47 protein-coding genes, 4 tRNA genes and 2 pseudogenes are annotated in these 57037 nt (G+C 62.9%); 27 read left to right on the forward strand and 26 right to left on the reverse strand.

Going from position 1 to position 57037, the window contains the following annotated elements; genetic code table 11:
• Nucleotides 1–98: 98 nt before the first annotated feature.
• Nucleotides 99–2573 carry a hypothetical protein gene (locus KBX14_RS08465; protein ID WP_256042313.1) on the reverse strand — a complete coding sequence of 825 codons (2475 nt, stop codon included), beginning with the start codon at nucleotides 2571–2573 and terminating at the stop codon, nucleotides 99–101.
• Between the two features lie 33 nt (nucleotides 2574–2606).
• Complete coding sequence (locus KBX14_RS08470) at nucleotides 2607–3182, reverse strand: TetR/AcrR family transcriptional regulator (RefSeq protein ID WP_256042314.1); 576 nt, start codon at nucleotides 3180–3182, stop codon at nucleotides 2607–2609.
• Nucleotides 3183–3232: 50 nt separating this feature from the next.
• On the opposite strand from KBX14_RS08470, the gene KBX14_RS08475 reads away from it, so the two are divergent.
• Nucleotides 3233–4402, forward strand: a complete 1170-nt coding sequence (locus KBX14_RS08475; protein ID WP_070363322.1) for an alpha-amylase family protein — start codon at nucleotides 3233–3235, stop codon at nucleotides 4400–4402.
• A 13-nt stretch (nucleotides 4403–4415) separates the two neighbouring features.
• Here KBX14_RS08475 and KBX14_RS08480 read toward each other — a convergent pair whose 3' ends face one another.
• Together KBX14_RS08480 and KBX14_RS08485 are read right to left on the reverse strand one after the other, a co-directional pair.
• Entirely contained in the window at nucleotides 4416–4943 is a 528-nt protein-coding gene (locus tag KBX14_RS08480; protein WP_070363321.1) for a hypothetical protein, read from the reverse strand.
• Between the two features lie 41 nt (nucleotides 4944–4984).
• A complete protein-coding gene (locus tag KBX14_RS08485; RefSeq protein WP_256042315.1) occupies nucleotides 4985–6304 on the reverse strand; it encodes a M20/M25/M40 family metallo-hydrolase in 1320 nt (439 codons plus the stop codon).
• A gap of 51 nt (nucleotides 6305–6355) precedes the next feature.
• Between KBX14_RS08485 and KBX14_RS08490 the strand changes: the two genes are divergently transcribed.
• Nucleotides 6356–6943, forward strand: coding sequence for a TetR/AcrR family transcriptional regulator (locus KBX14_RS08490; protein ID WP_070479015.1), 588 nt, complete (start codon nucleotides 6356–6358; stop codon nucleotides 6941–6943).
• Nucleotides 6944–6957: 14 nt separating this feature from the next.
• Complete coding sequence (locus KBX14_RS08495) at nucleotides 6958–7581, forward strand: TetR/AcrR family transcriptional regulator (protein ID WP_256042316.1); 624 nt, start codon at nucleotides 6958–6960, stop codon at nucleotides 7579–7581.
• 5 nt (nucleotides 7582–7586) lie between these two features.
• On the opposite strand, the gene KBX14_RS08500 is transcribed toward KBX14_RS08495, so the two are convergent.
• Nucleotides 7587–8879: a dicarboxylate/amino acid:cation symporter gene (locus tag KBX14_RS08500; RefSeq protein ID WP_256042317.1), complete on the reverse strand. Its 1293-nt coding sequence runs from the start codon at nucleotides 8877–8879 to the stop codon at nucleotides 7587–7589.
• 84 nt (nucleotides 8880–8963) lie between these two features.
• Entirely contained in the window at nucleotides 8964–10034 is a 1071-nt protein-coding gene (locus KBX14_RS08505) for an ROK family transcriptional regulator (RefSeq protein ID WP_256042318.1), read from the reverse strand.
• Between the two features lie 133 nt (nucleotides 10035–10167).
• Between KBX14_RS08505 and KBX14_RS08510 the strand changes: the two genes are divergently transcribed.
• Entirely contained in the window at nucleotides 10168–11859 is a 1692-nt protein-coding gene (locus tag KBX14_RS08510) for a DUF885 domain-containing protein (RefSeq protein ID WP_256042319.1), read from the forward strand.
• A gap of 4 nt (nucleotides 11860–11863) precedes the next feature.
• On the opposite strand, the gene KBX14_RS08515 is transcribed toward KBX14_RS08510, so the two are convergent.
• Complete coding sequence (locus KBX14_RS08515; protein ID WP_070363315.1) at nucleotides 11864–12889, reverse strand: AbrB family transcriptional regulator; 1026 nt, start codon at nucleotides 12887–12889, stop codon at nucleotides 11864–11866.
• Nucleotides 12890–12914: 25 nt separating this feature from the next.
• On the opposite strand from KBX14_RS08515, the gene KBX14_RS08520 reads away from it, so the two are divergent.
• Together KBX14_RS08520 and KBX14_RS08525 are read left to right on the forward strand one after the other, a co-directional pair.
• Entirely contained in the window at nucleotides 12915–13661 is a 747-nt protein-coding gene (locus tag KBX14_RS08520; protein ID WP_256042320.1) for a TSUP family transporter, read from the forward strand.
• Nucleotides 13662–13668: 7 nt separating this feature from the next.
• A complete protein-coding gene (locus tag KBX14_RS08525; protein ID WP_168156206.1) occupies nucleotides 13669–14259 on the forward strand; it encodes a TetR/AcrR family transcriptional regulator in 591 nt (196 codons plus the stop codon).
• 16 nt (nucleotides 14260–14275) lie between these two features.
• Here KBX14_RS08525 and KBX14_RS08530 read toward each other — a convergent pair whose 3' ends face one another.
• On the reverse strand, nucleotides 14276–15739 hold the full coding sequence (locus KBX14_RS08530; RefSeq protein WP_256042321.1) for a basic amino acid/polyamine antiporter: 1464 nt from the start codon (nucleotides 15737–15739) through the stop codon (nucleotides 14276–14278).
• A 53-nt stretch (nucleotides 15740–15792) separates the two neighbouring features.
• Between KBX14_RS08530 and KBX14_RS08535 the strand changes: the two genes are divergently transcribed.
• Nucleotides 15793–16476 (forward strand): Rib/alpha-like domain-containing protein, encoded by a 684-nt coding sequence (locus tag KBX14_RS08535; protein WP_256042322.1) that lies wholly within the window; start codon nucleotides 15793–15795, stop codon nucleotides 16474–16476.
• On the opposite strand, the gene KBX14_RS08540 is transcribed toward KBX14_RS08535, so the two are convergent.
• Complete coding sequence (locus KBX14_RS08540) at nucleotides 16442–18634, reverse strand: ATP-dependent RNA helicase (RefSeq protein ID WP_256042323.1); 2193 nt, start codon at nucleotides 18632–18634, stop codon at nucleotides 16442–16444. The two genes, KBX14_RS08535 and KBX14_RS08540, sit on opposite strands and share 35 nt — an antisense overlap.
• Complete coding sequence (locus KBX14_RS08545; RefSeq protein WP_256042324.1) at nucleotides 18627–19193, reverse strand: sugar O-acetyltransferase; 567 nt, start codon at nucleotides 19191–19193, stop codon at nucleotides 18627–18629. Before KBX14_RS08545 ends, KBX14_RS08540 begins: the two co-directional genes overlap by 8 nt.
• Before the next feature lie 1304 nt (nucleotides 19194–20497).
• Between KBX14_RS08545 and KBX14_RS08550 the strand changes: the two genes are divergently transcribed.
• Nucleotides 20498–21706, forward strand: coding sequence for an IS110 family transposase (locus KBX14_RS08550; protein ID WP_005297392.1), 1209 nt, complete (start codon nucleotides 20498–20500; stop codon nucleotides 21704–21706).
• Between the two features lie 286 nt (nucleotides 21707–21992).
• On the opposite strand, the gene KBX14_RS08555 is transcribed toward KBX14_RS08550, so the two are convergent.
• Nucleotides 21993–22391 (reverse strand): SHOCT domain-containing protein, encoded by a 399-nt coding sequence (locus KBX14_RS08555; RefSeq protein WP_042410142.1) that lies wholly within the window; start codon nucleotides 22389–22391, stop codon nucleotides 21993–21995.
• A 232-nt stretch (nucleotides 22392–22623) separates the two neighbouring features.
• On the opposite strand from KBX14_RS08555, the gene KBX14_RS08560 reads away from it, so the two are divergent.
• The 6 genes and pseudogenes from KBX14_RS08560 (at nucleotide 22624) to KBX14_RS08585 (ending at nucleotide 27088) form a co-directional block, all read left to right on the forward strand.
• Nucleotides 22624–22935 carry a transposase family protein gene (locus KBX14_RS08560; RefSeq protein ID WP_070363309.1) on the forward strand — a complete coding sequence of 104 codons (312 nt, stop codon included), beginning with the start codon at nucleotides 22624–22626 and terminating at the stop codon, nucleotides 22933–22935.
• Between the two features lie 227 nt (nucleotides 22936–23162).
• A pseudogene (locus KBX14_RS08565) lies at nucleotides 23163–24509 on the forward strand (IS256 family transposase).
• A gap of 442 nt (nucleotides 24510–24951) precedes the next feature.
• Complete coding sequence (locus KBX14_RS08570; protein ID WP_256042325.1) at nucleotides 24952–25671, forward strand: SDR family oxidoreductase; 720 nt, start codon at nucleotides 24952–24954, stop codon at nucleotides 25669–25671.
• A 29-nt stretch (nucleotides 25672–25700) separates the two neighbouring features.
• The gene (locus KBX14_RS08575) at nucleotides 25701–26033 is read left to right on the forward strand and encodes a heavy metal-binding domain-containing protein (protein WP_070363307.1); all 333 of its coding nucleotides are present in this window, start codon (nucleotides 25701–25703) and stop codon (nucleotides 26031–26033) included.
• Nucleotides 26034–26035: 2 nt separating this feature from the next.
• The gene (locus KBX14_RS08580) at nucleotides 26036–26323 is read left to right on the forward strand and encodes an RNA-binding S4 domain-containing protein (protein ID WP_070477226.1); all 288 of its coding nucleotides are present in this window, start codon (nucleotides 26036–26038) and stop codon (nucleotides 26321–26323) included.
• Nucleotides 26324–27088 (forward strand): VOC family protein, encoded by a 765-nt coding sequence (locus KBX14_RS08585; RefSeq protein WP_256042326.1) that lies wholly within the window; start codon nucleotides 26324–26326, stop codon nucleotides 27086–27088. It abuts the gene before it with no gap.
• A 717-nt stretch (nucleotides 27089–27805) separates the two neighbouring features.
• On the opposite strand, the gene KBX14_RS08590 is transcribed toward KBX14_RS08585, so the two are convergent.
• The 8 genes from KBX14_RS08590 to KBX14_RS08625 form a co-directional block, all read right to left on the reverse strand.
• A complete protein-coding gene (locus KBX14_RS08590) occupies nucleotides 27806–28600 on the reverse strand; it encodes an alpha/beta hydrolase (RefSeq protein ID WP_256042327.1) in 795 nt (264 codons plus the stop codon).
• Nucleotides 28594–30444 carry a M13 family metallopeptidase gene (locus KBX14_RS08595; protein WP_256042328.1) on the reverse strand — a complete coding sequence of 617 codons (1851 nt, stop codon included), beginning with the start codon at nucleotides 30442–30444 and terminating at the stop codon, nucleotides 28594–28596. The genes KBX14_RS08590 and KBX14_RS08595 overlap by 7 nt, the downstream gene beginning before the upstream one ends.
• A 44-nt stretch (nucleotides 30445–30488) precedes the next feature.
• Nucleotides 30489–31373, reverse strand: a complete 885-nt coding sequence (locus KBX14_RS08600) for a cutinase family protein (protein WP_071573660.1) — start codon at nucleotides 31371–31373, stop codon at nucleotides 30489–30491.
• 18 nt (nucleotides 31374–31391) lie between these two features.
• On the reverse strand, nucleotides 31392–34733 hold the full coding sequence (locus tag KBX14_RS08605) for an arabinosyltransferase domain-containing protein (protein ID WP_256042329.1): 3342 nt from the start codon (nucleotides 34731–34733) through the stop codon (nucleotides 31392–31394).
• A gap of 11 nt (nucleotides 34734–34744) precedes the next feature.
• Nucleotides 34745–36739, reverse strand: coding sequence for a galactan 5-O-arabinofuranosyltransferase (locus KBX14_RS08610; RefSeq protein WP_256042330.1), 1995 nt, complete (start codon nucleotides 36737–36739; stop codon nucleotides 34745–34747).
• 50 nt (nucleotides 36740–36789) lie between these two features.
• A complete protein-coding gene (locus KBX14_RS08615) occupies nucleotides 36790–37554 on the reverse strand; it encodes a decaprenylphospho-beta-D-erythro-pentofuranosid-2-ulose 2-reductase (RefSeq protein WP_256042331.1) in 765 nt (254 codons plus the stop codon).
• A gap of 27 nt (nucleotides 37555–37581) precedes the next feature.
• Nucleotides 37582–38997, reverse strand: coding sequence for an FAD-binding oxidoreductase (locus KBX14_RS08620; protein WP_256042332.1), 1416 nt, complete (start codon nucleotides 38995–38997; stop codon nucleotides 37582–37584).
• Between the two features lie 99 nt (nucleotides 38998–39096).
• On the reverse strand, nucleotides 39097–39315 hold the full coding sequence (locus tag KBX14_RS08625; protein ID WP_256042333.1) for a hypothetical protein: 219 nt from the start codon (nucleotides 39313–39315) through the stop codon (nucleotides 39097–39099).
• Between the two features lie 31 nt (nucleotides 39316–39346).
• Here KBX14_RS08625 and KBX14_RS08630 point away from each other — a divergent pair, with 31 nt between their 5' ends.
• Together KBX14_RS08630 and KBX14_RS08635 are read left to right on the forward strand one after the other, a co-directional pair.
• On the forward strand, nucleotides 39347–39790 hold the full coding sequence (locus tag KBX14_RS08630; RefSeq protein WP_070363624.1) for a hypothetical protein: 444 nt from the start codon (nucleotides 39347–39349) through the stop codon (nucleotides 39788–39790).
• 5 nt (nucleotides 39791–39795) lie between these two features.
• On the forward strand, nucleotides 39796–40188 hold the full coding sequence (locus KBX14_RS08635; RefSeq protein ID WP_070363298.1) for a GtrA family protein: 393 nt from the start codon (nucleotides 39796–39798) through the stop codon (nucleotides 40186–40188).
• On the opposite strand, the gene KBX14_RS08640 is transcribed toward KBX14_RS08635, so the two are convergent.
• Entirely contained in the window at nucleotides 40175–41092 is a 918-nt protein-coding gene (locus tag KBX14_RS08640; RefSeq protein WP_070363297.1) for a glycosyltransferase, read from the reverse strand. The two genes, KBX14_RS08635 and KBX14_RS08640, sit on opposite strands and share 14 nt — an antisense overlap.
• Here KBX14_RS08640 and KBX14_RS08645 point away from each other — a divergent pair.
• Complete coding sequence (locus KBX14_RS08645; protein ID WP_256042334.1) at nucleotides 41091–41375, forward strand: hypothetical protein; 285 nt, start codon at nucleotides 41091–41093, stop codon at nucleotides 41373–41375. The two genes, KBX14_RS08640 and KBX14_RS08645, sit on opposite strands and share 2 nt — an antisense overlap.
• Before the next feature lie 119 nt (nucleotides 41376–41494).
• Here KBX14_RS08645 and KBX14_RS08650 read toward each other — a convergent pair whose 3' ends face one another.
• Both KBX14_RS08650 and KBX14_RS08655 read right to left on the reverse strand, forming a co-directional pair.
• Nucleotides 41495–42283 (reverse strand): ABC transporter ATP-binding protein, encoded by a 789-nt coding sequence (locus KBX14_RS08650; protein WP_070363296.1) that lies wholly within the window; start codon nucleotides 42281–42283, stop codon nucleotides 41495–41497.
• 16 nt (nucleotides 42284–42299) lie between these two features.
• Nucleotides 42300–43190 (reverse strand): ABC transporter permease, encoded by an 891-nt coding sequence (locus KBX14_RS08655; RefSeq protein WP_256042335.1) that lies wholly within the window; start codon nucleotides 43188–43190, stop codon nucleotides 42300–42302.
• 80 nt (nucleotides 43191–43270) lie between these two features.
• Between KBX14_RS08655 and KBX14_RS08660 the strand changes: the two genes are divergently transcribed.
• Nucleotides 43271–44536: an aminotransferase class V-fold PLP-dependent enzyme gene (locus tag KBX14_RS08660; RefSeq protein ID WP_240492758.1), complete on the forward strand. Its 1266-nt coding sequence runs from the start codon at nucleotides 43271–43273 to the stop codon at nucleotides 44534–44536.
• Here the strand turns inward: KBX14_RS08660 and KBX14_RS08665 are convergent.
• A complete protein-coding gene (locus tag KBX14_RS08665; RefSeq protein ID WP_256042336.1) occupies nucleotides 44533–45531 on the reverse strand; it encodes an NAD(P)H-quinone oxidoreductase in 999 nt (332 codons plus the stop codon). The two genes, KBX14_RS08660 and KBX14_RS08665, sit on opposite strands and share 4 nt — an antisense overlap.
• 62 nt (nucleotides 45532–45593) lie before the next feature.
• Here KBX14_RS08665 and KBX14_RS08670 point away from each other — a divergent pair.
• The 3 genes from KBX14_RS08670 (at nucleotide 45594) to KBX14_RS08680 (ending at nucleotide 45928) form a co-directional block, all read left to right on the forward strand.
• Nucleotides 45594–45678, forward strand: a tRNA-Ser gene (locus tag KBX14_RS08670).
• Between the two features lie 81 nt (nucleotides 45679–45759).
• Nucleotides 45760–45851 (forward strand) — tRNA-Ser (locus KBX14_RS08675).
• Between the two features lies 1 nt (nucleotide 45852).
• Nucleotides 45853–45928 (forward strand) — tRNA-Arg (locus KBX14_RS08680).
• A gap of 73 nt (nucleotides 45929–46001) precedes the next feature.
• On the opposite strand, the pseudogene KBX14_RS08685 reads toward KBX14_RS08680, so the two are convergent.
• Nucleotides 46002–47039, reverse strand: a pseudogene (locus KBX14_RS08685) (helicase-associated domain-containing protein); the annotation flags it as partial.
• A 114-nt stretch (nucleotides 47040–47153) separates the two neighbouring features.
• On the opposite strand from KBX14_RS08685, the gene KBX14_RS08690 reads away from it, so the two are divergent.
• The 3 genes from KBX14_RS08690 to pbp2m all read left to right on the forward strand — a co-directional run bounded on the left by KBX14_RS08690 (nucleotide 47154) and on the right by pbp2m (nucleotide 50736).
• Complete coding sequence (locus KBX14_RS08690; RefSeq protein ID WP_012360809.1) at nucleotides 47154–48014, forward strand: LysR family transcriptional regulator; 861 nt, start codon at nucleotides 47154–47156, stop codon at nucleotides 48012–48014.
• Nucleotides 48011–48841: a serine hydrolase gene (locus KBX14_RS08695; RefSeq protein WP_012360808.1), complete on the forward strand. Its 831-nt coding sequence runs from the start codon at nucleotides 48011–48013 to the stop codon at nucleotides 48839–48841. Before KBX14_RS08690 ends, KBX14_RS08695 begins: the two co-directional genes overlap by 4 nt.
• A 113-nt stretch (nucleotides 48842–48954) precedes the next feature.
• Nucleotides 48955–50736, forward strand: a complete 1782-nt coding sequence (pbp2m, locus tag KBX14_RS08700; RefSeq protein WP_071573654.1) for a penicillin-binding protein PBP2M — start codon at nucleotides 48955–48957, stop codon at nucleotides 50734–50736.
• Between the two features lie 16 nt (nucleotides 50737–50752).
• Here pbp2m and KBX14_RS08705 read toward each other — a convergent pair whose 3' ends face one another.
• Nucleotides 50753–51247 carry a hypothetical protein gene (locus KBX14_RS08705; protein WP_239317643.1) on the reverse strand — a complete coding sequence of 165 codons (495 nt, stop codon included), beginning with the start codon at nucleotides 51245–51247 and terminating at the stop codon, nucleotides 50753–50755.
• Between the two features lie 285 nt (nucleotides 51248–51532).
• Between KBX14_RS08705 and KBX14_RS08710 the strand changes: the two genes are divergently transcribed.
• Nucleotides 51533–52357 (forward strand): fumarylacetoacetate hydrolase family protein, encoded by an 825-nt coding sequence (locus KBX14_RS08710; RefSeq protein WP_252931173.1) that lies wholly within the window; start codon nucleotides 51533–51535, stop codon nucleotides 52355–52357.
• Between the two features lie 12 nt (nucleotides 52358–52369).
• Here the strand turns inward: KBX14_RS08710 and KBX14_RS08715 are convergent, their stop codons facing one another.
• Nucleotides 52370–54928 (reverse strand): hypothetical protein, encoded by a 2559-nt coding sequence (locus KBX14_RS08715; RefSeq protein WP_256042337.1) that lies wholly within the window; start codon nucleotides 54926–54928, stop codon nucleotides 52370–52372.
• 254 nt (nucleotides 54929–55182) lie between these two features.
• Between KBX14_RS08715 and mgtE the strand changes: the two genes are divergently transcribed.
• Complete coding sequence (mgtE, locus tag KBX14_RS08720; protein ID WP_256042338.1) at nucleotides 55183–56544, forward strand: magnesium transporter; 1362 nt, start codon at nucleotides 55183–55185, stop codon at nucleotides 56542–56544.
• A gap of 69 nt (nucleotides 56545–56613) precedes the next feature.
• Nucleotides 56614–56689, forward strand: a tRNA-Arg gene (locus KBX14_RS08725).
• Nucleotides 56690–57037 lie beyond the last annotated feature (348 nt).

Raw genomic sequence — 57037 nt, forward strand, 5'->3', positions numbered from 1 at the left:
GGGGAATATCGTGCGGGGACATGGGTGCGGACCTCCTTCGGGTTTTGGCCCACAACCAGCCTGCCACCTAGGGAAAAACAAGGAATCTGGTGCGCGCGCTACATCCTCGGCAGCCGCACGCCCGGAATCAGGTCCGCGTACGCCGCACCGCCGAACCCAAGCGCCAGCAGCAGCGGCAGGATCAGCCACAGCCAACTACTTGCCGACGACCCCTCCGCCCCACTCGCAGCCCCTTCCGTCTGCTGCGTTGGTTTGGCCTGCTGCGTAGTTTCCGGCGCCTGGCTAGTTGTCCGCGGCGCGGAACTTCCCGGCCTCGTCGCAGGTGTTGAGGTTGCCGCGGACACCTCGGTGGTTGGCTTTGCGGCTTCGGTTGTCCGCGGGGCGGAATCCTCAGCGGTCGGTTCTGTCTCCTCGGTTGTCCGCGCGGCGGACACCTCCGAGGTTGGGGTGGACGTTGTCGCTGGTGTTGAGGTTGCCGCGGACACCTCGGTGGTTGGCTTTGCGGCTTCGGTTGTCCGCGCGGCGGACACCTCCGACGAAGTTGTAGGGGCCACGGCTATCGTGGACAGCTTTGCCGAAGTGGTTGTCCGCGCGGCGAAATCCTCGGTAGCCGGTTCTGTCGTTTCGGTTGTCCGCGCGGCGGACACTTCCGAAGTTGGAACAGACGTTGTCGCTGGTGTTGAGGTTGCCGCGGACACTTCGATCGTTGGCTCTGCGGCTTCAGTTGTCCGCGCGGCGGACACCTCGGACGAGGTTGCAGGGGCCACGGCTACCGTGGACAGCTTTGCCGAAGTAGTTGTCCGCGCGGCGGACTGCTCACTCGAAGGAATCTCGGTCGGGGTTGTCCGCGCGGCGGAACTGTCAGCAGTGGGTGCTGTCTCCTCGGTTGTCCGCGCGGCGGAATCCTCAGCGCTCGGTTCAGTCGTTTGCGTTGTTCGCGCGGCGGACACCTCCGAGGTTGGGGCAGCCGTTGTTGCTGGTGCTGTGGTTGCCGCGGACACCTCGGTCACGGTCGTTGGTGAGACCTCAGCCTCGGGTGCTTCAGCCTCGGATGCCTCATCCTGGGGCGACTCGGACGGCTTGGTTGTCTCGGCTTCAGGCTTGTTGATGTACTGCTGCAGCAGCTTCTGCAGATCGAGCATGTCCTGCTCGAGTTTCTTTGCCTCGTCGAGGTTGTGGGTGAGCTCGTCGATATCGATTTGATCTTCGGGTTCGGCGGAAGTGTCTGCAGGTTCAACGCTTTCGGAAGCTTCGGGTGTCCGCGGGGCGGACTCTTCCGGAGCTGAAGTAGACGTTGTCGCTGGTGTTGAGGTTGCCGCGGACTCCTCCGAAGAAGTCTCGGGGGATTCGGGCTCAGCATGAGCTTCGGATTCCGACGGTTCCGGAGCTGCTTCAGATTCCGACGGTTCCGGTGTCCGCGGGGCGGACTCCTCGGTCGGCTCGGCAGCCGCAGAAGGCTCTACCGTTGCAGAAGGCTCGGCAGCCTCGGTCTCAGAAGCCTCTGTCTCCGCGGGCGCGTTCTTCAGTTCCTCCAGCGCGGCGGCTTTGTCGGCGATGCGTTTGGTGGCGTCGGTGATTTCGTTGTCCACGGCGCGGAGGGCGCGTTCGAGGGTCCACTTGTCGGCGTTGTGCCAGAAGCCGGTGAATGGGTTGCGCTCTTGCCATCCGGTGAGTGCGGCGAGGTTGGCTTCGATGTTGGCCTTGCGGTGGGTGGCGGCTTCGAGGGTGCTGTTGGCGAACTCGAGCTGGCGGGAAGCGTCGTCGATGTTGGTGGGTGTGGTGGCGTCGTAGCGGTCGGCGCCGTGGCCTTCATGTGAAGGGGTTTCCGCTTCGACGGCTTCGAAGAGTTCGATGGAGCGGGTGATGTTGTCCAGGCGTGCCTGTTCGAGGTCGAGTTTGGCCTTGCGGGCGTCGCGACGGTTCTTCAGGCCCTCGAGCTCCTTGGTGTTGGAGGGGGCGAGCCAGCTGAACCAGCTGGAATCGACTTCTTTTTTGCGTTTGGTGTAGGCGGAGTCGGCTTCGTCGAAAAGTGCTTGGCGCTTGGCGACGGCCTCCTGCTGCGCGGTGATGCCCTCGAGTGCTTCGCGCAGGTTGGTGGGCAGTGCGACGGGTTTGGTGTCGGCTTCGGGGGCGTCTTCGTAGGCGGAGGGGTCTTTGCCGTTGAAGTCCTCGAGCTGCTTTTTGGTGACGGCGAGTGTTTTGCGCGCGGCGTCGAGGGAGGTTTTGGTGGTGCGTACGAGGAGATCGGCAGAGTCGACGAGTAGTTTCTGCTGGTCGTATTCGGCTTGTTTGGCTTTCTTGTTTTCTTCGCCGATGGCGAGGACGACGCCCCAGCGCTTCATTTCCATGAGCGCCTGCGCGCCTTTGAGTGCCAGCTCGGCTTTCCACAGTTGGGATTCGAGTTCGGCGACTTTGGCTTCGCCCTTTTCGACGAGCCCCTGCAACGCCTGCCCGCCGAGGCCGAGGAGGCCTTGCGCTTCGGCGTAGTGGGCGGTGGGGTTGATGGTGGCGGGGACGGTGACGGCGGTGCCGGTGAGGGCGACGACGAGGGCGCCGGAGGTCAACTTGTGCATGCGCAAAGTTTAGGGGATAGACCTCTCGAACTACTACTTCTGTGTAGCGGCGAGTGCCCCCGTGAGTGCGCCGATGGCGGTGTCGATGATGTCGTCGCGGTCGGTGGTGGGGCAGCCTTCGTCGACCCAGTCGATGCAGACGGCGTCGAGGAAGCCGAGCATTCCGGAGGCGGCGCGTTCGGTGTGCTCGTCGTGGCGTCCTAGCAGGGTGCAGAGCGTTTCGACGGAGGCGTCGCGCATCTCAATGCGCAAGTTGATGGCTTCGGTGGGTTCGGCGCCGCCACGGCGACCGGCGAGCCACACGAACGGGTGCTTGGCGATGTGGTTGAGGTAGCGCTCCAGGGTGCTGCGGAGGGCTTCGGGGGTGTCGGTGTTGGGGTCGAGGTGGTCGTCGAAAAGCGGTTGGGAGTGTGCTTTGAGGAAGGCGGTGTAGAGCCCTGCCTTGGAGTCGAAGTAGTGGAAGAGGAGGCCTTGGGACACACCGCAGGCGTCGGCGATGTCCTGGGTGGAGACTTCCACGTAAGGTGTGGTGGAGAAGATGTCCGTGGCAGCGGCGAGGATCTCTTCCTGGCGTTGCTCGACGCTGAGCCTCCGTCGTGGTTGTGTCATGGACACCACCCTACAGTACTGAGCTTTGCTCAATAGAAAGTGTGAGGAACTTGTCCACGTCAGACATTATCTGGTGGCACGTCTACCCGCTGGGCGCCACGGGCGCACCGATCCGCGAGGAGCACGACGAAGCGCCGCGCCTGCGGCAGCTCGAGCCCTGGTTGGACTACCTGATCGAGCTCGGCTGCAACGGGCTGCTGCTCGGCCCGATCTTCAAATCGGTGTCCCACGGCTATGACACGCTGGACCACTTCCAGATCGACCCGCGCCTGGGCACCAACGAGGACTTCGACCACCTGATGGCCGCCTGCCGTGAGCGCGGCATCCACGTGATGCTCGACGGCGTGTTCAACCACGTCGCGCGCACCCACCCGCTGGTCGCGCAGGGCCTGGCCGGCGACACGGACTGGGAGGGCCATGGTGAGCTGGCCACCCTCCACCACGAGGACCCGCGCGTGGCGGACCTGGTCACCGACGTCATGTGCTACTGGCTCGAGCGCGGTATCACGGGCTGGCGCCTGGACGTGGCGTACTCGGTGCCGCCGGAGTTCTGGCGCACCGTGCTGGCGCGCGTGCGCGAGCGCTTCCCGGACGCGCTCTTCCTTGGCGAGGTCATCCACGGCGACTACGCCGAGATCGCCGCGGCGGGCACCTTGGACACCGTCACTCAGTACGAGCTGTGGAAGGCCCTGTGGTCCTCCATCAAGGACGTGAACTTCTGGGAACTTGACCACGCGCTGGGCCGTCACCGTGACCTGTGCGAGCACATGGTGCCGAACACGTTCGTCGGCAACCACGACGTGGACCGGATCGCTTCGAAAGTGGGGCAGGATGGCGCGCTCGTGGCCACGGCGCTGCTCATGGCGCTGCCCGGCATGCCCAGCATCTACTACGGCGATGAGCAGGGCTTCGAGGGCCTGCGCGGGGAGGGGTTCGCCGCCGACGACCCGGTGCGCCCACCGCTGCCAGCCAGCCCCGCAGAGCTTTCGAGCCTGGGTCAGTGGATCTTCGAGGAGCACAAGAAGCTCATCGCTTTTCGACGCCGCCACCGCTGGCTCGAAACCGCCACCCTTGAGGTAACCGACAAAACAAATGAGGCGATCACCGTGGCGCTCGAATCCGGTTCGGAGCGCGCGACGGTGACCGCCTGGCTCGACCCCGCGCCGGGCGTGCGCATCACGTCCGGGGGCGAGACCTGCTACGAGTGGTCTGCTGTCTAACCGCTAGAACGGCCTAGAACGGCAGGGAGGAACCCGGTGCGTACTTGGCCAGCAGCTCCCGGGCAATGACGGACAGGTCCGGCAGGCGCAGCGTGACCGCGCCCGCGACCGGCATGTCGAAGGTGGGCACGTTGGCGGGTGCCAGCGTGATCACAGGTGTGCCCTGCGGTGCGGGTGCGGGGGCCGGCTGGGCATTCTGCTGGGCAGGCTGCGCTGGCTGCGCGTTCTGCTGGGCAGGCTGCTGCTTATTTGCAGGCGCGCCCGTGGTGCCGCGCAGGCCGCAGCGGTTGGCGGCTTCCTCCACGCGGCCGAGCGCGGCCTGGATCTGCGGGCCGCGGCGGTCGAAGGCTGCGATGGTCTGGGCCTGGCGCTTCTTGGCGTTGAAGTCGGCGTCGTTGGTCCAGTAGCGGGATGCCTGATCGCAGGAGATCTGGCCTGCGGGAAGCTTTGCCAGGGCGTCGTCGATGGCGTCAGCGGAGGCCACGCCGGTAGAAACGGTGGCGGCCATGAGTGCGGTGAGTGCAGCTGTGCGAATTTTCATAGCCGCCAGTATGTCACATCAGCCCCATCTGTCACACCCGGTTAGGCGTCGAGGAAGCGCCGAATCAGGCTGCGGTAGGCGTCCACGGTGAGGTGAACGTCCTCGATATCCACGTATTCGTCGTGGCCATGCAGCAAATCCAGCACCTGACCCAGGTGACGGTCACGGGCGTGCATCGCAAATCCGTAGCCCACCCCGCCCTTGCGGCGCGCGAAGCGCAGGTCCGAGCCGCCGGCGGCGATAGTTGGGACCACCACGGCGTCGGGGAAGAACTCGGCGTAGGTCTCGCAGATCGCCTGATAGAGCGGCGAGTCGGTGGGGGAGATGGTGGCGTCCTCGGTGATGAGGTGCTGGATCTCCACCTCGCTGGCCAGGTCGCCGAGCGCCGTGCGCAGCTGCTCGTCGATGCACTCCTGGCTCTGGCCGGGCAGCGGGCGGATGTCCAGCTCCATGTAGGCCATGGACGGCAGTACGTTGATGGCCTCGCCCGCGCGCAGCACCGTCGGTGCGATGCTCAGGTGGCTCATGGCGTGCGAGTAGCGCGCCAGGTCGCCGAGCGCCTCGTAGCCTTCGCCGCGCAGCAGGGCGGCCTCGGTCTCGGGGTCGAATTTCCAGGCGCGGATGTAGTCCGGCCACGGCTGCTCGGTGGTCACGGAGGGCTGCACCGACGCGATACGGCGAGCAACCTCACCAATCTTGGTGACGGCCATGTCGCGGTTGTGCGGGGCGGAGCCGTGGCCGGCGTCCCCGCGCACCACGAGGCGGCGCTGGGCCGCGCCCTTCTCACCAATCACCACGACGATCGCGTCCGAGCCGTCGCGCACCGGCAGGTGGGAGCCGCCCTCCTCGGAGAGGCAGTTCTTCCAGCTGAACGGCTCCGGGTCGAGCTGCGAGAGGTAGCCGGCGCCGAGCCCGCCGCGCGCCTCCTCGTCCGCCACGCCCACGAAAGTCAGTGTGCCGCGCGGGCGTTTGCCGCTCAGGGCCACGTCGCGGGTGGCGGCGGCCATCGCGGCGGTGATGTACAGCATGTCGGTGGCGCCGCGGCCGTAGAGTCGGCCGTCGATAATTTCGGCGCCGAAGGGGTCGTGCGTCCACTGCTCCTTATCGACGGGCACTACGTCCGTGTGGCCGAGCAGCGTGAGGGGCTCCGCGGAGGGGTCGGTACCCTCGATGGTAAACGCGATAGACACCCTCCCATCTGTGGGTTCATACTTTTGGATGCGCACGGGAGCGCCGTCGAAAAACGATTCGAGCGTGGCCGCGTTGCGGTATTCTCCCCCCGAAGTTGGGGTAAGGTCGTTGACACACGTATTTTGGATAAGGGTTCGTAAGAGATCCACTGTTGCGCTATGTAGGTTCATGTCTGGCATATTAGGTGCTTTTGTGGGCATCCAGAGAGGAGTTGGTGTCGTATGGCTCGAAGAGAACTCAGCCAGGACCCCCGCGCTGTGAAAACGCGGAACGCGATCATCAAGACAACTACCGAGTTGTTGAATGAGCACCGGGTTGAGGACATCACGGTGTCCCAGATTGTGAACGCGGCAGGGATGAGCCGCCAGGTTTTCTACGAGCACTTCAAGGACCGCGACGCCGCCGTCAAGGCAGCAATCCAGCGCGCGCTGGCCCCGGCGGTGAACGATTACATCGAGACGTATAAGAAGACCGGCGAGATGCCTCCTGCGCTGGAGGCGCTGTTCTCGCAGCTCGCCGAGGTTCGTTGCCTCTTGAGCCACGTGATTAACGGCCCGGCCCACGCCACGCTGATGGCTTGCTTTACAACGCCCGAGATGCCAATGCTGCACGACATGGTGACGGCGATGCGCGCCGAGGTCGTCCCGATGACCGACGAGGAAGCTGCCGACGTGGCTTCTTACCTGTGCTCCGGCGCGTTTTCGATCTTTATGAAGTCGGCGACTGAGTCCGAGAATTACGAGGAAGCCGTCAAACGCGCAATGAGCGTGTTCGGAGTGTTCGGTAGGGCAATGAGCTTGCCTCAGTGAGGTATCCTGCATTCATGACACCACGTGAACTTAGTATGGACCCGCGCGCGGTTCGTACGCGCACGGCGTTACTGAACGCAACGAAGGAACTGCTGCTCCATTACCGGGTGGATGAGCTTTCGTTGTCCCAGATTGTGAAGTACGCGCAGGTCAGCCGCCAGGCCTGCTACGAGCACTTTCACGACAAGGACGCGCTCATCCTGGCTGCGGGGTGCGACATTTGCCTCCCTGCCTACGAGTCTTTCGTCAATGACATCGTGATCGACGAAACGTACCCGGACCAGGTGGTGCGGCTGGTGAAGCACCTCGAGCGCTACGACAAGGCGGTCAAGCATCTGATCAACTCCTCGGTGCACGGCCATCTCAACGACAAGATCTGCAACATTCTGGCGGACGCCTACCTGAAGAAGATCTACACCCAGATCGAGTCAGGCGAAGAAATTGCTCTGACGGAGGAAACGCTGCGCGACACGGCCCGCTTCATGGCTGCCGGAACACAGGACATCCTGATCGACGGCATGCTGCGCGACCGCGAGCATGAAGAAACCGCGCAACGCGTAGAAAACGTTCGCGCGGCATTAAATCTCGTGATCGGCGCGCTGCGCGCCACCAGTGGTGGGGCAGCGGACGAGCAGTAGCATCGCTATCCTCGCTGGGGAGCTGGGGCGCCGTCTTCTGCGGCGTCCCAGATTTTTTCGTCCAGGATGCCTTCGCGCTTCGCCACGATGGCGGCGACGACGGCCTGGCCGGTGACGTTGACGGCGGTACGTCCCATGTCGATGATCGGCTCGATGGCCAGCAGCAGGCCCACGCCAGCCAGCGGAAGGCCCAGGGTGGACAGCGTCAGCGTGAGCATGACGGTGGCGCCGGTGGTGCCCGCGGTCGCCGCGGAGCCGAGCACGGCCACGATCACGATGAGCAAGTAGTCCGTCGCGCCCAGGTCGAGGCCGTAGAACTGCGCGACGAACAGGGCCGCGATCGCCGGGTAGATGGAGGCGCAGCCGTCCATCTTCGTGGTCGCGCCGAGCGGCATTGCGAAGGCTGCGTACTCGCGCGGCACGCCCATCGACTCCTCGACGGTGCGCTGGTTCACCGGCATCACGCCCATGGAGGAGCGGGTGACGAAGCCGAGGGTGGTCACCGGCCACACGCGGCGGAAGAAGCCACCGACCGGCACCTTATTGACGGCCAGTACCGCCGGGTACAGCACGAAGATCACGAGCGCGAGGCCCACGTAGATGGCCAGCACGAACTGGCCGAGGTTGCCCAGAGCCTCCCAGCCGTAGGTGGCCACGGCCTTACCGATGAGCGCCGCCGAACCGATTGGGGCAAGGCGGATGATCCACCACAGCACCACCTGGATGACCTCCAGGAAAGAGGCGGAGAACTGCAGGAACGGCTCCGCGGCCTTGCCCGCCTTGATGGCGGCCACGCCGATGAGCAGAGAGATCACCAGGATCTGCAGCACGTTGAAGTTCACCGAGGCGCTCGTCTCCGAGACCTTGACACCAAGCCCGAAGAAGTTCGACGGGATGACGGTGTTCAGGAAGCCGAGCCAGGAGCCGGAGCCGCTTGGTTCGGCGGCGGAGGAGGCGTCGACAGACGAGTTCGCGCCGGGCTGCATGACGGTGCCGACGATGATGCCGATGATCACCGAGAAGAACGCGGTGATGGCGAACCACAGCAGGGTCTGCCAGGCAAGGCGCGCGGCGTTGGTGACCTTGCGCAGGTTCGCGATAGAGGTGACCACCGCGGTGAACACGAGTGGCGGGATGAGTAGCTTCAGCAGCTGCACATAGGCGCTGCCGACCCAGCTGAGCGTCTCGCTGAGCCAGGTGATATCGTTGGCCGCGGCGATGAGCCCGAGGATGAGGCCGATGATCAGGCCGGCGATCACTTGGGCGCCGAACCCGGTCAACCACTTTGGAAGGTGCATGAAGTTCTCCAGGTGTAGATTTATAGACTAATCGGTATTAAACGAAGCTAAATTCTACACCTATCCTCTAGAAACGCGTCAAATCTAAACTAGACAGAGCGGTTCACGTAGCACTTTATCCAGTGCAACCGCGCGCGCGATGTCCCGCACGATCTCGCGGTGCGAAGGGATCATGCGCAGCTTCGGGGCGCGCTCGGCCTCGCTGACCACCGTGCGCGCGAACGTGGCGGGCGCCTGCGGGTCGTCGATGAAGGCGCTGCCGGCGACGACGACGGTGCTGGGGGTGTGGGCGTCGGCAAGCGTGGCCACGAGTGAGCCGAGGCCGCGTGCGCGCTGGTCGAGCGCCTGGCGCGTGGCCGGCTGCTGCTCCGCGAGCGCGACGACCTCCTGCAGTGACTGTACTGCCGACTGTCCGATGGCGTTGAGGAGCCCCTGTGTGGTCAGGTGATCGCTGGCGACGTCGATGGCCATCACGCCGGTCGGGGTGGACATTGCGCAGGCCAGCGAGTCATCGGCGAACAGCGCCATCACCGGCGGGGTGTCGATGTCCAGGCTCGACTGCATCTCCGAGCCGACGATCGCCTGGCTGATGGAGACGACCTCGACGGGCACGCCGAACTGCTCCCGCATCTGCTGGCGGATCGGCACCCCGTGCCAGCCGAGGTTTGCCGCGGTGACCTCGCCGTCCTCGTTGACGGTGCCCGAGGTAGTCACGCCGACGGTTGCGAGCGGGCGGCCCATCCCGGCGCTGAGGCGGTGTAGCCCGGCCATGATGTGCTGCACGAAGTCATCCGGACTCATGTGTGCGACGGGGATGTCCACATCGATGCTGCGCAGGGTGCGCCCCTTGAGGTCGAACAGCGCGATGTAGGTGCTCAAGGTGCCGACGGCCACCCCGGCGTACAGCGAGTTCGGTTCCCCGAGCTCGAGCGGCATGGTGGGCCTGCCCCGGCCGGTGGACTCGGACAGGTCGCCGCGTTCCACGATGTAGCCGGAGTTTGCCAGCGCGGTGACGGCGCGGGTGATGGTGGGCTGCGAGAGGCCGGTGGCTGCGATCAGGTCTCGTCGCACGCACTGTTCCTGCAGGCGAATGAGGTGCAGGCACTTGGCGGCGGGGGTTGTTGGGTGATGGAACGCTGTCCGTGTCGCAGGCATGTGAATATATGTACCGGTAGTAGACCGCTTTGTCCAGTTATCGAGCTAGAGTGGGCCGTCTCGGTAGACAATGCGGTTTGTATGGGGTGTAGAGGTGCACATTCAGCGTGTCCCTCGGTTACACTGCCTACCCATGACCAATCCTTTACTTGAGGAGCACGCATCCCAGTCAGAACGCGAGCCTTCGCTACTCGACGCCACCTGCGAAGACTTTCTCTACGACCTCGCCGAGCTGATCCCTACCCTGGCAACGGAGATCGGCCTCGAAGGCCACGACTGCGACCTGCAGGACTTCAGCCCCGAGTACTACGGCGAAGTCGCCGACCGCATCCGTGACGTCGTCGCCGACGTCGACGCGCTCAACGACTCCACGGACGCCTCCGACGACGAAGACGACTTCGACGACGTCGACAATCTCACCGCTTCGCTGCTGCGCGACCGGATGGCATTCAAGTTGGAGCTGCACCACCAGGGCGAGGACCTGCGCCAGCTCAACAACATCGATTCGCCGGTGCAGACCATCCGCGACTCCTTCGCGCTGATGCCGAAGGTGAGCAAGGAGGACTTCGAACACATTGAGGCGCGCCTGTCCAAGGTGCCGGCGGCGCTCGCGGGCTATCGCGCGTCGCTTTCGGAGGCGGCGTCGGCAGGCAATGTGCCTGCGTACCGCCAGATCGAAGCCGTGATCAAGCAGTGCGGCGACCTCACCGACGACGACAGCGTCTTCGACCAGCTGGGTCTGCCGGAGGACTCGGCCGTCGTCGAAAAGGCGAAGGCTGCATTCGACGAGATGGCCACCTGGCTGTCCACCGAGCTCGCGCCACACGGCCGCCACGACGACGCCGTCGGCCGCGACCGCTACGAACTCTTCTCCGAGTTCTTCTTGGGCCGCGGCATCAACCTCGACGAGGCCTACACCTGGGCCAAGGAGCAGCTGAAGGAAACCGTCGCTGAGCAGCGCGCGCTCGCGCAGAAGCTCTACGGCCCGGACGCCACCATCCTGGGTGCGTACAAGCGTCTCAACGAGGAGGAGCGCTACACCCTGCGCGGCACCGACGCCCTGCTGGAGTGGATGAACTCCGTCAACGAGCAGGTCATGCGGGACCTCGACGGCGTTGACGTCACCATCCCGGAGGGCCTGCACAAGGTAGAGTGCGCGATTGACCACGCCGGTTCCGGCGGCATCTTCTACACCCCGCCGTCCGACGACCTGATCCGCCCCGGCACCATGTGGTGGTCAGTGCCGGAGGGCCAGGAGGTGTTCCACACCTGGCAGGAGCTCACCACCGTCTTCCACGAGGGTATCCCGGGCCACCACCTGCAGATCGGCACCGCGCTCATGCAGCGCAACGACCTCAACCTGTGGCGTCGCACCGCGTGCTGGAACTCCGCACACGGCGAGGGCTGGGCGCTCTACGCCGAGGAGCTCATGGGGGAGCACGGCCACTTCGACGACCCAGGCTTCCGCATGGGGCTTCTCGACGCCCGCCGGCTCCGCCTCGCCCGCGTCATGATCGACATCGGCGTCCACCTCAAGAAGGCCACCCCGGACGGCACCGGCGTGTGGGATGCTGCCTACGCCAAGGCGTTCCTGCGCGACAACTCCGCTATGCCGGAGTCCCACATCGCTTTCGAGCTGGACCGCTACCTGGGCTGGCCGGGCCAGGCGCCGAGCTACGCCATCGGCTACCGCGACTGGTGCTCACTGCGCGACAGCGCCCTGGAGCAGGGCATGACGCTGCGCCAGTTCCACGACAAGGCGCTCCAACTCGGATCAATGCCGATGGACATGCTGGCCCACGAGGTGCTCAACCACCACGATTAGCCTGCTAGCCGTTGCGTTTGCGATTCTGCCAGTTGACCAACTTCGGCAGGTAACCCGCGAACAGCAGGATGCAGATCAGGCGGATCAGCTGGACCGCCACGACCGCCGGGCCCACCCCGCCCTCCGCGGTGAGTGCCAGCACCGTCTCGAGTGCGCCTGGCGTGGTGGCCAGGTAGCCCTCGTAGAAGCTGATGTTCAGCCACAGCGCCAGCAGCCAGCCCAGTCCGGCGCAGGCCGCCATGAGGGCGGCGATGTAGACGATCGTGATCGGCAGCAGGCGGGAGAACTGCTTCAGGGCAGGTACGGATAGGCCGCCGCCGCACGCCCAGCCAATGCACAAGAACGCCGCGATGTTCAGCGGCTCCGGCGGAACGATGACCACGTCCATGAAGGAGCCGACCACCGCGGTGACGATCATCGGGCCGAAAATCGACGGGTTCGGGATGTGCAGCACCTTCGCGATCGGCTGCCCAACCGCCACCAGCGCCGGCACCAGCAACCACATCCACCAGTAGGGCTCCAGATGCTCCGTGGCGGAGGCGTGCTTGGTAGTGAGCAGCCCCGCCACCACCGGCAGCGTCATCGACACGACGAGCAGGCGCAGGTACTGCGTCAGAGCGACGTAGCGGACGTCGGCACCAATCTCCTTCGCGATGACCGGCATGAGCGAAGCACCGCCCGCGAGCAGCGACAACACGCCGGTTTCCTGCGAGATTCCCTTGCGCGCGAGCACCGCGCCGCCCACGTAAGCTAACCCGATCATGCTCGCCGCAGCCAGCAGGCCAGGCAGCAGGAACGGCAACAGCGTCTTCGGGGGGATACCCACCAGCGGCAGTGCCGCCAGTACGCCGATCACGCCGCGGGTGCACGTGAACAGGAGCTCGTTGATGGGAAGGTCGCGCCCGCTGCGCAGCGCCACCGCGCCCGATGCGACGATTGCCCCCAGGATCCACGCGGCCGGAAGGTGCAGCGCGCTGAAGGCCCAACCGAGCGCGATTGACACCGGGACGACCACACACCAACGAAGCATGGCTGTTGATATTACTCTTTAGTGCATGATTGTCGCCCTGCTGATTGCATCACTGACCGCCGGCTGGATTGACGCCGTCATCGGCGGCGGTGGCCTGGTGCTCATCCCTGTGCTGATGTCCACCACCGGCATGCCTGCCGCCGCTGTCCTGGCGACGAATAAGTTCGCGGCGTTCACCGGCACCTCCTCCGCCGCGGTCACCATGGTGCGCAAGGTCGGGGTTCCGCGCTGTACGTGGGGCTTCGCGCTCGCCGCGATGTGCGCCTCCGCGGGCGGTGCGCTGGCCGTCGCGATCGTCAGCGACTCCGTGATACGCCCACTCATCATTGTGTTACTGCTGGCAGTGGGCATCTTCGTCGTGTGCAAGCCCTCGTTTGGGTCGGAGGGCAACCGCATCATCACGCCGCGCCGGGTGGCGCTCGGCGTCGCGGTGGCCCTGCTCGTCGGTGGTTACGACGGCGTCTTCGGCCCCGGCACCGGCATGTTCCTCATCATGGCGTTTACCGCCGTGTTCTCTCAAACCTTCCTCGAGTCCGCGGCGATGGCGAAGGTGGTCAACACCGCGACGAACATCGGCGCGCTCGGAGTGTTCATCGCCGGGGGCTACGTGGACTGGTCGCTGGCAATCGCGCTCGCGATCGCGAACGTCATCGGCGCGCAGCTCGGCGCGCGCACCGTGCTGCAGGGCGGGTCCAAGTTGGTCCGAATCGCCTTATTGACGCTCGTAGTTGTTCTATGCGCGCGGCTTGGGTGGCAAGAATTCGTGCAATAATGGCGGCGTGGAAAAGCAGCAGAAGATTCTTAGGCCGGCCCGTAGGGCAGCAACCGAGCAGAAGATTTTCGCGTCGGTGCTCAGCATCGCCCGCGATCGCGGATTGCACTCTGTAACGATCGACGAGGTTGTGGCGGATTGTGGTGTCGCAAAGACGACGATCTACCGCCGCTACGCTGACCGCCGCGAGATGATCACCGCGGCGCTGGACTCAATCGCGCTCCAGATCCCGATCTACCTCCCCACCACGCGCGCAGAGTTCGTAAAATACATGATTGACCTGCAGCGCTACCTCGACGAGACGCTGGGCGTGAGGCTGATCGGCTCCATCATCGCCAGCGCAGAGCCTTTCGTGTCGCAGTGGCGTCTGCGCCTTGAAACCGAAATCCTCGAACGGATGGTGGAGGGGATCCGCAAGGGGATGGACGAGGGCCTGTATAACCCGAACATCAACCCGTACGCCTTCGTGGGCATGCTGCTCGGCGGCATTGTTATGCGCCAGGCGTTCAGTGAGGCCTCCGCCGAGCGGCACGCCGAAAACACCGCGACGGTCCTGTGGCCACAGCTAGCTGTGGACCCGGACCGCCGAAACGATTAGAGCTGCTGAGAGCTGACTAGAGCTGCAGAGAGCCGTTGGCCAGGCCGACCACGGCTGCGATAGCGCCCGCGATCACGATCGCCACCACAACCCACTCGAAGCTGTTGAAGAGGCGCTCCTTGTTCGCGATGCGCGTCCACACGTACGGGATGATGCCCGGGACCACGGCGAGCGCGCCGAAGAGCACGTAGACCGGGTCGGCGGCGTAGATCAGCCACATTGAGTACACGAAACCGACCGCGCCGACGATGAGGTGGCGCTGGTTGTCGCTGCGGCTGACCTCCGGACCGGAGTCGTCGAAACGCACGCCCGCGTTCGGGTGGTTAAGCCCCTTGCCGCGCACCGCGAGCAGGATGAGGTACAGCGAGGAGAAGATGTACGGCAGCAGGTACATGATGGTCGCCAGCTGCACCATCGCGTTATAGGACGTCTCGTTGGCGAAGAAGATGATCACGAACAGCTGGATCACCACGGTGGAGATCAGCTGCGCGCGGAACGGGGAGCCCGCTTTGTTGGCCACGCCGAGCGACTGCGGCAGCAGGCCGTCGTTCGCCATGAGCACGATCGGCTCGGCACACAGCATCTGCCAGGATACGTACGCGCCCAGCACCGACAGACACAGGCCGATTGAGATGAACACGCCGCCCCACGGGCCGACGACCGCCTCAAGCACGGCACCCATCGAGTTCTCCGGCAGCGCCGCCAGCTCCTCCTGGGTGAGCACGCCGTAGGAGAGCGTGGACACTAAGACCAGCAGCAACAGCACCGACAGGAAGCCGATGATGGTCGCGCGGCCCACGTCCTTGCGAGTTTTCGCCTGCTTGGAGTACACGGAGGCGCCCTCAATGCCGATGAAGACCCACACGGTGTAGAGCATGATGCCCTGCAGCTGCTGCGAGAACGGGATGGCCGAGCCCTCGCCCCAGAAGTCCAAGGTGAACTTGTCCCAGGAGAAGCCGAGGAAGGCGACCAGGACGATGAAGCAGAGGATCGGCACCAGCTTGGCCACCGTGGTGACCACGTTCATCACGGCAGCCTGCTTCACGCCGCGGGTCAGCATGATGAAGATGCCCCACGTCATCACGGATACCGCCACAGCCAGCCCCCACCGATTATTCAGCGGGGCGAAGTAGTAGGCCACCGTGGAGAAGAACAGGGTGGCGTAGCCCACCTGTGCCATCACGGAACCCAACCAGTAGCCCAGTCCAGAGGTGAACCCGATGAAGTCGCCCAGGCCAGCGCGTACATAGGAGTACACGCCCGAGTCCAGGTGCGGTTTGCGCCGCGCCAGGATCTGGAACACGAACGCGATGGAGAGCATGCCCACACCGGCTATGACCCAGCCGATGAGCATTGCGCCGGGGCTCGCCACGGAGCCAATATTTTGCGGCAAGGCGAAGATGCCGGAGCCAATGGTGGAGCCGATAATGAGCGACACCAGCGTCCACATGGTCACCGTGTGTGATTGGGCATTAGTCATGGAGAATAAGTTACCTTATGATGAGAGCCGTGAAGCGTCGAAGGAGGTCGGTCATGCGTGGCCGGATTACAGCTGCTGCGTGTGCAGTCATGCTTGCCTGCACCTCCCCACACGCCGTGGCGGTAGAAACTGCGCACGGACAGGCGATCGTGCAGGGCAATTACCCCGTTACAACCGTAACTATCGGTAGTACGGAAACACTACCCCCACCGCTGCCGAGGGGCCAAGCCTGGTACAGCGGCACGAGTATCCCCAGCTGGGCGCACCTTTCTGAAGCCGATGGCTCCATCGAGCTGACGCCATCTGTCGGCGTCGATCCTGGCGATTACCAGTGGCCAGTCGTTGCCCACTACGGCGACGAATCCACGGAAATCATCCCGGTCCGAGTCACTGTGGCGAACCCGGGAACGGATGAAGGCGTGGCACCGGACTTCCTGAAGCCGCTCGGTTTTGAGCAGATCACGCCGAAGTGTTCCAAGACTTCCTTGGCAGTGGGCATTCCGCTGCTGGCACTGATCCCGCTCGGCTTTGCCACCCAAATGGGGCTACCAATCGTTGCGGTGCAGGACAGCATTAACCTGCAGATTACGAACCTGGCGAAGCCGGTGAACATTCAGCTCAAGCCGCGCCAGTACAACCGCCGCAATGCGGACCTCGGCATCGCGTCGGTGCTGACGGTCGCTGGCCTTGTCGGCGGCGGCATCATTTATTCAGCGTGCGCTTCGTTCGAGCAGTAGGCGTCGCCGTCCACGGGTCCTCCGGCCACGGGTGCTTCGGGTAGCGCCCGCGCATCTCCTTACGCACGTCCTGGTAGGGCCCGTTCCAAAAACTGCGCAGGTCGTCCGTGACCGCCAGCTCGCGCCCCGCGGGGGAGAGCAGGTGGAACAGCACCCGCTGCCCGCCAATCACTGGCGAGTCCGCCAGCCCGAACGCCAGCTGCAGCTTCAGCCGCACGACGGGGCGGCCCGTCGAGTAGTCGAGTTTGCCTTGCGCGATGCGCGTCGGCGCCAGCTCGTCGAGCTTTGATGCCTCCGGCCACGGCAGTTGCCGCATCAGCGCCTGCCGCATGTCCAGCCCTCTTATCGACGCCCCCCTGGCCAACTGCGCCACCTCCAGCGAGTAGTCGCCCTTGGTCACGTCCGGCCACGGCTCGCCGATGGTGGCGTGCAGGAAATCGAGGCGCTGCTTAAGCGCCAGGGCGGCGCTATCAAGCGTGAAATCCTCGAAGCTGATGTCGCGCAGTGCCTCTTCCACCTCGTGGGGTTCGGGGCGGATCGGGGTGGCGCTCAGCTCGATGGCACCGATGGCTTTGACCCTGCGTGCGCGCACTTTCCCGTCCACGAGCGAGGCGCGTACGTGCTCCTCGACGCGCTCCTCCGGCATCGCGAGCGGTTCCGCCGCGCGGATCACCGCACCCCGCGCCGTGCGCTGCACCTCTGCGGCCGCGATCCACTCCGGGGCGCCGATCGGCACGTCCAGCCGCGCCCTCGTTCCTGAAGCAAGCAGGTACTCATTACCGTCGCGCTTGGCCACCCACTGGGGGTACGCCGCCGCGATCACGTCGCCCGGTGGCACCGGGGCAGACTTGTGCACCAGCCTGGCCAGGCGTTTCGCGGGCTGGTCGGCGAGTTTGGCCACCGTGTCCGCAGCGCCCGAGCCGAACTTCACCAACGCCGCGCCCAGGCGTGGGTCCACCGGCATGCGCACCAGCTTCTCGCCGAGGGCGGTGATGCGGTGCTGATCGTCCAGCGCGCCGATGAGCCGCAGCGTCTCCTGCGCAGCGGCCAAGTGGTGCGCCGGGGGAGGGTCCAGCAGCGGCAAGTCTGGCGACGCCCACGCCGCCAACTGCAGCGCCGCCTGCGTGAGGTCACTCGTCGCAATCTCCGGGGCCACATCCGGCTGAAAGTGCTGGTAGTCTGCCTCCGAGTAGGCCCGCACCACCGTGCCAGGCCCCAGGCGGCCCGCGCGGCCCGCCCGCTGGTCCGCACTGCTTTTCGCCGCAGAGACCGTCACCAAGCCCGTCATCCCGCGGGCATCCCGCCGCGGCACCCGGGCAAGCCCGGCATCCACGACGCGGCGCACACCCGGCACCGTCACCGAGGACTCCGCAACGTTCGTCGACACCACCACCGCAGCATCCCCGTAGAGCGCGGCGTCCTGCTCCGCGGAGGACAAGCGGCCGTGGAGCGGAGTGGCGTCGTCAAGAAAGCTGGCGACGAGCTCCACCTCCCGCACCCCCGGCACGAACACCAGGGTGCGCTCCGGCGCCTCCGCGAGGGCGGCCACATGCCGGTAGAACTCGCGCGAACCCTGCATCCGCCCAGCGTGCGGCGCATATGTGACCTCGACGGGGTAGGTCGCCGCCTCCGTGGACAGCACTTCGGCGCCCATGTGGTCGGCGAAGCGGCGCGCGTCCAGCGTCGCCGACATCGCGCACAGGTACAGGTCATCGCGCAGCAGGGCAGTCTCCATGCACATGGCCAGCACCAGGTCGGTGTCCAGGCCACGCTCGTGCACCTCGTCGATGATCACCGCGTTGACGCCCTCCAGGCCAGGGTCCTGCAACAGGCGGTTCAGCAGCACACCCGGCGTCACAAACTCCACCAGCGAACCATCCCGATGCTCACCACGAATGGAGTAGCCCACCCGCTGCCCAAGCCGCGACCCATCCAGGTCCGCCAGCCGCTTCGCCGCCGAACGCACTGCCACACGCCGCGGCGCCGTCACCAGCGTCTTCCCACACACATTTGCCACCGCCGGCGGCACCAGCGTCGTCTTACCCGTCCCAGGCGGCGCCTCCACCACCAGCGGCCCGGTGCGCGGCAGCTCCCCAATCACCTTCGCGACGGGCAGCCCCTCCCCAATCCGCCCCAGGTCAAACGCGTGCTCAGGCATCCTTGCCAAACCTCCGCTTCACGACGCCCGGCACCCCCGCCACCAAACAGTCATCTGGCACGTCCTTCGTCACCACCGTGCCCGCAGCCACCACGCAACGATCGCCCACCGTCACACCCGGCATCACCATCGCACCCGCCCCGAACCAGCAGTCCTTCCCAATCCGAACCGGCTTCGCGATCTCCCACCCCTCAGCCCGCCTTACCGCGTCCTCAACCGGGTGGCCCACCGTAATCAGCTGACAGCCTGGCCCGAACATCGACCCGTCCCCGATGGTCACCTCCGCAATATCGAGGATGACGCAGTTGAAGTTCATGAAGCACCCCTTGCCGAACCGAGTGTTCAGCCCGAACTCCACATGCAGCGGCGCGAACAGGCCCGGCACGTGCGCACTGTTGGAAAACACCTGCCGCAACAGCTCCTCCGCCCGCGGCTGATCGGTGTTGCCCAAGGCGTTGACCTGGCGCATCAACTCCCACGTCCGGGCGTGTTGGGCGTCGGCCTCCTCGCCGCCGGGGAGGAACCACTGGCCTGAACGCATCTGCTCCATCGAATACATACCAGCCAGGGTACCGGGGTGTGTAGCCCCTACGGCCCCGCCTGCCGCTCGGCTTACCGCCCCCGCCCGTCGAAAAAGTTCCCGCGAGAACCGTGATGCGGGGAACGATCTTCATGGACAGGCGTCGCGAACTGGGGAAACGGCAGCGTCGGTCGACCGGAGTGGGCTCGAAATCCAAAATGGTTCCCGAGCGCGCGCGGGAACTTTTTCAAAGAGTATCGGTGCGAGCCGAGAAGGGACAGAGCATTGAGGGGTTTCGGTTGACAGGGGGACATGTCAGGGGGACAATGAGTACAACACAAAACATGGTGTTGTGATGTGTTGTTGTGTTGCAAAATAGAACCACCCTCCAGGGTGTTTGAGGACCTGGAGGGTGGCGAGGGACACACTACATGAGAGCATTCTGAAGGAGCGGCCAAACTGCTTCAGAAGCGCGGGTGAATCCAACGGTTAGCGCAAGTAACCACACCCACGGGATGCGAAGATTGAATTTCCATCTTCGCATCCCTTTCTCTTTAGTTTTTCTGTGTCTCTCAATTTGGGGCTTAAGGGACATTTTGTGTGTGTTTAGCTGCGTCCAGCCCACCCTTTTCTCACGCCTAAGCTGGGGTTCCACTGATGATCAATGCCGGTATCGAGGCTTAAGGGACATTTTGTGTGTAACTAGCCGCGTCCAGCCCACCCTCTTCTCACGCCTAAGCTGGGTTCCACTGATGATCAATGCCGGTATCGAATTCTTTCGGCCCGTCGACCTCTTCCCGTCGACCTACTCCGGTTTACCAACGCAGGTCAGCGCAAAATCGGCAAAATAGCCCCAAAATCATCCAAATCACCGCTGACCTGGGTTGGTCGACGCAATGAGGTCGACCGGAACCCCCGATACCTCTATGCGACCAGAATTGTGCACGTCAAGGGCTTTGCTCGTCCCCCTGGCTATATGCGACCGCCCAACGCACAGGCGGCTGGTTCTAGTCCCATTACGTTGTTGGCAGTTCCGCTTGAAGGAACTCAGGATTCGTACTCCTAGCCCCATGCTGGGGCAGGTTATGTTTGTCTGCGTTCCTTCTGCCTTGGGGCAGTGGAACTAGTCGCTGCCTTCGGTATGGCTTGTTTTCGTCCCTGTCTGAAAATGATCCGGGGGGTGATGCCGCCGAAGGCAGTGGCATACTCCAGACTGCTAATAGGAACCTGACCCGCACAGAATGTGCGAGGTCTCAAAGTAATGTGGATGCCAGCGTGAAGTATGTCCGACCACCAGCGATGAAATAAGTCCCATACTCATTCAATTCGCTAGGAGGTCTGGCATGACCTACGACTATGTCATCGGCATGGACGTCGGTAAATACTTTCACCACGCTTGCGTCTTAGATATCGACGGCACCCAGGTGCTATCTAAGCGCATCAACCAAAACGAAAAATCCCTGCGCGCACTGTTTTCAGCGTTCAGCGCACACGACCACAAGGTCCTTGTCGTCGTGGACCAGCCCAATAACATTGGTCGACTAACTGTCGCGGTTGCTCAAGAACTCGGGATCGACGTGCGCTACCTTCCCGGTTTGGCTATGCGTCAACTCTCGCGCATCCACGCTGGCAATGCCAAAACTGATATCCGGGACGCCTATATCATCGCCCACGCTGCAAAGAACCTTCCGGAATCCCTCCGCAGCGTCGACCGCGTCGAAGAAGCCTTCCTCCAGTTGAAGGTCCTCAACGGTATCGACGAAGATTTAGCGCGCTCCTACACCAGGCTCATCAATCAGATTCGAAGTGCACTAGTAGGCTGCTACCCGCAATTCGAACAGGCCCTTCGCGGTCAGATAATTCACCGCAAGTGGGTTCTGCACCTACTTGCACGCTACGGCGGACCGACCAAGATAAAACGCCTCGGAAAGGCCAAGGCAACTGCCTTCGCTCGACGCTATAAGGCACGCAATCCTGAACCTGTCCTCGATGCCATTTTCGCTGCCATCTCTGAGCAAACAGTTGCCATTGCTGGTGCACACTATGCCGAAATGGGCGTAGCAATGTCGGCGAAGGACGCGCTTTTAAAGCTCGAGCACCGCACACAAATCGAGCAGGAAGTCATCGAGCTCATCAACGACATCCCCCACACTCAAATCCTGTTATCCATGCCAGGAATCGGACCAAAGACGGCAGCACAAATTCTCATGACCGCGGGCGACATGACCGACTTCCCGACAGCTGGGCACCTAGCCTCTTACGCTGGCTTATCACCTCGGACAAACCAGTCCGGGACCTCGATCATGTCGAACTCACTGAACCGAGCTGGCAATAAAAAATTAAAGAACGCCCTATGGCAATCATCTTTTGCATCCATCAGATTCCATGAGCGTTCCCGGCAATTCTATGAACGAAAGCGCCGTGAAGGCAAGAGACACAACGCCGCAGTAGTAGCACTAGCCCGCAGACGGCTCAACGTCCTCTACGCCATGATGCGCAACCACAAGCACTACCACGATCCCGCACCATCACAGGAAGACCTAGCAGCCTAGACACTAAGAGTAAAGATAGCCGACCGGGTAAAATCCCAGTCGGCTAGCAGCCATGCCCGAAAACAACACGACCAAACAACCCCGCAGAGAGAATCCGCCCCCAATTTCTCCACCCGCTAGGTTGACAACCTATATAGGAACACCCCCGCACACAAACAATCGGACACCCTCTGCCCGGTATGCGCCTGCTCGCGCGCGCAAGCCGCACACTTGGCGAATACCTAGGCCGCGCCGGATGGCCGCCCTCGGACCGCGACGCTGCGGCTGGCGAGGGAGCGGACTAGGGTCAGACCGAGGAGAGCGCCCTTGCCTTGATCTGGTCGAACTCCTGCTGGGTAATCGCTCCCGAGTCGAGAAGGGCCTTCGCCGAGGCGATCTCATCGGTCGGGCTCGATCCGGCGGAGCCGCCGGCGACGGACTTGATGTACTCATCCTGCCGCTGCTGGAGCTCCTGGCGCGCCTCGACCGCGCGGTCGGTCATCCCCCGACCTCGAACAAGCAGGTACGCGAGCATTCCGATGAACGGCAGCGCGACGATGAACACCACCCACAGCGCCTTCGCGAAGCCGCCGAGGTCCTTGCTGCGGAAGAGATCTCCGAAGATCCACCACAGGGACATGAACCATGCGAAGAAGATGAAGAACTCGAACATGGCGAGTAGGAATGAGCCGTTGTCGTCGAACATTTGCTGACTTCCTCCTGACTGGATGGACGCTGGCCGAGCGGTCCACGCGGACCCCAGCGCACGACGGTTAGGAACAAGGACGTGCCCGGGCCGTCGCCGAACCATGTTAGCAGCTTTTCCTCACCAAGCGTGGTAGCCGGGTTGCGACGCGCTGACCGGGTTGGGCTGGTGAAGACGGGCCTGGGACTCCACGATTCGTAGCGACCAAGCAACGGATCGAGAGGAGTCCCAGGTGAGTGTTGAGGCTACCGTCCTGTCCGCTGCGATGCTCGGCATCTCGGGGTTGGTGGTGCTTGCCGTCGGTGAGTACGGCGGTGAGCTGGAGCTGTTGGTGGAGACCTCCGAGTCGGTGACCGGGTGCCCGCGGTGCGGGGTGGTCGCGGTGGCCCACGGCCGGCGTGAGCATCTGGTGCGTGACATCCCCTCGGCGGGGCGGCCGGTGCTGCTGGTGTGGCGCAAGCGGCTGTGGCGGTGCGCCGAACCGGCGTGCCCGCAACGTACCCGGTCAGTACACCTAATAAAGCGACGTCAGTACGTTCGCTAATGCTCGAGCTGATCTTTCATCGCTCGTACCTCTTGGCTGCCAGCGTGGTCACTTATTCGCAACCGCCCACCGTGCGTTCTCTACACCCCTCACCGTTGCACTCATGTGAGACATTTGAACGCGCTGTGGCCTTATCCGTCCCCGCGGATTGCTCCTCGCCTGTCATTCCTGAAGGGTGTCAGGAAGTTTGTGTGTGAGGCTCTGATTGAGAGGGAGTTTCACCGATAATGACTACGGTGTCACCGAAGAAAACCATGACCCGGCGAGGGTCAACGAGATCAGCGAGAAGCTGATGGAAAATCCTGAGCTCGCCAGCCTGATCAGCGAGCTGTCGACCTCCGCTGATGATGCAAGCGAGCTGGTCAAAGGCTTGTTGCAGGCATCGATCAACGCTGGTCTTAAGGCAGAGATGGATGCGCATTTGGGCTATAGCCATTCCGACCGCAAAGCCAAAGCCCAGGTGGAAACCGCGCAGGAGAGCAATCACCGCAACAGGTCGTACACCAAGACCGTCAATTCTGGCTACGGCGCGGTGGAAGTGACCGTGCCCAGGGACCGTGCCGGCACGTTTACTCCCCGGATGGTGCCCAAGGGCGCACGTCGGCTGACAGAACTCGACGACATGATCGTCTCGCTCTACGCCGGCGGGATGACAGTGCGCGATATCCAGCATCACCTCGCGACCACCCTTGGGGTGGATATGAGCCCGGATACGATCAGCACCATTACCGATGCGGTGTTAGACGAGGTCATGATCTGACAAAACCGCCAGCTCGACGAGTTTTACCCGGTGATCTTCCTCGACACGCTACGCGTGAAAATCCGTGACGGCCACCGCGTGGTCAACAAAGCCTGCTATATGGCGGTTGGTGTCGACATGGACGGCATCAAGCACATCCTGGGATTGTGGATCGCCGACAATGAAGGCGCTGCATTCTGGGCATCGGTGTGCGCGGATCTGGCCAACCGCGGTGTCCAGGACGTGTTCATTGTGTGCTGCGACGGGCTCAAAGGCTTGCCGGAAGCCGTGGAGGCAACCTGGCCGAATTCCATAGTGCAGACCTGCATTGTGCACCTGATTCGGGCTACGAACCGGTGGGTGTCGTATCAGGACCGCAAAGGTGTCTCCCGGGCGCTGCGTGAGGTCTACACAGCCGCTAACGAGGACACCGCCCGTGCCGCCTTGGATGCGTTCGAAGCCAGTGAACTGGGCCGGAAATACCCGCAGTCGGTCAAAGTCTGGCGCGACGCTTGGGAGCGGTTCGTGCCGTTTCTGCAGTTTCCGCCGGCGGCACGCCGGGTGCTCTACACCACCAATTCAATCGAGTCGCTGAATGCTGAACTGCGTAAAGCTACCCGCAACAGGGGCCAATTCCCGAACGATACTGCCGCACTAAAGACGCTGTGGCTGATGATCTGCAACATCGAACAAGCGTGCCGCCCAGCGGGCGAAGAAAGCAAAGCGCGACATTGAGTGCAACGGCTATATTGAAGGAGCGAAAGCCACCGGGTGGAAACAAGCCATCAACCAACTAGCCGTGGCTTACCCCGACCGATTCGCGGACTACTTGTAAACCACCCCCCCTAGAGCACTCGATCTCGCTGGGGTCCCTGCGCTACCCGCAGACTTCATACCACACACCAGACGTCATTTGGTGTTGGTTTCTCGAAACGGGCGAATGGAACTGTTTTGAAAACCATATCTGGTTGTTGTCCGAGGTCATCCCAGGAAACCAGATAGATTTATACACACAAAATGTCTCTTAAGCCCAATTTGGAGCATGAAGCAACCCATAGGATTCCTCCTTATCAGGCGCCGCCCCATAGGGTCCTTCCGCAGGTGAGGGACGAAATCCCACGGAGAGGCGCAGGTGAATAAACTCCTGCGGACAGTGAAGTACTCACATGAATGGGTACGCACTGCAGGTGAGAGTATAACCCTGAGATTTGAAAAAGCAGGACGATCACCCAAACGCCCAGGCACGCCGAGCCCGCACGAGCACTACACTGCCAACCATGACAGAGACAACGAAAGTAGCCGTAGTAACGGGAGGCTCCGCCGGGATCGGGGAGGCGTGTGCGCGGGCGCTCGCCGCGGACGGTTGGAAGGTGTACGTGGCGGCGCGCCGGGTGGAGCACTGCCAGGCCATCGCAGAAGAGATCGGGGGCGTGGCGGTGCGCCTTGATGTGACGGATGAGGTGAGTGTGGGGGAGTTGGCGTCGATAATTGAGGGGCCGGTTGGGCTGCTGGTGAATAATGCGGGCGGCGCGAAGGGCCTCGACCTGCTTCGCGACGCCAACCCCGCCGACTGGCAGTGGATGTACGAGACGAACGTGCTCGGCACCATGCGGGTGACGAAGGCCCTGTACCCGCACCTGCTGGAGGCGTCCGGTCTGGTGGTGAACATTGGGTCCGTGGCGGCGACTGACGCGTACAAGGGCGGCAGCGGCTATAACGCGGCGAAGTACGGGCTGCGCGGGATCACGCGGGCGCTGCGACGGGAAGAGGCGGAGAACAACATCCGCGTCACGGAGATTGACCCTGGCCGGGTGAAGACGGACTTCTCCCTGAACCGTTTCGCGGGCGGTGCCGAGCGCGCGGACGCGGTGTACGAGGGCAAGCTGAACCTGACCGCGGAGGACATCGCGGAGGCGGTGCGTTGGGTGGCGAGTTTGCCGCCGCACGTGAACATCGATACCTTGTCGATTATGCCGACTGACCAGGCTGAACGCTAAGTGTCGGGGGCGTGGCTTAGACTGGCTGCATGATTCTAAGCACTACTAATTCCGTCGATGGGGGCACCATCGCTGAGTACATGCGCATCGTGGGCGGCGAGGCGATCGTCGGCATGAATGTGTTCAAGGATTTCGCGGCGGGCATTCGCAACATTGTGGGTGGTCGCGCCGCCGCGTGGGAGGCCGACGTCGTGCGCGCCCGCGAGGAGGCCCTGAACGAGCTGTGGCATCGCGCCGCGGAGATGGGGGCTGACGCGGTGGTTGGCGTGAAGGTGGACTACGAGTCCATGGGCGCTGACGGCGGCATGATGTTGGTGTCCGCGGTGGGCACTGCGGTCAAGCTTGCTCCGCCGGTGGTGTAATCATGGCGTTTGATGTGGTGATTTCGGGGGAGAGCATTAAGCTCGGTCAGTTTTTGAAGGTGGCCAACCTTGTGGAGTCCGGCGGGCACGCCAAGGAGCTCATCAACGCCGGCGAGGTCAGTGTCAATGGGGAGGTGGTGCGTGCGCGCGGGCACCTGCTTTTCGACGCCGACTCCGTCACCGTCGGCACCCAAACGGCAACCGTGAGCACCGGCGGGGATGACGGCGACTACTTCGATGAGCGCACCGCGAACGACGATTTCGATCCGGAAAAGTGGAGGAACATGTAAATGCCTGCGTTTCAGGGAACACCAGGGATGCCGTACTGGCAGGACTGCTTGACCAAAGACGTGCAGAAGTCCGCGTACTTCTACTCGAAGGTGCTCGGCTGGGAAGTGACGGGCGAGACGTACCGGGTTGCCCGTAAGGACGGGTTGCCGGTGGCGGGGTTTGTGCCGTCGAAGCAGGAGCGGGATCTGTGGGTGACGTACTTCATGGACGCGGACGGCTCGATTGAGTCACGCGTGGAGTCGCTGGGTGGCAAGGTGCTGAGCTCTCAGGAGGTGGACTTCGGTGTGATGACGGTGTGTGCCGACCCGTCCGGTGGCTTGTTCGGCTTGATGCGCCCGGCGGGGGAGGATGCCTTCGTTGCCGCTGGTGAGCCGGGTGTTCCGGTGTGGTACGAGTGCGTGGCGCCGGATGAGGCCACCGTGGACTTCTACGGGGAGCTGTTCGACTGGGAGCTGCGCAAGGAAAGCGGCTACTACATTGCGCTGCAGGAGGGCGCGGCGTTCTTGGGTCTGCGTCTGGACCCGCGGCTGCAGCAGCACGGCCTTGCGGCGGTCTGGCACTCCTACTTCGGCGTCAAGGACGTTGATGCGACGTCCCATGCGGTGCGTATGGGTGGCGGCCAGGTGTTGGCTGGTCCGACGCTCAGCCCGTTCGGCCCGATGCTTGGGGCGAAGGACGCCACCGGCGCCAACGTGTACCTGTGCGAGGTGCCGGAGCCGGTCAGCGAGGACGTCAGCGAAGCGGACTCCATCCTGGACCTCTAGGGCGCGAAACGAAGCGGAAGCACTGTGTTGAAGAAGTGGATTGCTGCGCTGTTGGTGTGCGCGCTGATGCCTGCGTTGCAGGGCTTTCACGTGAACCCCGGCTACACGCGGGAGCGCACTGCGCTGGCGGTGGTGCACCCGGACGGCCGGGTGTCGATCTCCCCGGCGGGCGAGGAGCCCCGCGCCGCCCTGTCCCTGGCCAAGCTCTACCTGGGCTACTGGGTGCTCTATAACGGCACGAAGGAGGAGAAGGCGCAGGTGGAGGAGATGGTGCGCGTCTCCAACGACGCGATCGCCGAGGCGCTCGACGCCCGCTACCCGCAGGCCATCGACGAGATTGCCGCCGACTTCGAGCTGGAGCGCACGCAGCGCGTCGGCGCGTGGGGCACGACGTTGACCTCGGCGAGGGACGTGGCCACCTTCATCGCGGCGATCCTGTGGGACCCAGCGGCGGAGCCACTGCTGGAAGGGATGCGCCGACAGTCGTTGGTAGCCTCTGACGGGTTTGGTCAGCAGTTCGGCACCGCGCGTCTGCGTGGCGTGCAGGGTTCCAAGATGGGCTGGGCCAACGAAGCGTCCACAGCGACCGCCTCTGTCTCCTGGGGCACCACGTTGGATGAGACGTGGGCGGTGGCGGCGCTGACGAACGGCAGCGCCTACCACAACACCGTCGACGTACGCCGTGGCATTGTCCAGCGCCACGACGCCACGCCCGCGTCAGCGTTCGGCCGTAGCAAGTCCGGCAAGAAACTCCGCGGCATCCAGGACCTTGCGCCGGTGCTGGGCCGGGGTAGCGATCACCCCGGTGGAGACGTACTCTTTCACTTCCGCCCCCTCGACTGAGGGCTGCTCCCACCCGGCGTCGGAGGCGCGTTGCAGCAATACCTTTGCGTCAACCGTCGCGAGGGCCCCAGCGGCTTCGGCGGATTCGGCGGGGAAGGTGAGCACGTAGGCGTCCGCGCCCGCAGGCAGCAACCCGCAGGAGGAGCCGGTGCCCCACACCGCGACCACGTCCGCGCCTTCCTGGCGTGCGGCGTGCACGGCGGAGGCGACGCCGGCCGGGTCGTCCACGTCGTAGGCACGGGCGCCGGCCTGCTCAGCGCAGGCGGCAACCTCGGGGCGCCAGGCGAACTCGCGGGCATCCGCTGGCCCGTCGTAGCAAGACACCACCCACACGCCGCCCTTTGCGGGCGCCTTGGAGGAGGTGAACACCTGGCCCAGCGGGGCGTCCTCGACGGAGACGTCCCCGGTCAGGGCCACGCCCGGCATCTGGTGGTCCACCGCGGAGCCCAACATTAGCATCGCGGCGTGCGTAATCCGGTCCGGAAGCAGCGCCAGGTACTGCGAGGAGTCCTCGTAGGACGCCTCGATGTAGGACACCAGCTGCGCGAGCTGCTCCGACTCCGGCAGGGTGCGCTCCACGCCACCGACCTGGAACTCCTCGGAACCCTGCTCGTTGAGCGGGTAGTGCGCGCCCTCCGCGCCGGGCTGAAGCGACGATTCCTCTACCATATTTTGACCCTTTCCTCCGGGGCGATCCACATCGCGGAGCCAGGCTCCACGTCGAAGGCCTCGTAAAACTCGTCAACATTGGACGCGATGACGTTGCAACGGAACTCGTTCGGCGAGTGCGGGTCAATCGCCAGCAGCTGCGCCGCCATCTCCGGCCGCGCCTTCGAACGCCACACGCGGGCCCACGCCAGGAAGAGCTCCTCCAGGTTCGGCTCGACGTTGTTGTCGGCGCAGTACAGCAGGTACGCCACCACCGCGATACCAAGTCCGCCCAGGTCGCCGATGTTCTCGCCGAGCGTGAACTCGCCGTTGACACCCGCGACGTCCTGGCCCTCCAGCACAGAAGGCACCAGGCCCTGGAACTGCTCCACCAGCTTCGCGGTGCGCTCCTCGAAGTGGGCGCGGTCCTCGTCGGTCCACCAGGAGTTGAGGTTGCCGTGGCCGTCGTAACGCGAGCCCTGGTCGTCGAAACCGTGGCCGATCTCATGCCCGATGACGGCGCCGATCGCGCCGAAGTTGCGCGCTGGGTCCGCCTCCGGGTCGAAGAACGGCGGCTGCAGGATTGCGGCCGGGAAGGTGATGTCGTTGACTACCGGGTTGTAGAACGCGTTGACGGTCTGCGGGGTGGTCACCCACTCGGAGCGGTCCGAAGGCTTGCCGATCTTGCCCAGCTGGTAGTCATGCTCGAAGGCGGCGCCGCGGCGCACGTTGGCCACCAGCTGCTCACCGGAAGGGTCAAAGGTCAGGCCCTCGTAGCTGCGCCAGGTTTCCGGGTAGCCGATCTTCGCCTGGAACAGGCGCAGCTTCTCCAGGGCGCGCTCGCGGGTGGCGGGTGTCATCCACGGCAGGTTGCTGATGCGCTGCTCGTAGGCGCGCACGAGGTAGTCCACCAGGGAGAGCATCTGCTCCTTCGACTTGGCGGGGAAGTGGCGCGCCACATACTCCTTGCCGATCTCCTCGCCCACCAGCGACTCCACCAGCCCCACGCCGCGCTTCCAGCGGTCGCGCTGCTGCGTCGCGCCGGAGAGCACCGTGCCGTAAAACTCGAAGTTCGCCCGCCCGATCTCCTCGGTGAGCACGCTTGCGCGCGAGCGCAGCACGGTCCACGCCGCCCACAGTTGCCAGTCGGCGAGGGTTTCGGGGCGAAGCATCGTCGCTAAGTCCTCGGTGAAGGAGGGCATCATGTTGATCACGCGGCCGTCGCGAAGCCCGGCGCCGCGCAGCATCGTCACAATTATCGACGGCAACTCCGCCAACTCCACCGGGTTGTAGGTAGCCATCGCGTCCCGGCTGCGCACCACATCCCAGTGGCTGGCCGCCACCTGGGTCTCCAGGTTCATGATGCGCTGCGCCGCCACCTCAGGCGTAAGCCCCAGCAGGTACGCCGGGTCCAAAAACGCCAGCATGCGGGCCACGTGCTTCTGGTAGGTGGCGCGGGTCTCCGCGTGGGCGTCCTCCCGGTAGTAGGCCTCGTCCGGCAGGCCAAGGCCGGATTGGACAAGGTAGGGCACGCTGTCCTCGCCCTGGGAGTCCTTTTCAACCCAAAAGGCCAGGGGGGAGCCGACACCCGTGCGGTCGAGCACGCCCAGGTTATGGGCGAACTCCTCGATATCTTTCACCGCGATCAGGTCCAGGTCCGGCTGCAGGGGCGCGGTGCCTGCGGCGTTGATGGCGTCGGTGTCCATGAAGGAGGCGAACAGGTCGCTGGTCTCCGAGACGATCGCGTGGACGTCCTCCTCCGCCTTGTCGCGCAGGGCGTAGAAGGAGCCGTCGATGCCGCGGTCCGCCGGGATCTCGTGGGAGTCGACCCACTCGCCGTTTACGTGATGAAAAAGATCATGCATGCCCACAACTCTAACGTGTGGGGCGGACATGCGCGTCGGAGGGACTAGCGGTGGTTGGCGATCCAGTTCGCAGCCTCATGCTGCTGCGCCAGCGTGTAGGACCCGTGCGCACCGATCGAGTGGATGATGCTGCTCGTGCGGCCGTCGTTCGCGCGCGCGATGTCAATCACCCAGCGGGGCATCCCGCCGCTGCTCAGGTTGACGTCCATCGCAGGGTCGACGATCTCGCGCTGATTCTCCGTCGGGGAGCACACGATGTCGCCGGTGTTGCAGATCTCCAGCACGCGCTCACCGAGGTCGCCATAGCCGCCCTCAAGCTCACCGAGCGCGCCGCGCACGTGTGGCGACGTTCCCGCAGACATCACCGCACCGTTCCCGCCCTGGTAGGGGCTGGAAAACAGGGCAGCCGAGGCGACGCGCTCCTTCGCGATAGGGCCACGGTCATGCGCAATGTTATTCAGCATCCGCGACACAATATCCGCGCCGAGGGAGTAGCCGGTGAAGCTGAAGCGCGCGTTCGGGCAGGCGTTTGCGATGCCCGCGACGGCCTTCTTCGTCTCCGCGTAGCCACGATTCGACGCCGTCTGGTACTGCGTGGTGGCGAACGGCGCGGCGTCGTACGCGATCCACAGCGGCTGAATCTGCCCACCCGTATACAGCTGGGTAAGCACGCCCGTGAGCCACACGTTCCCGCCGTGCGGCAGGTTGCGCGGTAGCCCCGGCATCGTATTGACGCCACCCGGCACCGCGATCAGGTACTCCGACTTGCAGCCCTGGGACTTCAGCAGGCTCGGCAGCCGGAACGACGGTGCGATCGGCGCCGGCAGCTGCAGCTGCTGCGCAGACGCCGGAGCCGCCGCACCAACCGCGACAAGGGCGGCGGTAGCGGCGGCAACAAGAACGGAGCGGAGGGATGCGAAAGCGCGCATGGCGCCTCATCTTAGCTGTTAGACCTCCCGAATCTTCATCGGGCCTGGGGTCCACCACCCTGAACGGGTGACCTCTTCGAGCTGGATCTCAGCAAGCGCTGGCACCTCACCGATGGAGTTCGTGCGCAGCTGGTAGCGGGACAGGGAACCCCAGTCGCGCTGCCAGTCGCCCTTCATGTACCCCGGCACCTGGTAGGAGTAGTTCACGGCCTCCGCGGTGGACAGCGCACCGCCGCCCAGGAAGTCCATGAATCCGGACAGCTGCTGCTTACCCGGTGCGTCAGGCATGATGCGGAACTCCGGGATCTCGGTCACGCCAGCGAAGTGGTTGAACGTGCGCTGGCACGGGTACTGGAAGGCCACCGACCAGTCGAGCAGGCCCGGGGTGTCCGAGTCGAACATCTTGTTCAGCGGCTGCAGCGTCGGGTTGCGCAGCGGGGTGACGGCCATCCAGTCGTCTTCCGCAAGGGAGGCGTCCTCGGCGACGAGGCGCACCACGTTTGCCTCCTCGGGCAGGTCCGCGATGGGGTAGCGCAGGTTGCGCCACTTCGGCGTCGGCCCCTGGTCCAGCATTTCTGCCTCGCCCAGGGTCTTTATCGAGCCGTCGTCGCTGCGCACGCCGTACTCCAGCACCAGCTCGGCACCTTCCTTTTCGACGCCATTAATGTCGTGGTGCGCGATCTTGCCAGCCACGGACGTGACCAGCAGGGGGGCGTCGTCACGCTTCTGTGGCAGTTCGAACCAGGTGGTTTCCAGGTAGGCCGTGCGCGTCGCGCGCTCGGCGTATGTGCCCAGCAGCGGGATGCGGTTGAAGTCCAGGTTGAACGGCAGGCGCACCGTCGACCCGTTGACACCGCGCAGCGTGAACGGGCGGTTGCCCTCGACGCTGCGTGCATCCGAGGAGAGCTCAGGCTCCTCGTTTGCATCGGACTGGACGGTCTCGATGGCGGTGTCGTCGCCCGATTTCGTATCCGTGGTGTCGGCGTTGTCGTCCGCGATCGTGGCAGGCACGCCGTCCGGGTGGAACGCGCGGTTCACGCCGGAGTCCAGCGAGCGGCCCAGCGGCACCCCGTCGACGGGGGTGAGGAAGGAATCGTTCGTGTCGGTCTCCAGCAAGATCTCGCTGCCGAGGGCGCAGATGTCACCCTTGAACGTCTTCACGTTGCCCATGCCCACCGAGTAGTTCGGAGTCTGTTCCGCGAACGCCTTCACAAAGGTCAGGCAGGAAAACGCCACCATGAGTACCGCGGCGACGGCGATCGGCGCGGCCATCACGCCCGCCCAGCGCGACGCCGCCGCGCGCTCCCGCACAGAATCAGGGCGCGGCCGCAGCCACTGGACGACGCCCACCAAGGCAATCACCAGCGTAATTCCGAGCAAAACAGTGTTCGCCTCGATGCCCTTCACCTGTGGGTTCTTGTCCCACCACGGCACGCCGAAGGAGGACACGTACCACCACGCGTTCCAGCCCGCCAGACTCAGGGACACCAGGAAGAGCACCGCGGCGATCGCAAAGGAGCGGTTGCGCGCCGACTGCAGCGCAAAGTGAGACAGCACCACCGCGCCGAGTGCTGCGACCACACCGCCGATACCCGCGTAAATACCGAAGTGGTGCGTCCACTTCGTCGGGGTGAACATCAGGAAGAACGTGGACAGCCCGATGATCAGCATCAGGCGCTGCGTCGGCTTCGCAGGCGTGCCTGGGATCGCGCCGTGGCGTGCCATCGAAAACAGGATGAGGACTACGCAGAAGGCGAAGACCAGCATCGGGAAGCGGCGCGACAGCGAGCCGTCGACAGCTTCCTGGAACAGCGTGCCGTAGCGCACCCACTCCGAGTACCAGGACAGCGCCGGGCCGACCTCGCCGCGCACCTTGGTGGCCTCCAATACGGTCGCCAGGGTCTGGTCCTTGAACACCGGCACCATCACGGCGAAGCCCGCCGCCAGAAACGCCGCTATGTACGCGATGCCCGGGGCAATCGCGCGTCGCTTGTTCATGATGCGGAACACCTCAGGCAGGCAGATCAGGAACACGCCCACCGCCGCCAGACCCGTCGGGCCACAGGCCAGCGTGAACGCCGCCACCACCGTGCCCAGCGCCGCCGGGGCCAGTCGCTTCGTGGCGATCGTGCGCTCAAACAGCGCCCACGTCAGCGTCAACCCCATCGCGATAATCGGCTCCGGGCGGGTGCCGTTGTTGTACGGCAGCCAGAACGCCAGGAACACAAACGCTGCAGTCCAGTACGCCATGCGGCGGTCCGCGATGACCGCGCCGAAGCGCGGCAGCAGCTCGCGGGAAATCAGCCACCACACCAAGATGGCGGCCAGCAGCGTCGGCAGGCGCATCCACATCGACGCCGTCGTCACCTTCGCCAACAACGCCAACACGTCATAGAACGGGGAACCGAACGGCGCCTCGGGCACGCCGTACCAGCGGTAATAGTTCGCCATGTAGTCCGAGTCGTTCGAGACCCGCGCCATCGTCAGCAGGAAGCCGTCATCCGAGGTGTTCGCGCCGAACACGTGCCAGAACCCCAGCACCGCCAGCACCACCGCGTCCAGCGGCTTGAACGTGCGCCAACGACGGTTGAACAGCGGGATACGACGCCCATCCAGCTGATCCAGGCGCCACAGCCCCCACAGGCTCACCGCCATCGCGGCCAGCCCCAGCCACATCGCCAGCGACTTCACCAGGGTCGGGCTGGACGTAAAGCGAGAGTTGATCTCGATGTTGGCGGCGAGCCCGGCGTCAATAAGCTGCGCCGACGACTCCTCCTTCAGCTCCGAGTACAACCCACTGAGCTGCGGGCGATAATCATCCTCGAGGACCTCCTCGAAGCTGGTGCCCGGCACCGAAATTTCCGCCTGCTCATCCGTGATGTGCACCCGCAGCTGCTTGTCCGGGCCGATACCCGCCAGCTCGCCGGGGCTCAGCTCGAAGAGCACCTTATTAATCGAGCTGACCACCAGCCCACCATCAGGCGCCGACACAAATAGGCCGCGGTCGGTCGCCTCCTCCGAGGACGCAGGCAGCGTCGACACAATGATGCTCTGGCCCTCGCGCAGGTGACGCGTCGCCTCCAGCGGCACCGTCATGTCAATCTCCTGCGGCGCTAGCGAAATCAGCGGGGCATTCACCGACCCCACCGAGCCGCCTTGCGGCCACTGCACTGACGACTGCACCTGCGTCACAGGCAGCAGCGGCGTCAGCAGCAGCAACACGAAGGCGATGAAGCCGGACACGACGGTCGCAGCCACCAGCTGGCGCGGGGCGCGCCGAGGTTGTTGCGCGCCGGGCGTGCTCGCCGCACTCTGTGGGTTCGCAGGGTTCACGGAATTCACGGATGTCTCAGTTGTCACAGGGGCATACTCTACTTCTCAGGCGTGGCGGCATTGCGAACCACCACGACAAACGGACCAATCTGCTTCGCGTCCCACGTCTCGCGGGGGAACGCCTTCGGGTTAAAGAACAGGCCTTCGTAGCGCACGTTCGGCTCGCTCGGGAAGATGTCGTGGCCGATGTGCGTCTTCCACGCTGCATCCCGGTTCTCGGTGGCGTCGGCGCGGTCTGCGCGCGGGTCTTCGCTCATGGTTCCACGGAAAATGAAGGCCTGCGGCGCCGTCCACTTCGCGCTCTGCATCGCGGCGTCGAGCTCCTCGGGGGCGTCGAAGGAGAGCTTCGCCCACTGCGAGAGCGCCTCGTTGCGCAGGTGGAACTCACCCAGCGGGTTGGCGTAGTGGCTGGTGAACGCGTTGAAGCCGTGGTAGGGCTTGAACGCCATGAAGTTGATCTCATCCGTGTACACCACGGTTTCCCCCGGGGCGTAGCCGTGGGATTGGATGAACTCGTCGATTTCGCCGTAGTAGCGGCCCGGGTCCGGCGGGAAGCGGTCGGCGCGCTCACCGAAGCCGTCGGTGTCCGAATACGCCTGGTCAATGTGCGCCTCGTTGACCGCCGGGATGCGCTGCACGAAGGACAGTGTGCCCGCCGCCATCACGATGATGAGCACCACGGTGATGACGCGCTGCGTGCGCTCCTTGAAATGGCCAGGGTAGTAATAATCGACGCCAGCAGTGCGCAAATCCGCCACCGCGAAAATACCCACGGTGGAAAACAGCAGCATCAACAGCACCTCGATGCGGAACCCCAGCAGGGACGTCCCCAGAAGGGAAGCGAACATGGAGATGAGCACCCAGCCGTAGCAGACTACCGTCATCACGGTGAGCGCCGCCACCTCAGGCACGTGTAGGCGCCCAACCATGAAGATCAGGCCCAGCACCGACAGCACGCCGATGATGGACAGGGAGAAGAACGGCAGGGGGATGATCGTGCCCTGCTCTGGCAGGAAGTGGTTCGCGGTGTGGCGGACGTCGAAACCGCCGAAGGCCGCTTGGTACAGGTACGGAGCCCAACCAATCGCCGCGATGCACAGCGCGCCCACCCCGGAAGCCAAAAGGTGCACGACGGGGCCGCGCGCGAACTTGCGGCGGAACCACAACAGCACCGCGATCACTACAACGGTCAGCGCTGCGATCGCAGTAAACAGGGTGTAGAACATGGCGGAAACGCCCAGGTAGAGCGCCAGCACTACCGTGGCCTGCCAGGAGCCCGTCAACGCCTTGTACGCGGTGACAGCGGCCGCGGGGGCGAAGAGGGCGACGATCGCCGCGTAGGGCTCGTCAGGCGTCTCGGTGAGCACGATGCCCGTCGATACCAAGGCGACCAGCGTCGCCACTGGCAGTGAGCCACACAGCTTGCGCCAAATCGGCACCAGCGCGCACGCCGCGGCAGCCAGGGATACCAGCGCCCACGGCTGGTACACCTCCCAGCCCTCCATACCCAACAGGTGGGCGAGGCGCCCACCGAGCCAGAACCACCCAATCGGGTAGAAGGTGGGCAGGTCCAGGTAGCTCATGTCCTGGTTGGTGGCCACCTCAGTCATCCGGCTCAAGAACTGGGTGCGGAAGCCCTGGTCCACCTGGATGCCGTCCAACCACAGGCGTGTCGACGCCAAAGGAAGCCCCAACGCCGTCATCACCAGACCCGCCGGGGCCAGCCCGCAGACAGCCTGGCACAGAATACGCAGCGGCCGTGACTGGCGTCTGCGTGCCCAGCCCCAACACGCCACCGCCGCACACACAATCACGACGAACGAGCCACCCGTGGACAGGGCGCGCGTCACCATCGAGGTATTAAACGCAGGCAGCGACGTGGAGTGCAGCACGTACCACACCGACAACGTCACCACCGCCGCGCTGGTACCGGCCGCAAGCATGCGCAAGACCGCCGACGTCCATGACACAGCGTCAGGCTCGTAGTCGACGGTCTTGAACTCCAGCGTGGGTTGGATGGATGTATCTGTCATGCACTCAGTTTGGCACATCGCAGCGCATCCACCACGTTCCCCGCCGGGAATTAGAAGTTGAGCTTGCGCATAATCGCCGCTGGGATGTGCTGCAGCACCAAAGAAATCGGGCCGAACAGCTTGTGCACGAACACGCTCGGCTCGCCCTTCAGCGCCGACTCAACGGCAGCCTGCGCTACCTCTTCCTTATCGACGGTCAGCGGAGCCTCCTCCAGCCCATCCGTCATCTTGGTACGCACCTGGCCCGGGCGAACCACAGTCACCTTCACGCCGGAGTCACGAAGTGCCTCACCCAACTGGAGGTAGAAGGCATCCATGCCAGACTTCGACGCGCCGTACACAAAGTTGGAGCGACGCACGCGCTGGCCCGCAACGGAGCTCATCGCGATGATGGTGCCGTGGCCCTGGCGCTTCATCTCCTGGCCCAACAGCACGCCGACGGACACGAACGCGGTGTAGTTCACCTGCGCCGACTCCACGGCTGCCGCCTGGTCCTGCCACAGCTGCTCCTGGTCACCCAGGGTGCCGAAGGCAACCACGGCGACGTCAACATCGCCACCGGAGAACGCCTGCTTGATCACGTCCGGGTGGGACGCGAAATCGGTCGCGTCGAAGTCCAGGACCTCAACGGAGCCTGCACCTGCGTTGGTGACCTCAGCAACGGCGGCGTCGATACGCGGGGAGTTCTTGCGAGCCGCAAGCGTGACATTCGGGTTGCCTCCGCGGGACACGAACTCGCGCACAATGGCGAGGCCGATGTCCGAGGTGCCACCCACGAGCAGAATGTTTTGCGCTTGGCCTACTGCATTCAACATGTGAAAAATCTCCTTCAGTTCATTCAGCTAGTTCAGCTCGAGGCGGCGGGACATGTCGGAAGCGAAGACGCCGGTCGGGTCGATCTCGCGGCGGGTCTTCAGCCAGCCCTCCAGACCTGGGTACATCTTGTGGAACTTCTCCGCCGACGTACGGGACTCCTTCGCCAGGTAGAGGCGGCCACCGAACTCCATCACCTGGTCATCCAGGCGGTCCAGGAACTCGTTGAGGCCCGGGCGGATCGGGAAGTCCACGCAGACGTTCCAGCCCTTCATCGGGTAGGACAGCGGCGCGCGGTTGCCCTCGCCGAACAGCTTGAACACGTTCAGCGCCGTGTAGTGACCGGAGGACTGGATCTGGTAGATGATGTCCTTGAACGGCTCCACAGCGGTCGTCGGCACCACGAACTGGTACTGCAGGAAGCCCGCGCTGCCGTAGCCGCGGTTCCACTCACCGATCAAGTCGAGCGGCTGGTAGAACTGCGTCAGGTTCTTGATGTCGTTCTTGCTCGGGGCGCCCATCATGTAATAGGCCTCGCCGATGGCGGACAGCGTCAGCTTGTTCATGGTCCAGGACGGGAAGATGTCCGGCACCGTCATCAGCTGAGGCGCCTTGAAACGCAGCGGATCCTTCGCCAGCTTCGGAGCGTACTCCTCCAGCTGAGCCAGCGTCGCCAGCGAGCCACGGGAGATGGTGGAACGGCCCGTCTTCGGCGGCGCGGAGATGGCGTCGAACCACGCGGAGGAGTAGGTGTAGTTGACCTCGGAACCATCCGAGTGCAGCGCGATCGTCTCATCCAGCGTGCTGGTGCGATCCGTGTCAGACAGGAAGTACGCGGTCTCCGTCTTGGTCATCTGGATGCGTGCACGCAAGATGATGCCGGTCAGGCCCATGCCGCCGACCGTCGCCCAGAACAGCGTGCCGTCCGGGTCGTCCGCGCTGCCTTCCGGCTCGAGGTGCAGGACGCGGCCGTCCGCCACCAGCAGCTCCATGGAGACCACGTGGTCGCCGAAGGAACCAGCGGAGTGGTGGTTCTTACCGTGGATGTCCGGACCGATCGCGCCACCGATGGTGACCTGGCGGGTGCCCGGCAGGACCGGAACCCACAGGCCGTACGGCAGGGCCGCCTTCATCAGCTGGTCCAGGTTGACGCCCGAGTCCACGTCGACGATGCCGGTCTCCGGATCAATCGAGTGGATCTTGTTCAGCGCGTTGATGTCGATGACCAGGCCGCCACCGTTCTGTGCCGGGTCGCCGTAGGAGCGGCCCAGACCACGGGCGATGACGCCGCGGCGAGCGTGCTCAGGCAGGCTCTCGTTATCCTGCGCGACCTGTGCGACGGCTTGCTTGATGACCTCCACGTCAGGCGTGGATAGCACATGCGCAGTCGACGGAGCCGTGCGGCCCCAGCCGTAGAGTGACTTAAGATTGGTGTGTAGTTCCATCTCTTTCGCTTCTTCTTGTCGTCGTTGCTTCGCCGAAGTGCGAAGACATTCGGTTCGAGTCTAAATGATGTAAGTCGAAAAACCTATAAAAACATCAAACTAAAGGTCCATAAGCTCCCTGATTTCTGCAGGAAGCTCCTCCTGCGACGTAATTTCCGGCTTCCCCGCAGCCTTATGGTCCCGCAGCAGCTCATAGATGCGCCCACGCGACATCGAATCCACAAACGGCAGCTCCTCCGCGAACAGCCTCACCATGTAATCGGACAGCGGCACCTCGACGCGCTGCGCCGCCTCATGAATCTCCTCATGCTTAGTCATGCTTTTCACCCTACTAGTAGCATTGGACACCATGACTGACACGATTCAATCACTTGTCGACGAGCCCACCATCGACTACAACGCCCTCGACGACACCTTCGGCGGCCAGTGCATCCAAGCCGCCTACATCCTCGCCGCCGCCTCCGTCCCCGACTTCACCACGCGCAAAGCGCTGGCCTGGACCCTCCTCGGCGCCGCCAACCTCGCCACCATCGCCGCCTTCAACGCCTTCGACGAGGACCCACGCAACGACCTGACCGCCGTCCTCGAATCCGAACAAGGCGAAGCCGAATCCATCGCCACCACCTGGTTCACCATCGGCGGCATCGCCGTGGCCGCCGTCGGCGCCTTCGCCGCCGGAGTGCAGGCGCAAAAGAAACTGGCAGGCTGGCTGGGCCGAAGGGGCGTCGCAAAGCCCAACGTGGCGATCGGCACCGTCGCAGCCCTCGCATACCTCGGGGCGAAACAACTGTGAGCGCAATGAAGCAGCAGGTGCTGCCATTCCTCATCATCGGCATCGGCTGCGCCGTCATCGACTTCGGCATCACCAACACCCTCGACCAAGCCCTCGACGTCCAACGCGATCTTGCCAAGGCCGTGGGCTGGGTCTTCGGGACCATCTCCGCCTACGTGCTGAACTCCAAGTTCGCCTTCAACGCCAAAATCGACGCCAAAAAAGCCAGCGCCGTGTTCATCCTCTACGCCACCACCTTCGCGGTGCAGATGTTGCTGTGGAGGGTGACGGACGAGCCGTTGTCGTCGCTAGGCTTGCAAGATTCGTGGAAGAACGCCGTGTCCTTCGTCATCGCCCAAGGCGTTGCCACCGTGACCAACTTCGTCCTCCAAAGCAAAGTCATCTTTAAGGACGCCTAAAGTCCTCCCGCGCCCCCATCCGCAGCAGACGCAGCCACTGCAGGAAGCCCTTCGGATCCTTCCGCTCCACCAGGAAGAACCACCCGAAGCGCACCACTTCCTGCAGCTTCATCTTCTTCATACCCTGCTGATTAATGATGTAGCCGCGATTCCTATACGTGAAATACCTTTTCGACTCATTATCCGGCCACTGCGCATGCGCCCTGCCACCCATAATCGGGTGGAACTCGCCCGACCCATCCGGGTGCAAATACTTCGTGGTCAGCGCCGTGCCATACCGCAGCCCCGACTGCGACAAACGCCGGTGATACTCCACCTCATCACCCCGAATGAACAGGCGATAATCCGGCACACCAATCCGCTCCATCGCCTCCGCCGAGATCAACGCCCCATTAAATAAGGACGCATAATCGGGCAAGAACGACCCCTCCAACTCAGCCGTCGTCCGCTTCCACTCCAAGCCCTGGCGCAGGGGAAACGCCAACTTCGCCGGATCCCCAATATTCGCCACGACCGGGCTCACCTCATGCAGCCGGTGCTGCTCCGCCACACGATACAGCTCCTCCAGCACACCGTGATCCGCCGGCCGACCATCGTCGTCCGCGCACCAAATCGCGTCCGCCCCCAACGCCAGCGCCGTCAAAAAGCCATACGCGAACCCGCCAGCACCACCCAGATTCGTCTTCGACGGCAAATACACCGCTCGATCCCCAGCCAACTCCTGCAGCAGTTCCTGAACAGCCTGCTCAGCACCGTTATCCACCACGATCACCCACTGCACCGGGTGCGTCTGGTTCACCACCTGCTCCAGGGAATGCCGCAGCATCTCGACACGCTTATGCGTCACGATCACCGCCGCCGTCGAACCACTACTTTTCAGGTGTGCTGTTCCAGTTCCAGTCATGCCTCATATTGTGCACCATCGGCGGGGCGGGGTGGTGGTGCGTCGGGGAGCGCGGGGTTTTGGGCTGGCGTTGGGTGGTTTTCGCGTGGGTTTTGCGCGGTTTTTGGTTCCGGTCGAGGTGTTAAAGGATTGCGATGCTGGTCGCCAGAAATCAGCCCGGCCGGGTGAAAATGCGCGACCTGCACCGCTCGGTTTTAACCTTGGAGGGGAAACGGGAGGACAGTCTGACAAACAGTCGTTCGACAACCGGCAAAAACTGCAAAGTGTAGTAGGTGGATTGTAGTAATCCTCGAAAATGATTGCGAAAAGGGGATTACTACAATCCTGTTACTCCCATTTGGGCTTCAGAGGAGCTCTGGCCAGCGAAAACCGGCCGAAACCAGCGCCCACCCAGCCCGGCGCCTACTCCGCCTGGAACCGCGTGACCAGGTCGTCGACGTACTGGCCGGCTTCGGGCCCTTCGTAGGCGCCCACGACCTCGGAGACCAGGCCGGCTTTCCTGATTTCGCCTTTGTCCACCCACAGGGCGGTGTTGCACAACTGCGCTAAAAAGTCGTTGGAGTGGGAGGCGAAGACGAGGATGCCGGAGCGCTCGACGAGTTCGGCCAACCGGACGCGGGCTTTGGCCATGAAGGCGGAGTCAACGGCGCCGATGCCTTCGTCGAGGAGCAGGATTTCGGGTTCGATGGAGGTGACCACGCCCAGGGCTAGGCGAACGCGCATGCCGGTGGAGTAGGTGCGCAGGGGCATGGAGAGGTAGTCGCCGAGTTCGGAGAATTCGGCGATTTCGTCCATCTTGGCTTTCATCTGTTTGCGGGTCTGGCCGAGGAAGAGGCCGCGGATGATGATGTTTTCGTAGCCGGAGATTTCGGGGTCCATGCCGACGCCGAGGTCGAAGACGGGGGCGACGCGGCCGCGGACGTCGGCGACGCCGCGGGTGGGTTCGTAGATGCCGGAGAGCAAGCGTAGCAACGTGGATTTGCCGGCGCCGTTGTGGCCGACCAGGCCCACGCGGTCGCCTTCGCGCAGGTGGAGGTTGATGTCCTTGAGTGCTTCGACGACCACGGTGTTGGAGGCATTCTTGCCGATTTTGCCACCGGCGGAGGACATGACTGCCTTTTTGAGTGAGCGGGATTTGGCGTCGAAAATTGGGAAGTCGACGCAGGCGTTGTAGGTGTCGATGGAAACCATGTGTGACTCCTTCTCCTTAGACCCAGTACGGCACGCGGAAGCGCATCTGGCGCATGGCGAGTAGGGCGAGCAGCAGGCCGATGATGGTGCAGACGCCGACGATGATCCAGTGGTAGCCGGCGAGTTCTTGGCCGATCATGGGGGCGCGCACGATCTCGAGGTAGTGGTAGAGGGGGTTGATTTCGGCGAGCATGGCTCGCTTAGCGACGTCGCCGCCTTGCTCCTTGAGCGTGTGGGTGGTCCAGACGATCGGGGTGACGTAGAACAGCAGCTGCACGAGCGCTTCCAGAAGTGGGGCGACGTCGCGGAATCGGGTGGCGATGATGCCGAAGAGCATGGTCACCCACACGCCGTTGACCACGAGGAGTGCCATCGCCGGGATGGCGAGGAGGACTTGCCATCCGAGGTGAATGCGGAACGCGAGCACGAGGATGACCCAGATGACCAGGTTGTGGGCCAGGAAGAGGAGTTGGCGCCATACGAGCCGGTACACGTGGACCGACAGTGCCGACGGCAGCTGTTTGATCAGGCCTTCGTTTTCGATGAAGACTTCCGCGCCGTCCTTGATGCAGCCGGAGATGAATCCCCAGATGATGAAGCCGACGGTGACGTGCGGGAGGAATTCGCGCACGCTGATTTGGAACAGCATGGAGTAGAGGAGGCCGAGGGCGAGCGCCATCACGCCGGTGGCGATGGTGATCCAGAGCGGGCCGAGGGTGGAGCGCCGGTAGCGCTGTTTGATGTCTTGCCAGCCTAGTTGGAGCCAGAGTTCGTGTTGGCCCCATCCGCGGATGAGGTCGCGGAATGCCAGCTTCAGCGTTTTCGACTGTGATTTCGGAGCGTCGTCGTGGTGTGGCTCGGAGGTCATCCTTGCGATGTCGTTTCGGAGCTGGTTTGTATTGTGCACGGTTCATACCCTAGCTTGCGTGTGCGTTGGGCGGTGTTTTGGCAGCATGCTGCGGGTGGGGTGCGCTGCGGTGTTCGGGCGTGCATAATGATTGGAAGTGTTGCCTGGAGGAGGTCGTGGTGTCGTTGCAGTCGTATGACGTTGCTAGTGTGCGTGGGCTGTACACCTCTCTTTCTGACGGCTGGACCTATATGAATGCGCACGACTGCCCGCAGATTCCGGAGCGGGTGTCGGCGGCGGTTGCGCGTTCCTTCCGTATGTCGACGGCGGTTGCACGCCCGGAGCCGCGGGTCGGCTCGCATGCTCGCCCGACTGTCGGTGTGCCCGAGGGGCAAAGTTTTCTTTTCGACGCCCGCTCCGCCATCGCCGACCTGTGCAACGTTTCGCCCGAGCGTGTGGTGTTGGGGCCGTCGCTCCCGGTGTTGTATTCGGCGTTGGTGTTGGCGATGCGCCCGCTGTTTCGGCACCGTTCGTCGGTGGTGGTGTGCAATGCGGATCGCCCGGTGTTGACGGACGCGTTGGCGCGCTGCGCGGAGGATGCGCAGCTGCGTTGGGCGCAGACGGATCTAGCGACTGGCGATGTGCCTGCCTGGCAGTTCGGCGAGCTGGTGGACGGTTCGACGCGCCTGGTGGCGGTCCCTGCTGCGCATGAGGTGCTGGGGTCTGTGGTCCGCGTGGCAGATATTGCGGATACGGTGCGGGATCGTTCCCGCGCGTGGGTGCTCGCGGACGTCTCGGCGTACGCGCCGTATTACCTGATGGACTTCGATAGCTTCGGCGCGGATATTTTGGGCATTGACGTCGCGGAGCTCGGCGGGCCGCAGGTGGCGGCGCTGGTGTTCCGAGATGAGGCGATGTTCGGAAGGCTGGATATGTCGGCGTTGCAGCTCGACGTATCGACGGGCCTCGCCGGCGGGGTGTCCGCCATCGTCGACCACTACGCGCGCCTGGTGGAGGAGCCGGGGCGCCGCAAGACGCGCCGCAACCGGCTGGAGTTCTCGATGGGGCTGACGCAGCGCTACATGCGCGGCCTGCGCGACGACCTGCACACCTTCCTGGGCACGTTGCCGTCGGTGCACATCGTGGGTGTGTCCGGCGAGGCCGCTGAGGGCTCGCGCATGGAGCACACCCCGCGCCTGGTCTTCGGTGTGCACGGCGTGCCGGCAGAGACGGTGCACCAGCGGCTGTTCGCCAACGGCATCGTATCGACGCCCGCTCCGACCACACCGCTACTGCAGGACATGGGCGTGGCCGAGATGGGCGGCGCGGTCGCCGTCGGGCTGGGTCCCTTCAATACGGAAGTGGACATCGAGCAGCTGATCCGCACCGTGGCCTCCCTGGCCTAAGCGGTTTCGACCTCCAGGACTACCTTGCCGGTGTGCTCGCCGGAGTTGAGGTAGGAGTGGGCGCAGCGGGCGTCGATAAGGGGGAAGGTCCGGGAGATGGTCGGTGTGATGTGGCCTGCTTCAATGAGTGGCCACACGTGCTCCACCGTGCTTGCAACGATCGCTGCCTTCATGGGGCGCGGGCGGGCGCGCAGCGTGGTCGCGTGGACGGATTGGCGGCGCGTGAGCATACGGCCCAGGCTCAGCGTGCCCTTCGGCCCGCCTTGTAGCCCAATGACGACGAGCCTGCCGTCCACCGCAAGCGACTTGATGTTGGCCTCCAGATAGGAGCCGCCGATGACGTCCAGGATGATGTCCGCCCAGCCTGCGAGCTCCTCCTCGAAGCGCTGCTCCTTGTAATTGATGAGCCTGTCCGCGCCGAGCTGCCTGCAGTACTCGAGCTTCTCGGCGCTCCCCGCGGTCACGGCGACTTCGCAGCCCATGGCTTTGCACAGCTGGATGGCGAAGGAGCCGATGCCGCCCGCCCCGCCGTGGATGAGCACCTTGTTCCCGGACTGCAACCCGGCGACCATCCCCAGGTTCGACCACACCGTGGCGGCCGCCTCCACAACGCCGGCGGTCTCCGTGAGAGTGAGGTTGGTCGGCTTCGGCGTGAGCTGGCCCTCCGGCACCGCCACGTACTCGGCATAGCCGGCGCCCGCCAGCAGGCAGCCGACTTCCTCGCCCGGCTGGCGGCCGGTCGTGCCCGGATCGGCGATGGTGCCCGCGCACTCCAACCCCATAATTTCCGACTCACCCTTCGGCGGCGGGTACATCCCCTTCGCCTGCATCAAGTCCCCGCGATTCACACCCGCGGCGTGCACTTTCACCAGCACCTCACCCTCCTTCAGCTCCGGGAGGGGAACGGTTGTCAGTTCGAGTGCCTGCGGATCCGAGGTATCAGTCTGGACGATGGCCTGCATAGTCTTCGTGTTCTGTGTGTTCTGTGTGCTCATACCGGGCCAGCGTACTGAATTTTCGCGTTCAGCAAGGGGGTGCTGTAGAATCACGCAACATTGGAGACGTGGCAGAGCGGCCGAATGCACTGGTCTTGAAAACCAGCGAGGGTCACACCTCCAGGGGTTCAAATCCCCTCGTCTCCGCAAGTGAAGGCCCCTTACCGGTTGGTGAGGGGCCTTCGTTTTGTTCCCCGTTCGAGGTGTGTGTACTATGGGCGAAGGTCTGGAGACGTGCCAGAGCGGCCGAATGGGGCTCCCTGCTAAGGAGTTGCCCTCTTTGCGGAGGGCCGCAGGTTCAAATCCTGTCGTCTCCGCCACGCGCCCGTGGCTCAACGGATAGAGCATCTGACTACGGATCAGAAGGTTGGGGGTTCGAATCCCTCCGGGCGCACCAGATCAAACCCCAGTCCACTGTGTGTGGGCTGGGGTTTGTTGTGTTGCTTGTGCCAGTGTCTCAGTGCCAATGGAGGCCCGATCAGGCTGAATACGTCGCCTTCGCGGCCGTCCTCGCGCACCAGGGTGGCGGTGAGCCCCAGACGGCGGCGAGACTGCAGGTCGGAGGTCATGCGGAACACCGGGGCAGGCAGCAGGTGAACCTCGTCGTAAATGATTAAGCCCCAGTCGCGGGAGTCGAACAGCTCCAGCGCCCGGTATTCGCCCTTCGACTTGCGCGTGACCACTTGGTAGGTGGCGATGGTCACGGGGCGGATCTCCTTCTTCTCTCCGGAGTATTCGCCGATTTCATCCTCCGTCAGGGAGGTGCGGCGCACTAGCTCGTCCTTCCACTGCCTGCCCGCGACGGTGTTCGTCACCAGGATCAGGGTGGTGGCCTTTGCCTTGGACATCGCGGCCGCGCCGACCATCGTCTTGCCCGCACCACATGGCAGCACTACCACGCCCGAGCCGCCTTCCCAGAAGCTATCGGCCGCCATCTCCTGGTAGTCGCGCAGCTGCCATTCTTCGTGTTCCTGCGACAGCTCGATGGGGTGTGCCTCGCCGTCGACGTATCCCGCCAGGTCCTCTGCGGGCCAGCCGACCTTCAGCAGTTCCTGCTTGAGCCTGCCGCGCTCGGAAGGGTGCACAACGATCGAGTCCTCGTCGATCTCTGCGCCCAACATGGGCTTGATCTTTTTGTGACGCCGGATCTCCGTCAGCACAGCCCTGTCCGTCGTCTCTAGCACGAGCCCGTGCGCTGGGTGCTTGATGAGCTTCAGCCGCCCGTAGCGATCCATCGTGTCGGCAATGTCGATGAGCAGCGGCTGCGGGGCGGGGAACCGCGAGTAGGTTTCCAGCACGTCCATGATCTGCTCCGCGTCGTGCCCTGCCGCGCGGGCGTTCCACAGCGCCAGCGGGGTGATGCGGTAGGTGTGCACGTGCTCTGGGGCGCGCTCCAGTTCCGCGAACGGTGCCAGCGCGGTGCGTGCCTCCTGCGCCTGTTCGTGGTCGATTTCCAGCAGCACGGTCTTATCCGACTGCACAATGAGCGGTCCGTTTCCAATGCCCACGCTGTGTGTCACTTCCTTTTTGTTTATCGACGCCACCGCGACGGTGTTGCTCAAGCCAAAGACATCATTTTACGCTGCAGTGGTGCGAACTCGTGCTCCACTATACTGAGACCCATGATTGCTCAGACGGGAAATCTGCGCCAATGGCAGTATTTCGTGGCTTTAGCGGAGACCGGTAGTTTTACAGCGGCGGCAGCGCGACTGGGAGTGAGTCAGCCGCCTGTCTCCAATGCCATTAAGCGCTTAGAAGCTGGTGTAGGTACACCGCTATTTATCCGAGGGGCGGGGGAAGTGAAACTAACCGAGGCAGGGTTGACCTTGCTTCCATATGCCCGGGTGATTAATCGCGATCTTCAGACTATGCATTCGATGATTGACGGTATCCGAAGTGGTGCGCAAAGCGGGTTTCGTTTGGCCATCAGTAGTGCGCTTCCAAGCGAGATAGGATCGCGTATTGCAGCAAAGGCACAGCAGCATGATGGAGTAGTTTTGTCGTCACTGCCTTCTGTTGAGATTCTTGCCCGTGTTGAAGAAGGCGCTATTCATGCGGGGCTTGTTCAAGCTCCGGTTCCCTTGGGTACTCACCGCAGTGCGAGGCAGTTTTCTCTGTCACGTGATCTAGTGGTGCCGCCGGGGTATTCAAGGTTGGATAAGACCTTGTCTCAATTGAATCTGCTGGTGGAGAACCTGAATGACAATTCAAGTGCAGCCAGTGGTTTGGCGAGAGAGCTATTTCGGTCGGGTGTGTCTTGCGAAATTAATGATTCAGAGGATGCTCTAGGTAGGGGCTTATTGATTGGAAGAGGGGAGGGGATGTCTTTGGTATTTCGCGGTTTTCACCAGTTTGACAATGCTATTGAGCTTCCTTCCCGTTTCGATTTTTCCGTGGATGTAGTGGTTCGCCGAGGTGGGATGGACAATGGCGCCGAGGCCATGGCGGTCGCCGAAAGAATTTGTCGAAGGATTAACCAATGACTGCACGGATGGAGATGGCCCTGGAAAACGTGTTGACGCGGTCGGGGTGTGAGGGATGGTGGTGTGCATCGCGACTGCACGATGGGGTGACTATCGGACGCAAACAAGACGAGAAAATTACGGTGGCATCCTTATATAAAATCCGGCTCCTCCACCTCACTTTGGAAGCGATTCAACGAGGTGATCTGGATCCTCGTCTTCGTGTTGACGTTGCACCGTCCAAAGGAACTTACGAAGGGTATGGGTTCGCTGCCTTTGATGACGCAGTGAACGTGAGTCTCCGAGACTTAATGAAACAAGTCGCATCGGTGTCAGATAACGTGGCCGCCCACGAGATTTTGCGTCTACTGCCTGCGTGGGCTCGAGAAGCATTTCTTAAACGGTTTCCACCTCATTATGACTTGCAAGATCGGAATAGCTTAGTGACGGCGGAGAAACAATTGCGTCAATATGTTCAATCCCAAGGGGGGAGTAGTACAGATATAGCGTTTTCTGCAGTCTCTTCGTTGGCGGAAATAACTAATGACTTGGAACAGGTTTGGAAAGACGATAGTGCAGCGGTACGTCGATCTATGTGTGAACTCTTGGGGTTGCAGGTGTGGCGTCACCGTGTTCCTTCAGGCTTTCCTCCAAGCGGCGTTGATATCTATGGAAAAACGGGCACTGTAGGACTTCTCCATGGTGAAGCTTCGATTATCCAGGTTGAGGGCGAGGAGCCCATTGTGGTGTCCATCATGCTGAAACAGGTGGTGCCAGAACAAGCAATGAGTACTCACGATGGTGCTATTGGCGAAGTGGCTAGACTGCTCGTGGACGCTCTTCGTTAGAATTTCTGCCACTTGAATACACACTTCTACCATCGCCTATATGTGAATGAAATGAGACAATTGCATTATGTGATATTGGTGGCATCCAATGCGTCTCACTTAACGTCACTCCCATGATGACTAAGCACAATCGTTTCCGTCAGTCGGTGATTGCACTCTGTTCGCTCTCCGCAGTGATGTTGAGCAGCTGTTCAGCTCTACCGTGGGAATCAGACTCAGACGTATTTCTCAAAGCTTTCAACGCGGGAGATGACAGCAAGGCTGCACGGTATCTGGATCATCCAGACCCGGAGCGCGCCCTTCATGAATTTCGGCAGTCACTTCATGGTGTGAAGGTCAACATCGAAAAATCTGATATTTCCAATGGAAAGCAGAATACTCATGTGACTTGGTCCAAAGATGGTGTGGAGTTGGAGAGCAATGGTCGGCTCGTCCTTAGTGGACAGGATGGTAAGCCTCAATGGTTGCCTTCGATCTTCGAAGCTCAGTTGAGCGATGATTCCGCACTCTTTTTTGCTGAAGATAAACAGTACGATCTTCCAATTAAAGATCGCTTGGGCAATGATTATATGACCTGGACGAAAGTTATTCAGGTACGAGGTCGCAAAGATATAGCCTCTAGAGCGCAGGAATTGGCCCAGATTTTTGCACCAGTGTCTCCCACAACGACTAAGGAGTGGATCGAGCAGACCTTGGGAGAGTCTCAGGATGAAGACACCGTGCTCCTCACTTTGAGGCAGGAAGAATTCCGGAAGATACAAGAGCAACTTAGGACCTTTGAGGGAATTTCCACTGTGGAGCAGGGGCGTCTCTTAAGCGTGTCCAAAACTCTTAACTCTCCGATGGATGCTGAATTGAACAAATATTGGGAGTCAGTGCTCGATGCTAATTCAGGATGGTCGATACGCGCTGAGAGTTCACAAGGTATGACGACGGTAGCCTCTGAGCCGCCTCGCCGAGTTCAGCCAATCGTAACCACTCTGGATAACACACTGCAAAGCGCAGCAAAACAAGCAGTGGACAGTGAGCAACGTGCCGCAGTTCTAGTCGTGCTCAATCCTAGAACAGGAGGTGTCCTTGCCGTTGCACAAAATGACAAGGCAAATAACCAAGGGCCAATCGCACTCACCGGGCTATTCCCACCGGGATCGACGTTCAAAACTGTGACCACAGCGGCGGCACTAGAGGCAGGGGCAGTCAGCATGGATGAGGAACTACCTTGTCCTAGCAATATCACCGTCGCTGGACGCAAGATTCCCAACGATCATGACTTCGATCTAGGTAGCGTTCGACTGGAAGAAGCTTTCGCCCAATCATGTAACACAACCCAAGCGGTCATTTCGGATCGTTTGGGAGAAGATGATCTGCAACGGACTGCTTTAGAACTCGGAATTGGCTCCGACTTCGACGTACCAGGGATGACCACACTTACTGGTTCGGTGCCGCGGACACCGGCTGGACCTCCTCGTGTGGAGGCTTCTATTGGACAGGGCGAGGTTCTAGCTAGTCCATTTGGGATTGCGCTCATGCAATCGACTGTCGCTAACGGCGGCTTGCTTGTTCCTCCACAGCTCATTCAAGGCGAACAGACAGTAGTGAATAAACAGGCAGACCAGCATGTCAGCGATACAACTATTCAAAGCCTCCGGACGATGATGAAATCAACAATTGACCACGGTTCAGCTAGGTCGTTGAGTGATCTTAGTGCACTTGGCGGAAAGACTGGTACAGCAGAAATTGATGGCAAGCTTTCCAATGGCTGGTTCGCTGGAACGACAGGGGAATTGGCGATTGCGTCCCTTGTAATCGAAGGAGATTCTTCTCAGCCAGCTGTGGAAATGGCCGGGCGTTTCCTTCGCTCGCCGGATGTTCAGAAATTCTCTGGAATTCAATAAACTTGCGTCATAACCTCTAGCACGGCACGTCCACCGCAGCGATGCGGTGGGGTTGGATCGTGAGGCTCTCCCCGGTGGATTCGAGCACCGCGGAGATGGTGGAGGGGGTCATCATCACGATGGAGATCCAGTCATGGCTGGTGGCACCCGCATAGTCCACGTAGTGCAGGCGCACCTGTGTGCCCGCGGTATAGGCGCGGCGCAGCTCGGACATGATCTCCCGCGGCGAGCGGAAGGTCCGGGTGTCCGAGGCCTTCGTGCCGTCCGCCGGGTCCACGGCGATGGCCTGGTCGTGGGCGCGGCGAAAACCCTCCACGGCGCCGTCGATCTCCGAGGCGATCTCGGTGGAGTCCCCAGTGATGTCCATGATGTTGCGCTGGGGAGTATCCACGCGAGACGGGACACGAGCCGAGTGGGGTTCGGTGGCGGAGCCCTGCTGGAATGCCCTGGTGGCGTCGTCAATCAAATACCGCAGGGACTGGGGAACGGACGAGAGACCGCCGGGGGACATGCGATCCAGGAAGGCCTCGATGTCCTTCCATGGGGCGTCATAGCGCCCAATGGACGTAGCCCTTATTGTCTAGCACTTTCGTGACCTGGTCATATGTCCGGGCCGATTTTTCGTATTGCGTCCTTTGGCACTCAATCGGCTGGGAGGGACACCAAATTCCCTCCCAGCCCATCAGCGAACTGGGAAAACGCCGAGCCCGTTCGCGCGAATTGGCGAATCTGGTGCGCGCGCATATGCGGGCCGGTAGCGTCGTGCGTACACACACGCACCGAAAGGAATCGCACTATGCAACTGATGACACTTCGCCAACCCGGCGGAACCACGACCGCCGCGCGCCGCACCGGGGAAACGACCGCAGTCAAGATTGGCTTTCAAGATGTCGGCGAGCTCCTCGCCCAAGAAAACTGGCAGGAGCTTGCCGCGGCAGACGGGGAGCAGGTCACCTTCCAGGACAAGGACCTGGCGCCTGTTGTGCCTCGCCCGGGCAAGGTTATTTGTGTCGGTCTGAACTACGCGAACCACATCAAGGAAATGGGTCGTGAGCTGCCGAAGGTCCCGACGCTGTTCATTAAGTTTGCTGACGCCCTCACCGGCCCCTATGACGATGTGAACGTTCCCGAATGGGGCAGGGGAGCCCTGGATTGGGAGGGGGAGTTGGCGGTTGTGATTGGGAAGAGGGCGCGTCGAGTAGTAGAGGCGGAAGCGGCTGATTACATCGCGGGCTACGCGGTGGCCAATGATTACACGATGCGCGACTACCAGTACGCCACGTTGCAGTGGCACCAGGGCAAGTCCCTGGAGAAGTCCGCGGGGTTCGGGCCGTGGCTGACCACTCGCGACGAGTGGGCGGGTGCGGGGCAGCTCACGACGCGCCTCAACGGCGAGGTGGTGCAGAACGATTCGACGTCTGACCTGGTGTTCACGCCGGAGTTTCTGATTGAGTACATTTCGCACATTTACCCGCTGAACCCCGGCGACACCATCTTGACTGGTACGCCGGGCGGGGTTGGGCATGCGCGCGATCCGAAGCGTTATGTGGGCGACGGGGACGTCGTCACGATTGAGATTGAGGGGTTGGGGCGCATCTCGAACCGCACTGTGTTCGAGTAGCGCCCGGCGCCCTTACTTCGCTGGGGTGGTGGGGACGACTGGCGCGGTGGTGGTCACTGAGCCGGTCGGCTGCTGGCCCTGGTTGCCGGAGCTGCCGACGGTGATGTCGATGTCCTTGACGTTCGGGATGCAGCTGCGCAGGCCGGCGATCGCCAGCAGGGTCACCACGACGCCGACCAGGCCGCCGCCGACCGCAGTCAGCGTGTTTGCGTCGACGTTGAGGGAGCGGGCGGTGTCGCGGAGTGCGCGGTCAATCGAGTTCTTATCGACGCCCGCAGCCTGAATACCGAGCTGGTTCGACAGTGCAACCGGGATTGCGGCCAGCAGCGGAAGGCCGAGGCCGACCAGGGTCGCGATGCAGCGTGGGTCGGAGATGCCGCCCTCGGCGCCGACGCGCGCGTTCAGGTTCGAGGAGCCGCCATTGCCAGCGCCCTGGCCCTGGCCTTTGTCGCCTTGGCCGCCGCGCTTGGAGGAGCCGCCGCCGGAGCTGAGCGGGATGCCCTGCACGTTCGGGTTCGCGTTATCGGAGACCTTGATGTCTGGGTTGCCGTTGTTGTTGCCGTTGTCCGAAACGTTGACGGTCGGGTTCGCGTTGTTGGTGACCACGACGGTCGCCTTAGCGTTGTCAGAGATCTTCACGTCTGGGTTGCCGTTGTTGTTGGCGTTATCCGAAACGTTCACGGTTGGGTTCGCGTTGTTGGTGACCACGACGTTTGGGTTGCCATTATTCGACGCGTTATCAGAGACGTTGACGGTCGGGTTTGCGTTGTTAGTGACCACGACGGACGCCTTGGCGTTATCCGAGATCTTGATGTCCGGGTTGCCGTTGTTGGACGCGTTGTTGTTCGCGTTATCGGTGATGTTGACGGTCGGGTTCGCGTTGTTGGTCACAACAACGTTTGGGTTGCCGTTGTTGTTGCCGTTGTCGGAGATGTTGACGGTCGGGTTCGCGTTACCCGTGATGGTGACGTTGCCGTTGTCGTGGACCTTGGCGTTATCCGTGACAACGACGCTGACCTGCGGGTTACCGTTGTTGGAACCGTTGTCGGAGATGTTGACCGTCGGGTTGGCGTTGCCGGTGACGGTGACATGGCCGTTGTTGTTGCCGTTGTTTTCGATGCGGATCGCGCCGTCTTCAACCTTGACGATGCCCTCGAGCGCGCCCTTCAGGCTGCCGAGCAGCCCGCCGCCCGAGCCGCCCTTGCCGTCCTCGCCAGAGCCGCCGGACCCACCGCCGCCGAGGAGGCCGCCGAGCAAGTTACCGATAGCGCCGCCGATGCCGCCGGTGCCGCCGCCGATCAGGCCGCCCAGGATTGGGCCGAGAACGCCGCCGACACCCTTCGCGATTTCCCCACCAGTGGTCTGCGGGTTGGTGGCGTTGATGCGGATGGTGCGCTCGACGGTGGAGGTGCCGTCGCTAATTTTGACTGGGAGGTCGAATACGCCCGGGGTGAAGGTGGCGGGTGCGTTGACCTGCACTTCGCCGTTGAGGTTGGTGAACGACCAGAGTGGGTACTTTGCGCCGCTGCGCTCAATCGTGACGTTCTCCGGCAGGGTGAGGCCCGGAACCGGCTTCACGCGCTGCTTCTCGAAGTCGACTGAGTAGATCTTGTTGAAGTCCGGCAGGTCGCCTTCCCACTCGGCGGGAGGCATGGTGTCGGTGAGTTTGACCTTCAGGGTGCCGGAGTACGGCTCGCCTTCCTTCGGCGTGATGGTGACCGGAATATCCGCGCTACCAGCCTTGATGGCGTTGTTGAAGGTGATCTTGTTCCACGGCTTCCCGATGGTCAGGTTGCCCTCCGCATCGACGGTCACCGGCCAGCGCGTGGTGCTATCCCAGTAGGTCGACGCGATCTTGTCGCCGGGCTCGAGCTTGGCGTCGGGCACGGGCACGGTTTCTTTGTTCCAGAAGTTCTCGGCCTCGTAGGTCTTGTCGAAGTCAAACTTCGGCGCCTCAGGGGCTGGGGCTTCCTCGCTTGTCGACGGCCCCTCCGACTCGGCTGGTGCTTCCGGTTTGGAAGACTCGGATGGTGCCTCCGGTTCGGAGGACTCAGACGGTGCCCCGGACTCAGCCGTGGTGGTTTCCGGCGTGGTGGTTTCTGCCGGGGTCGTCTCCGGAGTGGAGGTTTCCTCTGCTGGCTTTTCGTCCTTGACGGCGATCTTCAGCGTGGCCTCGTAGGGCTCGCCGGAGGCCGGGGTGACCTTGATCGGGATCTCGACGGTCTTGCCGACCTTGCTGCTGAACGCCAAGCCGTCGCTCGGGCGCCCGACGGTCAGGACGCCGTGGTCGTCGAAGGTCACCTTCCACCGGTACGTGCCGATCGTCTTCCAGTTGTAATAGGTCTCTACCTTGTCGCCCGGGTTCAGGGCGATGTCTTTGAGCGGGACCGAATCAACGTCCCAGAAGTTGACCTCTTCTGGCGTGTCGAAGTCGGATGCCTGCGTCGCCACTGTCTGGGCGTGGGCTGCGGGGAGGTCGGACGTCGAGACGCTGACGAATGGGGCGACCAGCGCGATCGAAAGCGCACCGGCGGCGATAGAGATGCGCTTTGTGCGCGTGCTGTATGCCATAAACTTGTCCTTTGCTCAAGAGCGGAAACGCTGCACTGGACCTGCAGCACAGGTATGTCACAGATTGATATCGTTTCTGTCCAGTAAAACTTAACATTCTCACCCCCGCCCAAGGCTAGGGATGGAAAGGGATAGGCAAAACATGCAGGTAGTTCGCTTTACAAAAAGGTGCGCTATTCCACCTCCGGGGGTAAGTGCGGCTACGCTTGCAATGCTTGACTTGGCCAATCGCGGTGAGGTGAAAGGACGTGGAGATGAAGATCAATGACCCCGAGCAGCTCTACGAGCTCGAGCGGCGGCTGGAGGACCACGACCCTGAGATAGAGGAGCTGTCGGAACTTCAGGAGCAGCTGAAGCACGTCCGCCTCAAAGACATCATCGCGATGATTGAGCGCACCGATGTCACAAACGGTGCGAAGATTCTGCGCCTGCTGTCGCCGGAGCGCTCTGCGGTCGTCTTCGACGTGCTGGACCCGGCGCACCAGGCAGACATGGTCACCGCACTTGGCGACGAAGCCGTCGTCGGCTTCTTCGACGCCCTCGGCGCCGAGGACCGCGTGGCCCTCCTCGACGAGCTCCCTCCCGAGGTCGCCGCCCGCCTTATGCACGAGCTCGACGAGGACGACCAGCGCGTCACCAACGTCGTCCTCGGCTACGAGAAGGGCACCGTCGGCCGCACCATGTCGCCGGAGGTGCCGCTGGTCACGCCAGAGATGACGGTCAAGGAGGTCGTCGATAATCTCCGCGAGAACGTCGACAGTCTGGAGACGATCTACACCGTCCCCGTCACGGATGCGCACCGCACGCTCGTAGGCATCGTTTCTTTACGACGCCTCTTCCAATCCAACGCCAACCAACCCGTTTCCGAGGTCATGCGGGAAGCGCAGTACGCTTACGCCTCCGACGAGGCAGAGGACACCGCGCGCTGGTTCTTGTCGTCGAACTTGCTGGCGCTGCCGGTCGTCGATAATGAGCACCACCTGGTGGGCATATTCACATACGACGAGGCCCACGACATCGTCGAAGAAGCAGACAGTGAGGACACAGCCCGCCTGGGTGCGTCCGAGTCCCTGAAGCGCCCGTACCTCTCAACGCCCGTGCAGGCCCTGGTCAAGAGCCGTATCGTCTGGCTGCTGGTGCTTGCGGTCTCCGCGATCCTGACGGTGCAGGTGCTCGGTATCTTCGAGGACACGCTTGAGAAGGCCGTCGTGTTGTCCTTATTCATCCCGCTGCTGACGGGTACCGGCGGTAATACCGGCAACCAGGCCGCCACCACCGTGACTCGCGCGCTCGCACTCAATGACGTCCGTAACCGCGACGTGGCTAAGGTGGCGTGGCGTGAAATGCGGGTGGGGATGCTGCTCGGTGCCGTGCTCGGCTCGCTGGGTTTTGTGCTGGCAGGGCTGGTGTTCGGGCAGTCGGTGGGCATTGTCATTGGGTTGACGCTGCTGCTGGTCTGCACGATGGCCGCAACCGTGGGCGGTGTGATGCCAATCATCGCTAAGACCATTGGCGCCGACCCAGCCGTGTTCTCTAACCCGTTTATCTCTACGTTCTGTGACGCCACCGGTCTGATTATCTACTTCTTTATTGCGAAGGCGGTTCTGGGCATCTAACAGGCGTTTTGCTGCACTCGCAGTTTCGGTGTAGAGTCTCTTTCGTTGCCTACAAGGCAGCAAAACACCGCGCCCGTGGCTCAACGGATAGAGCATCTGACTACGGATCAGAAGGTTGGGGGTTCGAATCCCTCCGGGCGCACCAAATAAAACCCCAGTCCACCGCGTGTGGGCTGGGGTTTCTGCTTTATTCTTTGAGGCGGTGCCAAAAGACGCACCCCTTGAAATCTAGGCCTTTGCTGACCTGTGTGTATATTGGTCACGTTTTCTCGAATTGCGTCTCTTGGCACTCATTCCCTCATCGGCAATCAGCGAAATGTGGAAACAAAGGGGGACCCCGCTGCTCTCAGCTTTTTGCAAGGTTTGCCCGGCGTGTGTTGGGGGTGCCTGATTGATTTGGACTAAGGGCGCAGGTCGGAGGGGGCGTTGATAATTGGAGCGGTGCGAAGAGGGGATTTGCGATTCTTGCGCTGCATATATGTAGCTCTTAGCT

It is taken from the genome of Corynebacterium sp. CCUG 61414, from assembly GCF_024453945.1.
In the GTDB taxonomy this organism is placed as follows: Bacteria; Actinomycetota; Actinomycetes; order Mycobacteriales; family Mycobacteriaceae; genus Corynebacterium; species Corynebacterium pseudogenitalium.

What these genes read in the sequence shown, in the direction of transcription:
- KBX14_RS08540 (WP_256042323.1), bottom strand. Translation starts at nt 18,634, where the DNA reads ATGCCTGAGCACGCGTTTGACCTGGGGCGGATTGGGGAGGGGCTGCCC.
- KBX14_RS08575 (WP_070363307.1), top strand. Translation starts at nt 25,701, where the DNA reads ATGATTCTAAGCACTACTAATTCCGTCGATGGGGGCACCATCGCTGAG.
- KBX14_RS08530 (WP_256042321.1), bottom strand. Translation starts at nt 15,739, where the DNA reads ATGACTAATGCCCAATCACACACGGTGACCATGTGGACGCTGGTGTCG.
- KBX14_RS08615 (WP_256042331.1), bottom strand. Translation starts at nt 37,554, where the DNA reads ATGTTGAATGCAGTAGGCCAAGCGCAAAACATTCTGCTCGTGGGTGGC.
- KBX14_RS08635 (WP_070363298.1), top strand. Translation starts at nt 39,796, where the DNA reads ATGAAGCAGCAGGTGCTGCCATTCCTCATCATCGGCATCGGCTGCGCC.
- KBX14_RS08485 (WP_256042315.1), bottom strand. Translation starts at nt 6,304, where the DNA reads ATGAACCTACATAGCGCAACAGTGGATCTCTTACGAACCCTTATCCAA.
- KBX14_RS08550 (WP_005297392.1), top strand. Translation starts at nt 20,498, where the DNA reads ATGACCTACGACTATGTCATCGGCATGGACGTCGGTAAATACTTTCAC.
- KBX14_RS08640 (WP_070363297.1), bottom strand. Translation starts at nt 41,092, where the DNA reads ATGACTGGAACTGGAACAGCACACCTGAAAAGTAGTGGTTCGACGGCG.
- KBX14_RS08590 (WP_256042327.1), bottom strand. Translation starts at nt 28,600, where the DNA reads ATGGTAGAGGAATCGTCGCTTCAGCCCGGCGCGGAGGGCGCGCACTAC.
- KBX14_RS08535 (WP_256042322.1), top strand. Translation starts at nt 15,793, where the DNA reads ATGCGTGGCCGGATTACAGCTGCTGCGTGTGCAGTCATGCTTGCCTGC.
- KBX14_RS08500 (WP_256042317.1), bottom strand. Translation starts at nt 8,879, where the DNA reads ATGCACCTTCCAAAGTGGTTGACCGGGTTCGGCGCCCAAGTGATCGCC.
- KBX14_RS08695 (WP_012360808.1), top strand. Translation starts at nt 48,011, where the DNA reads ATGACTGCACGGATGGAGATGGCCCTGGAAAACGTGTTGACGCGGTCG.
- KBX14_RS08465 (WP_256042313.1), bottom strand. Translation starts at nt 2,573, where the DNA reads ATGCACAAGTTGACCTCCGGCGCCCTCGTCGTCGCCCTCACCGGCACC.
- KBX14_RS08555 (WP_042410142.1), bottom strand. Translation starts at nt 22,391, where the DNA reads ATGTTCGACGACAACGGCTCATTCCTACTCGCCATGTTCGAGTTCTTC.
- KBX14_RS08610 (WP_256042330.1), bottom strand. Translation starts at nt 36,739, where the DNA reads ATGACAGATACATCCATCCAACCCACGCTGGAGTTCAAGACCGTCGAC.
- KBX14_RS08505 (WP_256042318.1), bottom strand. Translation starts at nt 10,034, where the DNA reads ATGCCTGCGACACGGACAGCGTTCCATCACCCAACAACCCCCGCCGCC.
- KBX14_RS08515 (WP_070363315.1), bottom strand. Translation starts at nt 12,889, where the DNA reads ATGCTTCGTTGGTGTGTGGTCGTCCCGGTGTCAATCGCGCTCGGTTGG.
- KBX14_RS08495 (WP_256042316.1), top strand. Translation starts at nt 6,958, where the DNA reads ATGACACCACGTGAACTTAGTATGGACCCGCGCGCGGTTCGTACGCGC.
- KBX14_RS08585 (WP_256042326.1), top strand. Translation starts at nt 26,324, where the DNA reads ATGCCTGCGTTTCAGGGAACACCAGGGATGCCGTACTGGCAGGACTGC.
- KBX14_RS08665 (WP_256042336.1), bottom strand. Translation starts at nt 45,531, where the DNA reads ATGAGCACACAGAACACACAGAACACGAAGACTATGCAGGCCATCGTC.
- KBX14_RS08600 (WP_071573660.1), bottom strand. Translation starts at nt 31,373, where the DNA reads ATGCGCGCTTTCGCATCCCTCCGCTCCGTTCTTGTTGCCGCCGCTACC.
- KBX14_RS08715 (WP_256042337.1), bottom strand. Translation starts at nt 54,928, where the DNA reads ATGGCATACAGCACGCGCACAAAGCGCATCTCTATCGCCGCCGGTGCG.
- KBX14_RS08620 (WP_256042332.1), bottom strand. Translation starts at nt 38,997, where the DNA reads ATGGAACTACACACCAATCTTAAGTCACTCTACGGCTGGGGCCGCACG.
- KBX14_RS08705 (WP_239317643.1), bottom strand. Translation starts at nt 51,247, where the DNA reads ATGTCCCCCGGCGGTCTCTCGTCCGTTCCCCAGTCCCTGCGGTATTTG.
- KBX14_RS08710 (WP_252931173.1), top strand. Translation starts at nt 51,533, where the DNA reads ATGCAACTGATGACACTTCGCCAACCCGGCGGAACCACGACCGCCGCG.
- mgtE (WP_256042338.1), top strand. Translation starts at nt 55,183, where the DNA reads ATGAAGATCAATGACCCCGAGCAGCTCTACGAGCTCGAGCGGCGGCTG.
- KBX14_RS08690 (WP_012360809.1), top strand. Translation starts at nt 47,154, where the DNA reads ATGATTGCTCAGACGGGAAATCTGCGCCAATGGCAGTATTTCGTGGCT.
- KBX14_RS08570 (WP_256042325.1), top strand. Translation starts at nt 24,952, where the DNA reads ATGACAGAGACAACGAAAGTAGCCGTAGTAACGGGAGGCTCCGCCGGG.
- KBX14_RS08645 (WP_256042334.1), top strand. Translation starts at nt 41,091, where the DNA reads ATGCCTCATATTGTGCACCATCGGCGGGGCGGGGTGGTGGTGCGTCGG.
- KBX14_RS08510 (WP_256042319.1), top strand. Translation starts at nt 10,168, where the DNA reads ATGACCAATCCTTTACTTGAGGAGCACGCATCCCAGTCAGAACGCGAG.
- KBX14_RS08625 (WP_256042333.1), bottom strand. Translation starts at nt 39,315, where the DNA reads ATGACTAAGCATGAGGAGATTCATGAGGCGGCGCAGCGCGTCGAGGTG.
- KBX14_RS08650 (WP_070363296.1), bottom strand. Translation starts at nt 42,283, where the DNA reads ATGGTTTCCATCGACACCTACAACGCCTGCGTCGACTTCCCAATTTTC.
- KBX14_RS08545 (WP_256042324.1), bottom strand. Translation starts at nt 19,193, where the DNA reads ATGTATTCGATGGAGCAGATGCGTTCAGGCCAGTGGTTCCTCCCCGGC.
- KBX14_RS08470 (WP_256042314.1), bottom strand. Translation starts at nt 3,182, where the DNA reads ATGACACAACCACGACGGAGGCTCAGCGTCGAGCAACGCCAGGAAGAG.
- KBX14_RS08595 (WP_256042328.1), bottom strand. Translation starts at nt 30,444, where the DNA reads ATGCATGATCTTTTTCATCACGTAAACGGCGAGTGGGTCGACTCCCAC.
- KBX14_RS08580 (WP_070477226.1), top strand. Translation starts at nt 26,036, where the DNA reads ATGGCGTTTGATGTGGTGATTTCGGGGGAGAGCATTAAGCTCGGTCAG.
- KBX14_RS08480 (WP_070363321.1), bottom strand. Translation starts at nt 4,943, where the DNA reads ATGAAAATTCGCACAGCTGCACTCACCGCACTCATGGCCGCCACCGTT.
- pbp2m (WP_071573654.1), top strand. Translation starts at nt 48,955, where the DNA reads ATGATGACTAAGCACAATCGTTTCCGTCAGTCGGTGATTGCACTCTGT.
- KBX14_RS08520 (WP_256042320.1), top strand. Translation starts at nt 12,915, where the DNA reads ATGATTGTCGCCCTGCTGATTGCATCACTGACCGCCGGCTGGATTGAC.
- KBX14_RS08490 (WP_070479015.1), top strand. Translation starts at nt 6,356, where the DNA reads ATGGCTCGAAGAGAACTCAGCCAGGACCCCCGCGCTGTGAAAACGCGG.
- KBX14_RS08630 (WP_070363624.1), top strand. Translation starts at nt 39,347, where the DNA reads ATGACTGACACGATTCAATCACTTGTCGACGAGCCCACCATCGACTAC.